Origin of the sequence: Chitinivorax tropicus, assembly GCF_014202905.1 — a bacterium.
Lineage (GTDB): Bacteria > Pseudomonadota > Gammaproteobacteria > Burkholderiales > SCOH01 > Chitinivorax > Chitinivorax tropicus.
In genome coordinates, this window is the sequence record NZ_JACHHY010000008.1 from 1 (window position 1) to 57,135 (window position 57,135).

Genomic DNA, 57,135 nt, shown 5'->3' on the forward strand with positions numbered 1-57,135 from the left:
AACCAACAACTCACCCTGGCCAGCCCCACCCAGCTGAAGCTGGTGGCGAACGGCAGCGGGCTGACCTTGAAGGACGGCAACATCCTGATCCAGTGTCCCAAGGCCGCGGTGTTCAAGGCCAGTGTCAAGCAGCAGCTGGGGCCGCAGGGGGCCAGTCATGCGGCGCCTGCGCTGAGCACCAGCAAAATCCAGGGTTGCGCTGAAAAAATACAGGCGGCGGCCAACAACGGGAGCCCCTTCGTCAAATGACTCCACACCTGACTGACCACGACATCGACCGCCTGACCGATCAAGCCATTGCCCAATTGCAACAATGGCTAGCGCACCATGGCAGCCAGCAGCTGGCGCTGCTGATCGATCCGGTGGCTGCTGACCCATTTGCAGAGCAGCTGCATGAGCAAGCGCTGCCCACCGTGCGTTGCCCGTTTCCTGGCAACGATCTGGCCGACGCGCAATACCCCTATCTGGTCTGGTTCGAACATGCGGAGCGGCAAATCCGTTTGATCAACGACAGCCTGCGCCTGGCCATCCACGAGCGGTGTGGCCGCATCGATGGCGAATACGGCGCACGCAGCCTGTGTGCCTGGATCATCCCCGGCACAGGCGAACCGGCGTTGGCCGAGCTGGCCCAACAGATCGGGCGGACTGTTCCAGCGTTCAACCCAGCGGGCGAGCGCATGCTGTTCCGTTATTACGACCCACGCATCACCCCTTTACTGCCAACGTGTCTGTCCGGGCCGAACTGGCGGGCGATGATCAGCCTGCAACACTACCCCTGGCTGACCATGGATGAAGCCTGCACCCTGCAAGCCATATCGCCTGATCCACAAGGCGCGGCACCCTTGCCCCACCTGCAACTGAGCGAGGCGGAAATGGACGCCCTGGCAGTGGTGGGGCTGGCCAACCACCTGGGCCGACTGGTGCCGCAATGGGGGCTGGCTGCCGTGCCCGATGGGCCGCAGCTGCGCACCCTGGCCCAGCAGGCGTTTGGCCTGGGCCTGCAACACCCGGTGGATCAGCTTACGTATGCCTACCACGCATTGCACTGCCACCCGCGATTCACGCGGCACCCGTTGATCCAGCCGCTGTTGCAGCAAGACTCGTTCGCCCAGGCGCTGGCAACGCTGACTGAAACTGAATGGCAGCGCATCGCCCAAGACTGCGCTGCTGAACCCAATCCCCGCTGAGACTGTACATGAGTAAGCCCTGTCACCGCTGTCAACGTAAAGGCTATGCGCTGTTTCCAGTGCTGTATGCCGTGGCCCCCAAAGCGCTCCAGGCCAAGCTGCCCAAGCTGGCTGAACCGTTTGGAGCGGGCATCACCCAGCAGGTGCTGAAACAGCACGACTACTACCTGCGTGGGCTGGAGGCAGGTTATGTGTACCTGCTCTACCCCAACAAACAATGGAAAGGCTATCTGGTCGATCCGGAAGGGTCGATGCTGTACTACCCCAACCTGACACTGGAAGACATGCCTGCCGCGCCACCGGACAAGCCCCTGCGCCAGACCTGCACTAATCAGGCGCACAACAGCCTGCCGGGCCGGGCCCTCTGCATAGAAGACACCCGGGGGCCGGTGTGGATCGCCTTCAGCCGCCACCGCTGGACCAAGGCAGTGCGCGATGGGCACGCCAAGCACCCCGCCGAGCGGATGCAGGCGATCACAGCATTCGACGACAGCCCCTTCGCCCACGCCCTGCCAGCCAGCCCGGCCAATTTGAAACAATGGGTGGCGAATTTTGATGCGGAACGGGTGAGGGCGGTCAATCGGCGCATGGCCAATACCTGGCTGACCGATGATAGCCAGCAGGCCGAGAAGCTCAGCCAGCTCATGCGGCATATGTCACCCAAAGGCAAGCAGGGCTTGATTTTTGCGCTGTCGGACACTGCCGGGATCACACACCAGCTCAATCAGACCCGGCTGTTGGAACAAGCCAAATTATTTGAGTGGCAATCCGACGAAAAACGGGCGTGGAAACGTATCTCGGCGGACTGCATCCAGGCTTTACGAGAGCGGGTGAAGATGAGGAAGCGGGCAGAAATCATCCAGCGGGACACCGGCAAGGAGTGGGGTAAAACCAACAACCCTACCCATGCCAAGCTGGATAACTACCTGCACTATCGAACCGAATTCGACGAGAGAGTCCGAACCAAACAATTACCGGCACACAGCAAATTTCAACCGATCAAAGGTGTGTCCGCATTGGGGCCTGGGCATATCCTGGTGCCGATCGAGCAGAAAGTTGCCGCGCAAAGCCGTTCGGATCTGGAAGACCTGGAAGACCATTACAATGAAAAGGCGCGCAGTCAATTCATCAACGACTACAACAAAACAGTCAGCCTGTTTCAAAAGCGCATCCACGCGCTGGACCAGGACTATGCACAATGGCTGACTCACAAACCCCAGCCTGGCGTACCGACGCTGGCCCAGCTATGCCGCCTGGATTTTGTACCCAATGATGGCAATACCGCCAAGGACTACATCCAGCTGGTCTGCCAGACCACCGAAGGCGGCCCCTTGTCCCAAGCCAGCCTGCCCTGGTTCAAAGCCACCTTGCAGCTAGACCCGACCAGTGAAGACCAAGTCTTGCTGCGGGCCTTGGTGGGCAATAACACCAACCTGCTCAAATTCCTGACCGTAGACAAGCAAGACAAATCCTATGACGTGTTGAAAGCAGTGCTGACCGAAGAAAAGGTCAGCAACAGGCTGGGCAAATATGGCCTGGCCGGGAATGCCGTCTTGGGCGGCTTCGCCAATGGCATTCTGGGTGGCATCTATGGCACCGCACTGATGTTGGAAGGGCTGAAACAACTGGCGGAAGGGGATCGCATCAAATTGGTGCGCTACGTGTCCACCCTGCTTTATATATGGGATGGCACCCAAAGCTATTGTGTGCGTATCAAAACCAAGCTGGGCGACTTGCAGCGGGGCTTTCTGCAGACCGCCTTTGCCCGGCAGGTGCAAGCCAGCGCCTCGCGGATCTCCCGGCGGCTGCAGGGCTTGCCGCGCCTTCCGGCCAATGTGGCGGACGAAGCCACCGATGCGCTGTTCATCACCACCGTGCCACCGGCGCAGCTGGCCGCCCTGTTGCAGCCGCCGCGCTCGTCCCATGCCCGGGCCAGGGTCATCGTCACCTCGGCCTTTGAATATGGGCAGCGGCTGGCGGACAAAGTCAATCTCTCCTTGCCAGCCTGGGGGGCTGATCAGGTCTCCGATCTCACCAGCAAAGCCAGCGTCTTCTCCCGCTCCACCGGCATGCTGTCGGTGGGGGTGCTGATCCTGCAATGGGGGCAGATGACCGACAACCTGAGCAAGGTCACCAGCCTCAGCGGCAACGACAAGCTGATGGCGCTACTGGGCCTGGGCGATGCCTTTGCCAGCTTGCTGGGGGCGGCGGCAGAGATCAGGGGGGAGTGGAAGAGCGCGGTGGCCAAGGTGACAGGTGGGGCTGCCCCGACACAGTTGCTGAATAGGGTGGTGCAGTTCACGGGTGTGATGGGTGCGATTGGTGGGGCGTTTAATGCAGCACAGAGTGCTATATCTGCTCATCACAAGGGGGGCGAGGGTGATATAGATGCTGGGATTTTGCACGGTGCCGCTGCCATCGCCTATGGCGGAGCCGCTGTTTTTAGTGGGGCAATCGGTTTCGGTGCCTCCTCAGCCTTTTTCGGCACCATGCTCGGCCTGGGGCCGGGCGGCTGGGTGGTCTTGCTGACGGTGGTGGCCGTCGGGCTCACCTATGCCGCGCTCAATGCCGAAGACAGCGATGCTGAGAAATACGTGGCCCGCAATGCCTTCTGGAGCACCAGCTCGCGCACCGACCCACGCTTCAAAAGCTGGCGCGAAGAGGCCTCGGCCTTCAACGCCATCTGGTACGAGGTCAAGGTCGATTTCAGCTGGGGCGACACGCTCTCGGGCAGCACCGGGCTGGGCCGCGACACCGTCACCCTCAAATTCACCATCAATGGCCGCACCGGGCAAGACGGCTGGCGTTACCGCATCTGGCTGACCAACCAGCGAGGGCAGGAACAGCAAGTATTGGTCAACCGGCATGCGGTGCCAGCCTGGTCAGTGCAGCCCACCCAGGCCATGACGCTTGGACAGGGCTGGGGCAAGCACCCGGCAGAGATCGAAGAGAAGGACGGGCAATGGGTGTTGACGCACACGCTGGATGTCGATGACGATGTCTTCCACAAGGCCCGGCTGCAGCTGGAATACTACCCCCACCACCAAGACCTGCACGATATGGCCATCTTCAACCTGTCCGATAGCGATTGATCCAATATGCCACGTTCTCATCACCCTGGGCTTGCCACCCACCCCGGCCCACCGCAGCCCGTTCCCTACCGTGACGGCGATGCAGCCGTCACCTATGGCCGCCAGACCGTGTCCGGCCCCCACTGCAGCAGTGGCGGCGAGGTGCGCCATGTCTACCCAGATGCGATGGAGCTGGGTGGGCTGCGGAGGAGCGGGGCGGGGTTTGGGATCTTGGGTTGCATAATTAGTACCATACCTGTCTTTTCTTCGTTTTTTCTTATAGTTACAATTTTCGAACAATTTGCTCGATTAGAACGTGTGAATGGCGTCTATGCCGCAGCCTTGTTGTTCTTCCTTGCTGCAATCGGTGTCTTTACGTGCGCTGCTATAGTATTTGGCCGACTCGACCTCTTCTCCTACCGAGACGAACCGATTCTATTCAACCGAGCCAGCCGCAAGCTGCACATCTTCCGGCGCCGCTTCAAATGGACCCGCCCCTTCAGCAGATGGCCGGTGGTGATCGACAGCTATGACTGGGACTGCGTGCGTGGGGAAGTCAAAGGCGGAGCAGTGCTGATGGGCACTGTGCCAACCACCCGCTTCCAGCTCTATCTGGCCATTGCCGACCGGCCAGGTAGTGACACCATCATCGACCGGGTGCCGGTGGGGGGTCCCTCACTGGGTAAAGACCACTTCCAACCACTCTGGGAGCACATCCGCCAATATATGGAAGCCGACGGCCCGCCGCTGCAAGCTGGCGACAGCCTGTCCAGGCACACCCAGTTCTCCCACCGTATGGCGTGGGCAGCAGGCTTTTTCTTTCTCGACCCGGACTATAAAAACCAAGTGCCAAGCCGGCTCGGTCGAGCCATCGGCATCACCACCAATCTGCTGATTGCCCCCTTCGCCATGATCCCTGGCCTGCTCGCCTGGCTCAGCGGGCTGAGCGGTCGTGATCCCTGGTGGCCAGACGACGTACTGGCGGCAGCCGGTGGCCCACCCTTGTCCGAGCCCGCCGCACTGGCCTTGCGCCCGGCTGCGCCAACCGCAGGGCAGGTGGGCTGACAGCGGGCTGGGCCGCGACACCGTCACCCTCCAATTCACCCTCAATGGCCGCACCGGGCAAGACGGCTGGCGTTACCGCATCTGGCTGACCAACCAGCGAGGGCAGGAACAGCAAGTATTGGTCAACCGGCATGCGGTGCCAGCCTGGTCAGTGCAGCCCACCCAGGCCATGACGCTTGGACAGGGCTGGGGCAAGCACCCGGCAGAGATCGAAGAGAAGGACGGGCAATGGGTGTTGACGCACACGCTGGATGTCGATGACGATGTCTTCCACAAGGCCCGGCTGCAGCTGGAATACTACCCACACCACCAAGACCTGCACGATATGGCCATCTTCAACTTGTCCGATAGCGATTGATCCAATATGCCACGTTCTCATCACCCAGGGCTTGCCACCCACCCCGGCCCACCGCAGCCCGTTCCCTACCGTGACGGCGATGCAGCCGTCACCTATGGTCGCCAGACCGTGTCCGGCCCCCACTGCAGCAGCGGCGGTGAGGTGCGCCATGTCTACCCGGATGCGATGGAGCTGGGTGGGCAGCGGAGGAGTGGGGCGGGGTTTGGGGTTGCTGGTTTAGTAATCAATCTTATCGCCGTTGGTATGTTCTCTGCCCTTCTTCTTCAAACTTTTGGGCAAATTACTAAATTTTGGCGGGTGGATGCTTTTGATATTGCTTTTTTGTTACTTAGTTTTTTCTCAATATGTATTTTTGGATGCGTTGCTGTAGTGTTTGGCCGACTCGACCTCTTCTCCTACCGAGACGAACCGATTCTATTCAACCGAGCCAGCCGCAAGCTGCACATCTTCCGGCGTCGCTTCAAATGGACCCGCCCCTTCAGCAGATGGCCGGTGGTGATTGATACCTATGACTGGGACTGCGTGCGTGGGGAAGTCAAAGGCGGAGCAGTGCTGATGGGCACTGTGCCAACCACCCGCTTCCAGCTCTATCTGGCCATTGCCGACCGGCCAGGCAGTGACACCATCATCGACCGGGTGCCGGTGGGAAGCCCCTCACTGGGCAAAGACCACTTCCAACCACTCTGGGAGCACATCCGCCAATATATGGAAGCCGACGGCCCGCCGCTGCAAGCTGGCGACAGCCTGTCCAGGCACACCCAGTTCTCCCACCGTATGGCGTGGGCAGCAGGCTTTTTCTTTCTCGACCCGGACTATAAAAATCAAGTGCCAAGCCGGCTCGGTCGAGCCATCGGCATCACCACCAATCTGCTGATTGCCCCCTTCGCCATGATCCCTGGCCTGCTCGCCTGGCTCAGCGGGCTGAGCGGTCGTGATCCCTGGTGGCCAGACGACGTACTGGCGGCAGCCGGTGGCCCACCCTTGTCCGAGCCCGCCGCGCTGGCCTTGCGCCCGGCTGCGCCACCCGCAAGGCAGGTGGGCTGACGGCGGGCTGGGCCGCGACACCGTCACCCTCAAATTCACCCTCAATGGCCGCACCGGGCAAGACGGCTGGCGTTACCGCATCTGGCTGACCAACCAGCGAGGGCAGGAGCAGCAAGTATTGGTCAACCGGCATGCGGTGCCAGCCTGGTCAGCGCAGCCCGCCCAGGCGATGACGCTTGGACAGGGCTGGGGCAAGCACCCGGCACAGATCGAAGAGAAGGACGGGCAATGGGTGTTGACGCACACGCTGGATGTCGATGACGATGTCTTCCACAAGGCCCGGCTGCAGCTGGAATACTACCCACACCACCAAGACCTGCACGATATGGCCATCTTCAACCTGTCAGATAGCGATTGATCCAATATGCCACGTTCTCATCACCCTGGGCTTGCCACCCACCCCGGCCCACCGCAGCCCGTTCCCTACTGTGACGGCGATGCCGCCCTCACCTATGGCCGCCAGACCGTGTCCGGCCCCCACTGCAGCAGCGGCGGTGAGGTGCGCCATGTCTACCCGGATGCGATGGAGTTGGGTGGGCTGCGGAGGAGCGGGGCGGGGTTTGGGGTTGGGGGTGGGATAGTTTGTCTAATTGGCTGCGTTGGAGGAGGAGTACTGGGTTTAGCAGCTGAAATAAACCATCTAGTTCGTGGTGTAGATTTGCAAACTCTCTTTGCAATCGCTTTTTCTAGCTTCGTATCATTGATATTTTTTTGTGCAGCTACCACTTTTTTCCGACTCGACCTCTTCTCCTACCGAGACGAACCGATTCTATTCAACCGAGCCAGCCGCAAGCTGCACATCTTCCGGCGCCGCTTCAAATGGACCCGCCCCTTCAGCAGATGGCCAGTGGTGATCGACAGCTATGACTGGGACTGCGTGCGTGGTGAAGTCAAAGGCGGTGCAGTGCTGATGGGCACCGTGCCAACCACCCGCTTCCAGCTCTATCTGGCCATTGCCGACCGGCCAGGCAGTGACACCATCATCGACCGGGTGCCGGTGGGGGGCCCCTCACTGGGCAAAGACCACTTCCAACCACTCTGGGAGCACATCCGCCAATATATGGAAGCCGACGGCCCACCCCTGCAACACGGAGACACCCTGTCCCGGCACACCCGGTTCTCCCACCGCATGGCATGGTCAGCAGGCTTTTTCTTTCTCGACCCGGACTATAAAAACCAAGTGCCAAGCCGGCTCGGTCGTGCCATCGGCATCACCACCAATCTGCTGATTGCCCCCTTCGCCATGATCCCTGGCCTGCTCGCCTGGCTCAGTCAATTGAGCGGTCGCGAGCCCTGGTGGCCAGATGACGTACTGGCGGCAGCCGGTGGCCCACCCTTGTCCGAGCCCGCCGCGCTGGCCTTGCGCCCGGCTGCGCCACCCGCAGGGCAGGTGGGCTGACGGCGGGCTGGGCCGTGACACCGTCACCCTCAAATTCACCATCAATGGCCGCACCGGGCAAGACGGCTGGCGCTATCGCATCTGGCTGACCAACCAGCGAGGGCAGGAGCAGCAAGTATTGGTCAACCGGCATGCGGTGCCAGCCTGGTCAGTGCAGCCCACCCAGGCCATGACGCTTGGACAGGGCTGGGGCAAGCACCCGGCAGAGATCGAAGAGAAGGACGGGCAATGGGTGTTGACGCACACGCTGGATGTCGATGACGATGTCTTCCACAAGGCCCGGCTGCAGCTGGAATACTACCCCCACCACCAAGACCTGCACGATATGGCCATCTTCAACCTGTCAGATAGCGATTGATCCAATATGCCACGTTCTCATCACCCTGGGCTTGCCACCCACCCCGGCCCACCGCAGCCCGTTCCCTACCGTGACGGCGATGCAGCCGTCACCTATGGTCGCCAGACCGTGTCCGGCCCCCACTGCAGCAGCGGCGGCGAGGTGCGTCATGTCTACCCGGATGCGATGGAGCTGGGTGGGCAGCGGAGGAGCGGGGCGGGGTTTGGGGTTGCTGGCTTGATTATGGGCTTAACTGTTATTTTAATGAGTCTTCATGAATTAATTTTGGAAATTGGAAGAATTTCAAAATATCATAATAATGATATATTTATAGATATTTTTATGTCGCTTGTTATTATAGCGATTGCATTTGTCTTCGCTGCAACCATGGGAAGACTCGACCTCTTCTCCTACCGAGACGAACCGATTCTATTCAACCGAGCCAGCCGCAAGCTGCACATCTTCCGGCGCCGCTTCAAATGGACCCGCCCCTTCAGCAGATGGCCAGTGGTGATCGACAGCTATGACTGGGACTGCGTGCGTGGTGAAGTCAAAGGCGGAGCAGTGCTGATGGGCACTGTGCCAACCACCCGCTTCCAGCTCTATCTGGCCATTGCCGACCGGCCAGGCAGTGACACCATCATCGACCGGGTGCCGGTGGGGGGCCCCTCACTGGGTAAAGACCACTTCCAACCACTCTGGGAGCACATCCGCCAATATATGGAAGCCGACGGCCCGCCGCTGCAAGCTGGCGACAGCCTGTCCAGGCACACCCAGTTCTCCCACCGTATGGCGTGGTCAGCAGGCTTTTTCTTTCTCGACCCGGACTATAAAAACCAAGTGCCAAGCCGGCTCGGTCGAGCCATCGGCATCACCACCAATCTGCTGATTGCCCCCTTCGCCATGATCCCTGGCCTGCTCGCCTGGCTCAGCGGGCTGAGCGGTCGTGATCCCTGGTGGCCAGATGACGTACTGGCGGCAGCCGGTGGCCCACCCTTGTCCGAGCCCGCCGCACTGGCCTTGCGCCCGGCTGTGCCAACCGCAGGGCAGGTGGGCTGACAGCGGGCCGCGACACCGTCACCCTCAAATTCACCATCAATGGCCGCACCGGGCAAGACGGCTGGCGTTACCGCATCTGGCTGACCAACCAGCGAGGGCAGGAGTAGCAAGTATTGGTCAACCGGCATGCGGTGCCAGCCTGGTCAGCGCAGCCCGCCCAGGCCATGACGCTTGGACAGGGCTGGGGCAAGCACCCGGCACAGATCGAAGAGAAGGACGGGCAATGGGTGTTGACGCACACGCTGGATGTCGATGACGATGTCTTCCACAAGGCCCGGTTGCAGCTGGAATACTACCCACACCACCAAGACCTGCACGATATGGCCATCTTCAACCTGTCAGATAGCGATTGATCCAATATGCCACGTTCTCATCACCCTGGGCTTGCCACCCACCCCGGCCCACCGCAGCCCGTTCCCTACCGTGACGGCGATGCCGCCCTCACCTATGGCCGCCAGACCGTGTCCGGCCCCCACTGCAGCAGCGGCGGTGAGGTGCGCCATGTCTACCCGGATGCGATGGAGCTGGGTGGGCAGCGGAGGAGCGGGGCGGGGTTTGGAATTATGGGTGGAATTATCGGTCTACTGGGGTTTTCCGGGGCATTGCTTGCTGCGTATTTCATATTTACCTCTTTAACTAAGAAGCTAATTATTTCCGAGCTATTTTTTCTATTTGTATTTCTCATAGCTGTATTTATTTTCCTATGTGCAGCAGTAGCTGCATTCCGACTCGACCTCTTCTCCTACCGAGACGAACCGATTCTATTCAACCGAGCCAGCCGCAAGCTGCACATCTTCCGGCGTCGCTTCAAATGGACCCGCCCCTTCAGCAGATGGCCGGTGGTGATCGACAGCTATGACTGGGACTGCGTGCGTGGTGAAGTCAAAGGCGGTGCAGTGCTGATGGGCACCGTGCCAACCACCCGCTTCCAGCTCTATCTGGCCATTGCCGACCGGCCAGGTAGTGACACCATCATCGACCGGGTGCCGGTGGGGGGCCCCTCATTGGGCAAAGACCACTTCCAACCACTCTGGGAGCACATCCGCCAATATATGGAAGCCGACGGCCCGCCGCTGCAAGCTGGCGACAGCCTGTCCAGGCACACCCAGTTCTCCCACCGTATGGCATGGTCAGCGGATTTTTCTTTTCTGGACCCGGACTATAAAAATCAAGTGCCAAGCCGATTTGATCGAATCTTCTTCACCACTTTGAGTTTATTGGCTTTTCCCTTTACATTTTGGATGGGCTTGTTCACCTGGCTCAGCCAATTGAGCGGTCGCGATCCCTGGTGGCCAGATGACGTACTGGCGGCAGCCGGTGGCCCACCCTTGTCCGAGCCCGCCGCACTGGCCTTGCGCCCGGCTGTGCCACCCGCAGGGCCGGCGGGCTGACGGCTGACAATATTGGGTGGAGTGGTGCGCTCATCTGCTTTTTTCAGGCGGGGTGCACGCCACCATGGATGAAGGTTTTGGCGCCGATTTTGCAATAGCGGTGGGTGAAGAATGTCCAGGGCTGGCTGAGGGTGTGCTGGCCAAAGGTGGTGGCTTCGAATGACTGGTTGGGGCTGTCAAAGGCGATGCGGTAACTTGTGGGCTCAATCAGTTGGACATCGCGGCCCAGGTCTGAGATCAAGAGATTGCGTTGTAGTTTTTGCTGTTGTTGCCGGGCCATGTCGATGCCTAGGTCGCCGACCGCGTTGCCTGCGTTGGCGCAGTTGACATGGGCCACGCGTTGTACGCCGTTTCCTGCGTATGTGCCGATTCCGAATGTGCAGCCGTTCATCGGCTGGGTGAACACATACTTGGCCTCGTTACCCAAGGTGACATCTTTCAGCCGGTTTTTGGTGAAAGGACACCAATAAGCAGAGATGCGGGGCGAGGTGGAGGTCGCGACATTGTTGACTTTATACAGGCCGAACACCCTTCCACCTGGTTTGTTCATGACCTTGTAGCCTTCCTCTGTGGTGAGGTCGATGACGCTGATGTCAAATAGTGTGGACATTTCGTTTTCGGCAATGCCTACCATCACAATGTGCGATTCCATAAATGCCTTGGGGTTATCGCAAAAAGCCTGGATGTAATTCATGGTGTCTCCTCTTATTCATTGGGTCTGTGATGTAGGGATTGTTCCGGCAACATCAGCGGTGTGCAGGTTCTGTTGACATAAACCCTGATCGACAGAGCCTGCAGTGGGGTGGGTGGTTCAATTTCATATGTAGTTGTTCTGCTTCTCAATTGAAAGCGCTTGTTGGCAAGCCATTGATTATGAAAGGATGGGTTGCTTTTCATGACGCTGTGTGGGCTGTGTCGGGGCTGGCCTATGCATTCGTGACAGGGTGACCCAAACTGGCAGCATGCGATAAGACAGCTGCGCTGCAATCGTAAAAAAGAGCTGGCGTGGTTACCGACTGGTTGTGGGGGCGGCGATCGGATTGCCATGGATTGGTGCCGGATGGGGTGGGGTAAGACATCGGCCAATGTCGATACAGTGGGAAACCTCGGCGCGGATGCGCTATGCTGCATCTAATCGACCCCAATACAGGATCTGTCCCAACCCATGGCGGGCTTACAGGTACCCACATTTGAGCAGGCAGCATTGGCGGCGGCCTTGGCATACCGTTATACGGTGGGGGCTGCGCTGTTGGTGGACTGGTTACCCAAGCGTACCCGGATTCTGCACCTGCGCCTGCAGACGGAGGATCGTTATGTCACGGTGGATGCGGATGGCGACTGCTATGTGATCAAGGATCGGACAGAGCCCTACACAGTATTTGCGCATGTGACTTTGCTGGATCTGGTGGATGGCAAGGTGCGTTACTTGGTGCAACACACCTTGGGTGAGGCGCTTTACACATGGGATGGCGCGGAGATCGCGCTGACGTTGAATGAAAACAGTGGTCTGGTTCCGCCTGCGCATGTCTTGCATTGTCGTGTGGTGGACGATCTGCCCGCCAAATAGGCGGGCTTGAGCGACGGCTGGCTCCTGATGCTGGCTGGCCGCTACAATGTCGGGCTTTGATGTTGCTGGAGCCTGACTGATGTTGATGGTGATTTCCCCTGCGAAAACGCTCGATTACACCTCCCCGCCTTGTACCTCGTCGTTTACCTTGCCTGAGTCGTTGGACCAATCCGCTGAGCTGATTGCGTTGCTCCGCCAGCGATCCCCTGCGGAAATCAGCGCACTGATGGACATCAGCGATGAGCTGGCGGTGTTGAATGTAGGGCGTTACCAGAGTTGGCAGCCAGACTTTGCGCCAAACAACGCCAAGCAAGCGATGCTGGCATTCATGGGTGATGTGTATGAGGGATTGCAGGCGCAGACGTTGAGCCCGCCGCAGCTCGACTACCTGCAATGCAATCTGCGGATTCTGTCCGGGCTGTATGGGTTGTTGAGGCCGTTGGATCTGATGCAGCCCTACCGGCTGGAGATGGGAACCAAGCTGGCCAACCCGCGTGGCAAGGATCTGTATGCATTCTGGGGAGCACGTTTGACCGAGCGCCTGAATGAGCGGCTGGTTGATGATCCAGTGTTGGTCAATCTCGCCTCCGACGAATATTTCAAAGCCATCAAACCCAAGCTGTTGAAGGCCCGTGTGATCACACCTGTGTTTCAGGACTGGAAAAATGGTCAGTACAAGATCATCAGCTTCTACGCCAAACGCGCCAGGGGGCTGATGGTGCGCTATGCGGCCACTCGGGAGGTGACTGCGCCAGAGGTGTTGAAAGGCTTTGATCTGGAAGGGTACGCCTGGTCGGAAGAGGCATCCACGGCGGATACCTGGGTCTTTCGGCGCGATCTGGCCCGATAGCGAAAAAAAGAAGCCGCCCAAGGGCGGCCCAATTACAGGGATAGTCAGTGAGGAAGAGACGCAAAACGCGTCATGAAGCTATCGAAGGGTAAGACTGGCTGTTTTCTGGATGGTTCCAGGGAATTTGTAAATTTCTGTCAAAGGGCATGAGCAAGTGAGAGCGTTGTTGCAGCGGGTCAGTGAGGCGGCTGTCCGGGTCGATGGCGAGGTCGTGGGCCAGATCGATGCCGGGTTGTTGGTGCTGGTGGGGATTGAGGAAGCGGATACGATCGAGGATATCGATTGGCTGGCGCGCAAATTGGTCAATCTGCGGGTATTCAATGATGAGCAGGGTGTGATGAATCGGTCTGTATTGGACGTCGGCGGCGGCGTCCTTGCTGTCAGCCAGTTCACGTTGCACGCCAGTTGCCGGAAAGGTAACCGCCCCAGCTACAGCCGGGCTGCCAAGGGGGCGGTGTCGGAACCGATGTATCAGCAATTCTGTCGAACAGTGGGCCAGCTATTGGATCGGCCCGTTGCACAGGGGCGCTTTGGCGCAGATATGAAGGTCAGCTTGGTCAACGATGGCCCGGTCACGATCTGGCTGGATTCCAAACAGCCAGAATGATTTTGGCAAAGACGATGGGTTGCAGTTGTGGTGCCTGAAACAAAAACGGCTGAAACATCTCACTGGTCGGAAATCTGGAGAAGAGCACGGGCCTCGTCGCTGACCCATTGGTTGCTGTGCCTGAATCTGGTGGGTGCGCTGGTGCCCTTGTTGCATTCCGGTGCCTCGCATTCATTCACCATGATTGAGAGCGGGGCCAACTATGCGCCATTGACCCTGACAGGTGATCACTGGCGGCTGTTGAGCAGTTTGTTTCTACATGGCGGGGTCATCCACCTTGGCTTGAACATGCTGATGCTGATCATCATCGGCCCCATCTACGAGGCATACTGGGGGGGCCGCCGGGCTTGGTTGCTCTATCTGGCTTCGGGCATGTTGGCGGCGTTGGCCAGCGCACTGTGGTATGGCAATCGGCAGGTCACCCAGACTGAGTGGGTGTTCATGATCCCGATCCAGGTATCCGGCATCCAGCCGGTGGTCAGCATGGGCGCCTCGGGCGCACTGATGGGGCTGATCGGCTCCCATTTCGGTGCGGTACTGGCCAAACAGTTCAACAGGCAGGTGCGGGAGATCCAAGGTGCCTCGCTGAAGGAAGATGCCTGTGTGGTCGGGTCAACGCTGATTTTCGGTCTGCTGATCCCTGCCATGGATAACGCCGCCCATCTGTTCGGTTGGCTGTCAGGCGGAATGATCGGATTGCTCTGGGCGCAAAGCGAGCAACGGCCAGGTTTGATCAGCCGGGGCGCGGAAGGGTTGATCATCGCGCTCATGCTGGTGCTGCTGATCAGCCCTTTTCCGCAAAGTTGGGCCAGTCAGGAGCTACGCTCCTATCGGGAGGCCTACTGGCCTGCCGAAGCAGGCCAATATGAGCGAGGCGCAGCAGATATACATCGGCAGTAGATACGGCCAATGTGATTGGCTCGTGCTGCGTGGCAGGTTGCTCAGCGCTGCTGGATAGCACGCCGGACAAATTCCCCTGCGGGTTTGAGGGTGTTGGCAGACCAATCGCCCCGACTGCAAGTGCCTGTTTTCCAGACAGCACCGGAGCGGAAATCGTCCGAGTAGTTCCAATTTGCCCAACTGATTTTGTGTTGAGCCATGAAATCCAGGTATTTCTGCGCCATGGTGAAGTCATTGGGCCCATCGCCGCTGGCCTGCTGTGTACCCCATTCGGTGACAAAGACCGGCAGGCGGGCTGCTCCCCACTTCAGGGCGTTCAGGTATGTTTCACCATGCTCCCCCGCATAGAAGTGGAAGGTGTACATGATGTTGCGGTACCGGACCGGGTCATCCACGATATCCTGTGCCGAGCGACCATCCGAGACACCGAATGAGCCCCAGCCGTGGGTGCCGATCAAAATGAGGGCATCGGGGTCGATCGCGCGGATGACGGGGATGATCTTCTCGCCGTATTCCCTGATCTGTGACCAGCTTACCCCGTTGGGCTCATTGGCCACATCGTAGATGATGTTTTTCTGCCCGCCATATTTCTTGGCAATGTGGGAGAAGAAGGTCTTGGCGTGAGCCAGATTGTGGTTGGGGTCTCCGGGGCTGAGTTGGTGCCAGTCGATCAGCGCGTACATACCCCGCTTGGTCGCCTCATCGATCAAACGCTCGACCTGTGCAGTAAAGCCTGCCGGGTCGGTTTCATAGCCGTCTTCTTGGATGTACATCGAAATCCGCAGCAGATCGGCCTTCCAGTCTTTGGCCAGGGCATCCAGCGAGCCTGCGGTCAGGCACTTACCCCAACCATACCATTGGATGCCATGTGAGCTCATGCCGCGCAGCTGGACAGTTTCATTCCGCTCGTTGCAGAGATGAAGGTTATCGCTGCATACCCGCAGTTGCCCGTGGCGTTCGACTGGGGTTCCACTTGGGGTCGGCGTGGGGGTGGGTGTCTGGGCCGGTTTGAGCGCGAATTGCTGAGAAACTCCGCCATGGCAAGCGGCTTGGGTGAGCTGTGTACCGTCGTGCCCTGGGCCGGCCTCAATACACAAGCCGCTATGCGCAGCGCGGATTGTGTAGTTTGCACCCTGTGCCACGAATTGAAAGCGTTGATGCGCTCCGCCATTGTCCGTCCACTGCGTCAGGCCCGCGCCTGGCGTGGTTTTTCGCCCAGAGACATCCCAAGACTTCTGACTATTGCTGTTGAGAATGCGGTACTGGCCAGAAGTCGTCTGGCTGATCTCAAATGACTGTGCGGCGGTGCTGTTGCAGGTGCGTAGCTGTAATTTGGCAGCGTTGGCGGTGCTGGCGCCTTCAACGGCGACGCATTTGTTCGCACTGACCGATTGAAGCACATGGCGGCCACTGATATTGACCGGGCTTGGCGTGGGTTGTGGCGCTGCAGTGTCGATCAGCTGCCACAAACCCGGTGTGGCGAGTGGGTTCCAGTTGGCACCGATATGAGCCGTATGGGTGGCCAGTGCCCGGTAGGTGCGCCCCTCATAGCGAGCAATGTCGCCAGTGGTATAGGTTTTGCCCTCTTGCCAGTCCTGGGGCTGCTGAGCTGTCTCGGCGTGCTGATGCTCTTGAGCATGGGTCGGCAGCGAGATGCTGCCAATGCTCAGGCCAGTCGCCATCAACAGCATCTGCATGATTGGATTGAGCCGCATGATGGTTCCTTTTGAAAATCAGCAGGCATTGTTGAGTGTTGACTATGACAAGTAAATAAGTGAATTTGCTTACCGGCAAGGTGGGAGGCTGCTATAAAGGAAACGCTGCCATTGTCACCTTGAACAACAGACATGCAGCGATGCCTCGTGAGCCGCAGGGGAAGTTACCGCCCAGCAGCCCATTGCTTGTTGAAACAACTATTTATCAGATGCCAGACGGATGGTTTGGTGGTCAGCGATAACGGGATGTCGTTGTCAACAAATCACCCGGGCGGCCTGGGGTGATAAAAACATTCCGACGGATGGTAGGGCGGCTCGGTGAAGCTTGTCATCAAGGAAGATCTGACAAATCAGAAGGTTGCTTTGTGCCATATCACACATTTGTTTCAATAGTACCTAAATCCATGAACGCGAATTTAGTAAATTATGATGTTATGTGATATACGGTAGGCGCATTTTTTATGATGTGGATAACCCTAATGAAAAACAAAAGTACCCTTTACAAGGCCTTGGCCGTATCGGCGTGTGTGGCTGCCGGTGCACTGTTGACTGGCGCAGGCTCGCCCCAGCCGGGTGAGGCCGGTGGCCCCAAGCGCCCAGTCAAGGCGCTGATCATCAGCATGTTCGAGCCCGAAGCCAAGCCCTGGCTGGATAAGCTCAACCTGACGCAGGAATACGCTGTTCCCGGCCTGTCGCCGGATTTTCCGACTGTGCGCTGCAATAAAGACGATGTCTGCCAGATGACCACTGGCATGGGGCATGCGAATGCGGCGGCATCGATGGCGGCCTTGGTGTTCAGCGGGCGCTTTGATTTGTCGAAAAGCTATTTCCTGATTGCAGGTATTGCTGGCATCGATCCCAAGCAGGGTACATTGGGTACGGCAACCTGGTCACGCTATCTGGTGGATTTCAGTATCGCTTGGGAGCTGGATTCCCGCTCCATCCCCAGCAGCTGGACGACCGGCTATTTTGGCATCAACACCAAAGGCCCGGGTATCAAACCACCGCTGGATTACAAGACAGAAGTCTTCCAGCTGAACGAGGCGTTGTTGCAAAAGGCGCTGGCCTTGTCCAAGAACGCACAGCTGGACGACAGTGATGTTGCCAAAGCGTATCGAGTCAAGTACGGCTTTGCGCCAGCCAACCAGCCGCCAACCGTCGTACAGTGCGACACGCTGGCGGGTGATACTTGGTGGCATGGCGAGCTGCTGGGCAAGCAAGCTGAGGAGTGGACCAAGCTGTTGACCGATGGCAAGGGTACCTACTGCACCACACAGCAGGAAGACAACGCGACCTACGAGGCGTTGAAACGCGGTGCCAATGAGGGCCTGCTGGACATCAATCGTGTGGCAGTGTTGCGCACGGCTGCCAACTTTGATCGCCCACATAAAGGGCAATCAGCGTATGAATCGCTGGCGCTGACTGACTCTGGCGGTTTTGTTCCATCAACCAATAACCTTTATCGGGCTGGTTGGCCGCTGATCAACGATATCGTTACCAATTGGGAGCAGTGGAAGTCTGGTGTACCGCGCTAAGCGCGATGTTTCAAGACGGATGTAAACCACGCTCGCACAGGAATCATTATGAAATACCCCACCTTTTTGAAAGCAGCCGGTCTGCCCGTGGCGGCCACGATGCTCGCCGCGCTCACCACCGGTTGCGTCTCAATGAATAACACCAGTGGCAATGAAGGCCGACCGGTCAAGGCCATGGTGATCAGCATGTTTGCGCCGGAAAGTGAGCCTTGGGTCAAGAAGATGAATCTGACCGAGGAAATCCGCGTGCCCGGCCTGTCGCCTGATTACCCGGTTGTCCGTTGCAATGCGTCGGATGTGTGCAATGTGGTCACCGGCATGGGCCACGCCAATGCCGCTGCCACCATGATGGCGTTGATCCAGAGCGGCAAGTTCGATCTGAGCAAGACTTATTTCCTGATCGCGGGGATTGCAGGCATCGACCCGAACCAAGGCACCTTGGGCTCCGCAGCCTGGGCGCGCTTCATGGTCGATTATGGGATCGCCTGGGAAATCGACGCCCGTGAGATGCCCAAGGACTGGGAATATGGTTACTTCGGCATCTTTACCAAGGGCCCCAACGAAAAGCCCAAGCCGGATTACCGCACTGAGGTGTTTGAGCTGAATACCGCGCTGATGCAAAAGGCACTGGAGCTGTCGAAAAACGTCAAGCTGGATGACAGCAACGAAGCCAAGGCCTTCCGTGCGAAATACCCGTCTGCCCCGGCCAACCAGCCGCCGAAGGTCATCCAGTGCGACACCGCCACCAGTGGCACTTGGTTTGCAGGGAATGTATTGGGTAAACGTGCGCAGGACTGGGTCAAGCTGATGACCGACGGCAAAGGTACCTATTGCACGACCCAACAGGAAGACAACGCGACATTTGAAGTATTGAAGCGGGGTGCCACCATGGGCCGCCTCGATATCAATCGTGTTGCGGTGCTGCGTACCGGTGCGGATTTCGACCGTCCTTACCCAGGCCAATCCGATGTCGAAGGCTTGGTGGAGTACGCCGCGCAAGGTGGCTTTGAGCCAGCCCGCTGGAACCTGTACCACGCAGGAAGCCCGTTGATCAACGATATCGTCGCCAATTGGTCAAGTTGGTCGGCGGGCGTGCCGCGCTGATGCCATTCCCTGTCAACAACCTGTTGAGGGGTAGCAACAAAAAAACCGCTGGCTTGCCAGCGGTTTTTCAATGATCGGTGTGGCGCCAGATGCAGTGCCGACCAGGAAGGCACACCGAGGCAGCCTAATCGCGGAACTGCCCATCCCGCTTCTGCATCGAGGCCATGATGGCCTCTTGAATATCTGCTGACATCAGCATCGCTGCGTTCCAGCCAGCGACGAAATCCAGGCCATCCGCCACCGAATGATCCCGCGAGTAGTTGAGCACCTGCTTGGTGCCACGCATGACCAACGGGGATTTTCTGGCGATATCCGCTGCAATGGACATGACCGACTGTAACAAGGTGTCACGATCAGCAAAGCTGCGGTTGGCCAGCCCCAGCTGAACGGCTTCGGTGCCGCTGACCCGGCGGCAGGTATAGGCCAGCTCGCGCGCTTGCCCCTCTCCGATCAAACGCGGCAAGCGTTGCAGGGTGCCGACGTCGGCTACCAGGCCCATATCCGCTTCTTTGACGCAGAAATAGGCGTCGTCAGTGGTGTAGCGCATGTCAGCAGCGCAGATCAGATCCACCCCGCCACCGACGCAGGCGCCGTGGATGGCCGCCAGCACCGGCTTGCGGCAACGCTCAAGCGCGGTCAGGCAGTCTTGCAGGTCAACGATGATACGGCGCAGCTTTTCGCGTGATCGCGCTTCGCAAGGGTCTTCGATACGGGCTTTGAGCCCCATCATCATCATCAGGTCGATGCCGGAGCAGAAGTGTTTGCCATTCCCGGCCAGAACCGCCACCCGGGCGGCGGGCTCGTCATCGATCCAATCGAAAGCCTGACGGATATCCGCCCACATGCGCTCATCCATGGCATTGGCTTTGTCCGGGCGGTTCAATTCAACCAGGGCGATGTGGTTTTCCAGCGTAATCTTGATGGTGTCGAGCTGCATTGTGGATTCTCCTGTCATGAGCGTTTCTTGGGCACCCACGCCCAGATCATTTCACATTGGATGGGGGACTCGCCGGACGCATCCGTGATGACGACGGGTACGCTGACTTCGCCTTTCTCCAGTGTGGTGATGGCGATGATCTGATCTTCGCGCAAGGCGGCAACGGCTTTCATGTCGCCTTGCGCACGTTTGAGGTAATCCACCTTCAAGGTTTTGATCAGAGGCAGCTTGTCGTCTGGTAAATGCATGCCCACTGCGAAGCCAGTGGCTGTTTCTGCCAATAAGGCCATGGCTGCGGCATGCACGCCTTTGATGTGATTCTGCACCCGGCGCCGGTTTTTGATCGACACCACGACCTGCGCCTGTGAAATATGCTCGAAGCGGAGCTTGGCGGTGCCCAGAAAAGGGACGACATTGCCCAGCAGAAAGCTTTGCAGGCTGGGCTTCATGCCACTTGGCAGCCCGTCCAGCTTGCCGACAAGCCGGGTCATTTGATTACTGGTTGCCATTTCGCTCTCCATGATGATGTGTTTTGTCGGTTGGTTGCCAAGCGGGGCTGTCTGGCAGTGGGCGTGCTTTGTCGCCAGTGGGCATGATCTAGGCGAGCTGCCCACCCGCACCTAGCCCAAGCCGGATCTGTTTGATGATGTCGTCGAGAATCGTCGAGTTCTCCATGACCCGTGCGACCTGCAGGCCACCTTGTAGCGCAGCCATGATGGTGGAGGCCCGATCACGTGGTATGCCTTTGAAGCGAAAATACCCCTTGTTCTGGCCTTCGATCAGGATCAACTCGGCCCAGGCCAGCAGCTCTTGCATGAATGCCTGGGTTTCCGCCTGCATTTCCGGCGGCAAGACCAGATATTCCGCCGAGAGTACGCCCGTTGGACAGATCCGCTGATTTTGATCGTAGTAACGAACCACCAGGTCGAAATACCACTCCAGCTTTTGCCAAGGGTCACCCGCCAGGGTTTCCTGCTGGGCGGTCCATCGTGCAAAACGGCGGCGATAGCGCTGGATCAGCGCCACGCCCAGATCCGTCTTGGATGGGAAGTGGTAATGGATGGCGGCATTCTTGACACCTAGCGTGGCCGAGATGTGCTGATAGCTGAAGGCAGAGAAGCTGCGGGTCAGCAATAGCTCTTCGGCCAGATCAAGAATGCGCTTTTTGGTATCGGTTTTGGCTGGCGCAGACATGCATTTGACTGTACTTACTGATCAGTAAGTTGTCAATTGCCCGGCTTGACGCATGGCGCTGCTGAATCGAAATGCAATATGGCGGATGCTGGCGTCGTCACCTGCCGTCAGAGAGGAAAGGCGAGTGTGATTCAAGACAGGCTTCGCGGGCGCACGCAGCTCAGGCCGCGTAACGTCACCACATCAAGATCGGCTGGCAGCGCCGCCCGCCATATCATGGTGGGCAATCGGCCAAGTTGACCTCGCTGCCTTTGATATCAGCAGAGATACCTGCCAAGCGGCTGCCAGTGGCTTCGTCGCCCTGTGGGATGATCAGGCTGGCGAAGCGCAGGGTTTCCCGTACGCCCACCCGCGCACTTTTCACGCCTTTTTCCTGTACCACATCCAAGCGTTGTTTGGCGGCTTCCAAAGTCGAATACACACCTAGCGAGATGGCGTTGCGCCAGCGCCCGGCATCATTCACGATGAAGAAATCCTGCTCGGAAAGGCCCAGGGCCTGCAATTCCTCGGTTTTTCTGTGTGCATCGGACAGCGAGGGTTGCGGGAGCATGTACACCCAGAACCGCTTCTTGCTTTCAATCCGTGGGTTGCCGATGGGTTTGCCGATCTGCAGGGTGTCCAGCAGCTGCTTGGCACGGGCGAGATCCGGTAGCGGGATCGATTCCCAGCGGAGGCACTGCTGGGTTGTATTCGTTGGCGTGCCAGCCTCGGCGACAGGCGCGCTCGTTGCCTCGGTGGCCGCTGCCTTGTCCTCAGTCGATGGTGTCGTTGGGGCCTTGTCGGCATCGGCAGGCTTGGGGGCTTCGGCCAGCAGTTTCGCACGTTCCGCATGCACCTCCCGCTGGTGCCAGTCTTGGGCAGGGGGCTCTGACAGGTGGGTGTAGCCGAACACCAGCAAGTTGGCAATCAGCAGTGCGATAAACAGCCATTTCATTCGAGTGCAATCCTTAACAGACCTTCCAATACCAGATTATCGACCAAGATGGCGGGTAATGAGAGGTGCGGTTGTAACAATGGCCCATCTCCGCCAGACAAGACACAGCAGGCCGGTGCCACGTCTGCCTGATCCATTTCGAGCTGCATGCGCAAGATGGCACCAAGCAAGGCTTGAAGTATGCCGCCATGAATGGCGTCTGCGGTGTTGGTGGGGAAGGGCTGGTAATGACCCTGGCGGCGTCCTAAATCCGCCGTGCCTTGTGCAAGAGCGTTTTGCATCAGCCGAAAACCGGGAACGATGATGCCGCCCAGGAACTGACCTGATGCTGTCAGCGCGTCGACAGTCATGGCGGTGCCCAGATTGACCACCAGGCAGTGTTGTCCAGCCAGCTTCCTGGCGGCCAGCAGCGCCGCCCAGCGATCCGCACCGAGCTGGCTGGGCGTGGCGTAGTGGTTTTGTACATCAAGCCGCTGGCTACTGGGTGTCAGCCACTCGATGGTGAGGCCATGGCGAGCCAGCATGGTTTCCAGTTGGGCTTTGACTGCTATACCTGCGACATTTGAGCCCACCACGCGTTGGATGGCTGGCAGCGCTGACCATGCCGTGTGTAGGCCATCCAGCGCGTCCAGATTGGCGTGGCCGCGGTCAAGCCAGTTCTGGCCATTGTGCAGCGCCCATTTCACGCGGGTATTGCCAGCGTCGATCAGCAAGTGGCAAGGGGTGTGGGGCATGGGTTGGGTGCTCATCGGCGCTGGCGCAGGCTCAGCTCGCCAGCGTGAATCCGCTCGATACCGGCGGCATCTTCGACAATCAAGGCGCCATCGGCATCCACTCCCCGCACCACGACCGTCCGGCGGACACCGGCTGGCGAGAGCAGCTCGACCTGCTGTTGGTGGAATAGATGGGCGGTCTGCCACGCCGCTTGCAGTGCGGCGAATCCGCGTTGTTCGAAGATCTGCATGACTTCATCCAGGGTGTGCAGAATGCCCGCCAGAATGTGATTGCGAGAGACAGGCGACGCCAAGGCGCTGGCCACATCTGTCACGGCTTGATCGATGTGGGCCTGCGTGTCGGCAGACAGCTTGCAGTTCAGCCCGATACCGATGACCGCACAGGATGGGCCCAGCGAGTCACCTTGTACCTCGATCAAGATGCCGGCCAGTTTGCGATCGTTCAGTAACACATCGTTTGGCCATTTCAAGCCCGCCTCGGTCACGCCCAGCTCGCGCAGTGCCTTGATCAGCGCCAAGCCGACCGCCAGGCTCAGGCCAGACAGGTGCGCAATGCCTTGCTGAAACCGCCACAATACTGAAAAGGCCAGACTGCCGCCCAGCTCACTGACCCAGGCCCGCCCCAGGCGGCCACGTCCTGCTGTCTGTTGTTCGGCAGCCAATACGGTGCGGTGCGGCGCTCCGACTGCTGCTTGCTGCATCAGCACGGTATTGGTGGAGCTGATCTGATCCTGCACATGGAGATGATAAGGCTGGGACAAGTCCGCCAGCCCACCTTGGATGGCGGTGGTATCCAGCCAATCGATCGGGTTGGGCAGCCGATAGCCACGCCCTCTGACCGAATACAGGGTGATACCGGCAGCTTCGACGCCTTGCAGCGCCTGCCAGATGCTGGCACGCGATAGATCGAGCTGGCGGGCAAGGGCTTCTCCTGAATGGAACTGACCATCAGACAGTAGGCGGAGGACGTTGAAGCTGTGGGCGTTCAAGGCGGATGTCGTGTTTATTTGATCTGGTGGCGAATGGTAGCACAGCCATGACGCAGTGCGACTGCCGATGCCGTGTGGGCATGCGCCGCTTATCCACGTCAGGCTTGGGTTCAAGGCCGGTTGCACTGCTGGCCCCACCCGCTTGGTCCGCAGGGTTTCCTGGCCCGTGCTAAAACTGTCTCAACAGCGGTCAGGCATCCTCGCGGCCCAGCCAGCCGCTCTGGTAACAGTATGGCTGCAGTGGTGCCCTACAGTGTGAAACGCCCGACGATGGCATTGAGGCTGCTCGCCAGTTGCTCCAGCTGCGTAACGGCCCGGCCCATTTCCTCGGTTGCATCACGGTTGGTTTGCGACATGCTGCTGATTTTCTCGATATTGCGGGCAATGTCGGTACTGGCAGCGGCCTGCTCGCGGGTGGCATTGGCGATGATCCCAACATGGCCGACCAGCTCATCGGTGCGGGCTTTGACCGCACCCATCGCGTCCGCCGCCTGATTGGCCAGTTGCACGCCTTCTTCGATCTGGCGCTGGGTGGATTCCATGTCCCCATTGGCTTGGGTGATATCGTGCTGGATGGCTTGGACGATACGACCGATTTCAATGGTGGCTTCTCCCGTCCGGGCGGCGAGTTTTCTGACCTCGTCCGCCACTACGGCGAAGCCCCGTCCATGCTCCCCGGCACGGGCTGCTTCGATGGCGGCATTCAAGGCCAGTAGATTGGTCTGGTCTGCGATATCTTTGATGACACTGACGATGGTATTGACCTGTTGTGACTGGGTAGCCAAGTTGCCCATGGTATCCGCCAGCTTGAATACACTGCCACTGGCGCGGCTGATTTCGCCTGCGACCTGGCTGGCCAGCTGCTGACCATTATGCGTCTGCTCGCCGGTGGTACGGGCGGTCTGCTCGAATTCACGAGCCGAGTCCGCAATGTGTTGAATGCTGACGGTGACTTGCTCGACACTGGCAGCGGTGGAGGTCGAGGCCTCTGCCTGGTGGTCGGTGGCATGCTCGATCTTTTGCGCAGAGCCGCCAAGCTCTGACGCGGCATGGCCGACGGCTTGGCTCTGTACGCTGACATCGGTGAACATATCACGCAGGCTGGCCATGAATCGATTGAATGCTTCAGCGGTCTGGCCGATCTCATCCTGTGAATGGATCGGGAGGCGCCGGGTCAGGTCGCCTTGGCCTGAGGACAAGGTTCGCATGGTGTCTGCCAGCCGACGTAGCGGCTGGAGCAGGGTCGCCAGAACCAGCGACAGCACCCCCAAGATGATGGTTACGACAATGATGCCCGTCAGGATCGCATCGTTTCGGGCTTTCTTGGCGCTTTCCACAATGGCGGCATGAGGGACAGACACCCCGAGCGACCAGAATTGTCCTGTATTACCCAATGGGATGGGCAAGTAAATGTGTTCCCAGCCATCCCGCTCGAATTGGATGGTCTGCCCAGACTGAACCTTTTGCAGAAACCCATCGGGGAAGGCGTCGGCCTGTATGGTTTTGGCCAGATTCGCCGGGTCATTGCTCACCACATACACCCCGCCGTGGGAAAGTAACGTGACATAGCCGGTGTCAAATGGTTTGAAACCACCGATTTGTTGCTGCAGGCTGCTCAGCGGCAGATCGAGTGCCGCCACCCCGACAAACTTGCCCGCCTTGTCTTTGATGGCAATGGTGATGGAGGACATGACCATCTTTGTGTCCTGTACTTCATAGGGAAAGGGCTCGATGATGGTATCGCGCTGCCGTTGCTTCGGTAGCGAATAAAAGTCACCCCAGCCGGATGCCTCGTAAGGTGGACGATACTCCGTCAGTTTGTCCCGATACGCCTCGAATTGCTTGGCTTGGTCAATAGGTATGATCGAGTCAACCATGATCTTACTGCCCACGCGGCTGATGAAGGGGGTGAAGCGGCCAGTCGGATCATGTCTTGGCCAGTCCAAGCGGAATTCATCATCCTTGCCGTCATAGGCATTGGGCTCCCATAGCATCCAGAGGCCGGAGGCCTGTGGAGCAGCGGTCAACAGATTCGTCATCAGCTGATAGACCATTTCACGGCTTGGGCGGTTTGCCATTTCCAGCCCTTGTAGCATGCTGGCCAAGTACTCAGGAAGCTGCCTGGCATTGGCCAACTCGGCGGAAACCTTCTGGGCATAGTTTTCAGCATCCTGCTTGGCAAGATGCATGCCTTGGGAGACTGCATCCCGATACGCATTGACACTATTGATGGAGATGACGATTCCAAAGCCGATGATGACTTGGATAGCTGAGACGATCAGCACTTTGGTGCGTAAGGTCATAGTTTTGAACAACGCCATGGCTCTGTAGGCGCTGGCTGCCTTGTTGACATGCCAAGCGCTTGCCTCCCTCGATGTTGATATGGGCATTGGTATAGTTATAGGCAAGGGATGCTTTCACCAACAAGTTTCCAAGCCCATTTCCAACACCAACTGATTCCGTTCCGGGCCACTTGGGCGGTTCACTGTCCAATATGGGTATCAATCGGTGGTGAGAATGTGAAAATTGCGTTGTTTGAGCGTGGTTTCCTGACGAATCTGGGCTTTTTGGGCTAGCAGGCGGTGATATCTGCTCGGTTGCAGGTATTGATCACCCGCAAAGCCATCAATGCCCCAAGCCCAGCAAGCCAGGGGTGAGCCACGCCGGCAGCTGCCTGCCAGCGCTTGCCAGCACGGCATCCCCCACCGTGGCACCGGCTAGTCGATGTGTTTCCAAAAATGTATGCCGGTGTTTGGCTTGAAATTATTTCTTCATCAATGCATATATTTGCAAATTTGAATTGCAAATGCTTGATCATAAACGATGAATTTTTACATCCGATATTGATTTTTTTTGATTTGGACAGGGTTGAGGGCTATATCGGAATCAGATGCGTCGTGAGCAGGAGGGTTTGTGTTCCACAAAATCAGCCTTCGTGTCATTGCATCCGGCTTCACCTGCTCTCTCGTGCTGTTGATTGTGGTCATGGTGGCGACGATCAATCAGTTCGTCACTTTCAATGCCCATATGCAATGGGTGTCGCATACCAAGAACGTACTCCGTGCCATGGATGATGTGGAGAACGCACTGCGCGATGCTGTGCTGGCTGGGCGAGAGTATCTGATGACCGGTTCCATCGATGCCCGGCAAAGCTTTGAATCCGCCATGGCCGCCCAGCAAGTGCATCTCGGGCGCGTCCGTCATCTGCTGTCGGACAATGCGACGCAGCTGCAAGGGTTGGAGGCATTCCAGGCTGATCTGGCGCGGCGTGCGCAGATCTGGCGACAGCTGGTGCAGTCGCATGACCATCAAGCGGGAGACCCGACGGCTGGCATGCGCCACATGACTTTGATGGAGTTGAATACGCGCCTGGCCAAGCTCAAATATCTCGAATATGACCAGCTTGATCTACGCATCCGCCATTCCATCCTGCGGGCGGCCAACACCGAGTACCTGGTTGTCATGGGGGGCTTGATCGGCGGCACGGTGATCCTCATTGCGTTTGTGATCCTGTGGGGGCAGATTGTCCAACGGATCGAGGCAGAGTCGGCATTGCAACATGCCAATGAAGCGCTGGAAAACCATGTCAGGCAACGGACAGACGAACTTGCCTTTGCCAATCAGCTGTTACGGCAGGAAATCGACGAGCATCTCGCCACGCAGCGCCAGATCGAGGAGCTGAATACCTCGTTGGAAGCCAGAGTCGCAGAGCGTACTCATCAGTTGGCCGCCGCCAATAAGGAGCTGGAGAGCTTCAGCTATTCTGTGTCGCATGATCTGAGAGCGCCGCTCCGAGCGGTTGCCGGTTATTCACAGATGCTATTGGATCATATGAAAGACCGGATGGATGACGAAGACCGTCGTCTGATTGGGGTGATTGTGAGCAGCGGTCAGCGCATGGGCAATCTGATCGACGATTTGCTGACTTTCTCCAGACTGGGGCGAACCACACTCAGTAAGAACTGGGTGGATATGTCGCTGTTGGTCAACGATGTGGTCACTGAGTTGTTGCAAAGCCATGAGGGCGCCTTGCCTGAGATACAGATCGAGCCATTGCCGGAAGCGGCGGGTGATCGGGCGCTACTGAAGCAGGTGTGGGCCAATCTGTTGTCCAACGCCATCAAGTTCTCATCGCAGCAACGGCAGGCTCAGATTGTGGTCAAGAGCCGGGAGACGGGTGACGAGATGGTCTATGAGGTCATCGACAATGGCGCAGGGTTTGATATGCGGTATGTCGATAAATTGTTCGGCGTCTTTCAACGCCTGCATCAACAACACGAATTCCCTGGCACGGGTGTTGGCCTGGCCATTGTCCAGCGGGTGATCATCCGCCATGGTGGCAGGGTCTTGGCGCAAGGCGAGACTGGCAAAGGCGCATGTTTCGGCTTCACCCTGCCCAAGGAGCACATTGATGAGCAACTTCACGCAGGTTGAGATTCTGCTGGTCGAAGACAACCCGACCGATGCCGAGCTGACCTTGCACGCGTTGCAGAAAAGCAATCTGGCCAATCGGGTCTTGTGGCTGAGGGATGGCGCGGAGGCGCTGGAGCATTTCTTCGGCGCTGGCCATGTCACTTTGCCGAAACTGGTGTTGCTGGATTTGAAGCTGCCTAAAGTCGATGGGGTGGAGATCTTGCGCAGGCTGAAAAGCGATATCCATACCCAGGCCATCCCTGTGGTGGTATTGACCTCGTCGGCGGAAGAGCGCGATGTGGTGGACTCCTACCGGCTGGGGGTCAATAGCTACATCGTCAAGCCTGTTGATTTCGAAATATTTGTTGAAACGGTCTCTCGCGTTGGCTTCTATTGGATGCTCGTCAATCGGGAGCCAAGGTTCGTTTGAGCTGGCTTGATGGCTGACATGGGCCATGAATTTGTATCAACAGAATCAGGGTTGAATAGGGGAGCGTGATGTCGCCATTGAAAGCATTGCTGGTGGAAGATGCCGTGACCGATGCCGAGCTGATTCTGTACGAGTTGCGTAAGGGTGGCATTGAATTCGATGCCCGGCGGGTGGATAGCGAGCAAAGCTTGTTGTATCAACTGCAGGCGTTCAAGCCGGATCTGGTCATCTCTGACTTTTCCCTACCGCATCTGGACGGTGGGCGGGCGCTTGACATGGTGCGTGGCGTGTCGATCGATATCCCTTTTGTGTTTGTCTCGGGCACCATCGGTGAAGAGCGTGCCTTTGATCTGATGCGCCGTGGGGCAACCGACTATGTCAACAAAACCAATCTGGATCGCCTGACGCCCATCGTCAATCGGGCCTTGCAGGAAACCGCTGAACGTAAAGTGCGCAAGCTGGTCGAGGAAAAGCTGGCCGCCAGCGAGCGGCATTTCCGCCTGCTGGTGGATGGTGTATATGACTATGCGCTGGTGCTGTTGGATGCAGAAGGCAAGATCATCAGCTGGAATGAGGGCGCCAGCAGGTTGTATGGATATCACCAGGCGCAGGTGATCGGGCAGCATCTGTCATTGTTGTACGAGGCAAAACACGTAGATCGGGCGATCCGCCAGCTGGGGGCTGCGGTGGACATGGGGCGGTTTGAAGACGAATGTCTGCAACGGCGACAGAGTGGCCAGCTGTTCTGGGCAGATGCCGTCACCACGCGGTTGGATGGGGATGGCGAGCAGCCCTCATATTTTGCCCACATCGTGCGTGATCTGACCGAGCGTCGCGAGCAAGAGCAAAAGATCGCCCGCCTCAATCGACTGTACGCTGTATTGTCCAGCATCAATTCAGTGATTGTCCGCTGCCGTGATCGGCAGACCTTGTTGAGTGAGGTCTGTCATATTGCGGTCAGTCAGGGCAATTTTGCCCTGGCTTGGGTGGGCTTGTGCGAGGATGGTGTGATCGAGCCCGTGGCATGGTTGGGTTGTGCAGAGCAGGTCTTACGGGATGTGTGTTATCACCTTGATGACCACTGTGCAGCGTGGCAGGCCATCTTGCAACTCAAGCCGATCCTGAATAACGAGCAGCATCAGGAGGACGGGCAGGCCACCTTGCCCGCCAACATCATGGCCGAGCAGGGTCTGCAATCCAGCATTGCTTTGCCATTGGTGGTGGATGGCGAAGGTATCGGCGTGCTGGAGCTGTATTCGAACGAGCCAGCCTTCTTCAATCAGGATGAAATGCGGCTGCTGTTGGATCTGGCCGGGGACATCTGGTTTGCACTGGAGTACATCTCACGCGAGGAGAAGCTGGACTATCTGGCCTTCTATGACGCCTTGACCGGCCTGCCCAACCGGCGTCTATGTGGTGACCGCGTGCATCAATTGTTGAGTGGCCGGGTCGATCATCACTCGTTGGCCATGATTCTGTTGGACATCGAGCGCTTTCATTTCATCAACGATACCTTTGGCCGCCATCAGGGGGATCAGCTGTTGAAGGCAGTCAGCTACCGGTTGGCCTCCGTCACCGATGAGCCGGACTTTATCTCCCGGGTCGGTACGGACTGTTTTGGCGTGGTGCTCAGCGCGGTCAATAGCGAAGCGGATGTCGCCCGCTTTTTGAAAGAGCGCATGTTTCCGTTGTTCACCAAGCCATTCACACTGGATGATCAGGAGTTGTTGATATCAGCCAAGGCGGGTGTAGCCATGGCACCTGGCGACGGGCGGGATGCGGACACCTTGTTCTCAAGTGCGGAAGCCGCGCTGAAAAAGGTCAAGGCCACTGCCGAGCCATACCTGTTCTACCTGCCGAAAATGCAGGAACGCATAGCCGAACGGCTGGCCATCGAAAGCGGCCTACGGCGAGCGCTAGACGAAGACCAATTCGTGTTGTACTACCAGCCGAAGCTGGATTTCAGCACCTTGCAGATCGTCGGTCTGGAGGCGTTGATCCGTTGGCAGCATCCAGAGCAGGGCATGATACCGCCCTCTCGGTTCATCCCGATCCTTGAGGAAACCGGGCTGATCCTGAAAGTGGGGGAGTGGGTACTGCGCAGAGCCCTGGATGATGCCGAGTACCTGTCCCATCAAGATATCAAGGTGCCGCGCATCGCGGTCAATGTGTCTTCGCTGCAACTCAAACAGGACAACTTCGTCCAGGTCATCACCCGCCTGGTGCAAGCGCGCCATGCATCGGTGGTGCTGGATCTGGAGATCACGGAAAGCCTGTTGATGGAAGACGTGGACATCAACATCAATAAGCTGGAGGCGCTACGCCATCTGGGGGTCAAGATCATGATCGATGACTTCGGAACAGGCTATTCGTCACTGAGCTATATCGCCCGGCTGCCGATCGACGCCTTGAAGATTGACCGTTCTTTTGTGGAAAACATGACAGAAAGCCCCAATAGCCTGAGTATCGTCACCTCGGTGATTTCGCTGGCCCACTCGCTGAATTTCAAAGTGATTGCAGAAGGGGTCGAGACTGAGGAGCAGGCTAAATTTCTCCGCCTGCTGCGCTGTGATCAGGTACAAGGCTTCCTCTATGGCCGCCCGGAGCCGTTGCACACCATTGCAGATCGCCTGATTGGCAACGCGCTGCAAGGCTAGTTGCCGCTTGAAAACAGATTCTGGCTGGGCCATGACACCACATAGTCGGTGACAGGATGATTGGAACCACCGCTCGCTGGGCCCTATACTGCAGCGTGTGTATTGGCGCCTCAGCGCCGTAGAGAATGAGCCCAGCATGCCCAGCATTACCTTCAGTAGCAGCACTATGCCGAATGAGGTGACACTCGAATATGTACCAGATGGCAGCACCACGGTATTGGATCTGGCCCGCTTGGAATCGTTGCCGATCTACTGGCATTGCGGGCTGGGTACGTGCGGTACCTGCGCAGCGCGCGTGACCGTGCTGTCTGGGGTGGAGCGTGGCATGGGGAATAAAGAACGTAATGTATTGATCCGTTTTGATAAGCCCGCTGAGGTCAGACCTGGTGACGCCAATTGGCGCTTGCTTTGTGGCTATCTGCTGACTGGCGAAACCTTGAGGGTCGAGTGGTAGGGAATGCTCACGGAATCCTTGCATGTGCGTTGTCGCAACTAAACAGCTGCGCTATAGTCCGCCAATCGGATCTGGCTGTCTGTTTGTTTGTCAATCCAGATGGTTTCCGCATCAATAAACCAACCTATTCGGGGAGAGTGCTGTTATGAATAAATTGTCCAGCAAGTTGCTGGCCGCGCTGATCGCTGGCGCGCTGGTGTTGAGCGCATGTGGCAAGAAAGAAGAGCAACCTGCAACACCACCCGCAGCCCAGCAGTCTGACGCCAAGCCAGCCGAGCCAGCCAAACCTGCTGTCAAAGAGCTGGTGGTCGGCACGGATGCAGCCTATGCGCCGTTCGAAAGCGAAAACGAGAACAAGGAAATTGTCGGCTTTGACATTGACGTGGTGAAAGCCATCGCTGAGAAAGCCGGCGTGCAGGTGAAGTTTGTCAACACGCCATGGGAAGGGATCTTCAAGACACTTGACCAAGGCGACCGTGATCTGCTGGTTTCCGCCATCACCATCACTGATGAACGCAAACAAAGCATGGATTTCTCTGAGCCTTACTTCGAGGCCAAGCAACTGATCGCCGTGTCCTCGAACAGCAAGGTGCAGAAGCTCGAAGACCTCAAGAAACTGAAGGTGGGTGTGCAGACCGGCACCACAGGTGATGAAGTCGTACAGAAGCTGCAAGGCAAGACCAGCCCTAACATCAAGCGTTTCGAATCTACCCCGCTTGCACTCAAAGAGCTGGAAGCAGGCGGCGTTGATGCCGTGGTTGCGGACAACGGTGTGGTGATCAACTATGTGAAAAACAACTCCGACAAGGGTTTCCGCATGGTTGAGGATGCGACTTTTGCCAAGGAGTTCTATGGCCTGGCTGTGAAGAAAGGCAATGCCGAGCTGGTTGCCAAGTTGAATGAAGGGCTGAAGAAGATCAAGGAAGACGGCACCTACGACAAAATCTATGCCCAGTATTTTGCCGAGACGAAAGCCGCTGCCCCGGCTGAGGCCGCCAAGCAATAAAGCGATTGCTGCCAAGACAAGCGCAACCTGCGGGTTGCGCTTTTTTTTGCACCGCTTTGTCACGAATCGTGAGCGCTGTCCGTCTTGTTCTTGTCTGGCTGGCGAAGCCATATGACCACGGTGATGTTGCATAGAGGCAATACCTGGGTGGCCCGCCATGCTGTTTACACACACATTCATAAGGAACGACATCATGCAAGCTCGGATCGACTTTGTTCAACATGCACCGAATGCCTACCAAGGACTGGCGCAGGCAAAAAAAGCACTGGCTGAGTCCACTTTGGGCAAAGCCTTGGTGGATCTGGTGTACTTGAGGGTGTCGCAGATCAATGGGTGTGCATACTGCGTCGATCGCCACGCGCGTGATCTGTTGGCTGCGGGTGAGCCACTCCATCGGGTCAACAGTCTGGTGACCTGGCGCGAGGTGGCCTTCTACAGCGACCGTGAGCGAGCAGCCTTGGCATGGGCGGAGTACCTGACGCGGTTGCCGATATCGCATTCAGGTCAGGACCCGTTTGAATCATTGCACGTATATTTCAACGAGGCCGAGCAAGCGGAATTGCTGATGGCGGTGGCGCTGATGAACGCCTTGAACCGGCTGGGGGTTGGGGCAAAGATGGTGGTGGCCGCGTCTTGAGATTCGATTGACATGATTTCATCGCCCACTGGGTGGGCGATGATGGGATGGCCAGGGTGTCAGTTGATACCCAGGCGCTCCATTCGGTAACGCATGCTACGGAAAGTGATACCGAGCATCTTGGCGGCAGCCGTCCGGTTGAAGCGGGTCTTTTCCAGCGCTTCCAGAATGGCTTCCCGCTCGACTCGATCAAGGTAATCTTGCAGTGGATATTTGTCGCCACTGCCTACCGCAAATGCTTCGTCTTCTCCCGATGCGCTTTCCGGCGTCAGTTGCAGGTCATCTTCCTCGATCACATGGCCATTGGACAAGGCCAGGGCGCGTTCCAGAATGTTTTCCAATTCACGGACGTTGCCGGGGAAGTTGTACTGCATCAAGGCGGTCTGGGCAGGCTCGCTCAATTGCGGAACAGACATGCCCAATTGCTCCGAAACCCGTTCCAGCACTGAGCGCGCGATTACTGGCACGTCATCACGCATCTCTCGCAATGGGGGCATGCGCAACTCGATCACATTCAGGCGGTAATACAAGTCCTGGCGGAATTTGCCGTCATCCACCCGTTGCGACAGGCTTTGGTGGGTCGCGCTGATGATCCGGACATCAATGGCTTCCTCCGCCGGGCTGCCCAGTTTCCGGACTTTTTTCTCTTGGATGACTCGCAGCAGCTTGACCTGCATCATCAGCGGCAGGTCGGCCACCTCGTCCAGAAACAAGGTGCCACCGTGTGCCGCCTGGAAGAATCCTTCCCGCTCTTGATCCGCCCCGGTGAATGCGCCTTTTTTATAACCAAAAAACTCGCTTTCCATCAGGTTTTCCGGAATCGCGCCACAATTCACCGCAATGAAAGGCTTTGGCGCACGCTGGCTTTTCTCATGGATCATCCGCGCCGCCCGCTCCTTACCAGAGCCCGATTCGCCACTGATGTAGACAGGGGCGTTGGACCGGGCGAGCTTGTCGATCAATTCCCGAACAGCCTGCAGGGCGGGCGAGCTGCCGAGAAAGCGGCTGGAGGCATCGCCGCTACGGCCACTGGATTGAGGGGCAGCTTGGTCGAGATTGAGTGCGGATTTGATCAGGGTGCGCAGTTGATCCAGGGCGATAGGTTTGGACAGGTAGTCGAATGCCCCTGCCTTGAGCGCCTGGATGGCATTTTCGGTCGAGCCATAGGCTGTGATCACCGCGACTGGAATATCCAGTCCTTGGCTTTGAATATGCTTGACCACCTGCAGGCCCTCGCCATCAGGTAGGCGCATATCAGTCAGGCACAGGTCAAATTGACCTTTGTTGAGCTGGGACAGGGCCTCTTTGACGCTACCCACTGGCGTCACCTCCAGGCCCATCCGTAATAACGTCAATTCCAGCAGCTCACGGATATCGGGCTCATCATCGATGACCAATACATGACGGGCGGTGCCCGCGTCGCGTTTACTCATTGCCATATCCTGCAAGTCAGACGAAATGTTGCGCCGCTTTTCTTCGCAACATAATCCAGCGAGGCATGGTTGGCAGCTGCTACTTCACGTGCGATGTAGAGGCCCAGACCACTGCCATGGCTGTCGTCGGTGGTAAAAAAAGGTTCAAACAATTTGGCCCGGTGCTCGGGTGGCACGCCCGGGCCGTCATCTGTCACATCGATCCAGCCTTGATTGCCATCGTGGCGTGCAAGGATGCGGATGCTGCCTTGTGCTTGTTTGCAGTACCTCCAGGCATTGCGGGTGAGATTCCATAAGATCTGGTGCAAGTGATTGCGGTCAAACCCCACAACCAGTGTCTCCTCGATTTGTATGTCGATGCAGTTGGCAGGGATGCGTTCAGCCTGTGACAGCTCCTCGATAAAGCTGTCAAGAAATCCAGCCAACCTGATCTGCTCCGGCTGGGCGCGGTCACGACGATTCAGTTGTAGGATGTCCTGCACCATGCCATCCAGGCGGCGGGTATTGTCTCGGATGATCCGTGTCAATTTGACGGTGAGCGGATCACTTTTATCTTCAGACAGCAATTCGGCGGCATGGCCAATCGAAGACAGTGGGTTACGAATTTCATGTGCAATATTCGCGGTCAGGCGGCCTAGCGCCGCCAGCTTCATCTGCTGTGCCAGGGCCTGTTGCCGATGTACGTCTTCGATGAAGATCACAGCCCCGGCAGCCCGATTGGCTGCAATGGGCACGAATCGAGGGTGGATCTGCTTGCCTGAATTGGTTTTCAGCACCAGATCACCTTGGGTATGGCCCTCCAGCCAGCCTTTGGCAGCCAGCTCCAGCTCCGGCAGATAGTCGCTCAGCGTCAGCCGCTCACGAAAAGGCGGGGGGCCAAGCAGCCGATCTGCTTGCTGATTGCGGCTTCGGATCACGCCTTTTTCATCGATGACAATGACCCCGTCAGGCATGTCCTGAATGATCAGCTGGTTGATCTGCGCCAGATTGGCCAGGTCGATCCCGCGTTGTAGCGCGACCTTCTCGCTTTCCGTGGCATGCTGCGCCAGACGATACCCCAGCCATGCCGTTGCGAAGTAGCCGATGCTGAGCAAGACGGGCTGGCCAAAGTCGGTGGCGTTGTTCTCCTGCAACAGCATGCGTAAGGTCTGCTCGGCCAGCACGCCGATGGAGGCAATGGCCGCATGGAACAGCGTCATGCGACCTCGGCTGATGAGCCCCGCCGCAGCCAGATAGGGCATCAGCAACAAACCCAGCCCGCTGCGGATGCCGCCATTCAAATACATCAATGTCACCATGATGATGATGTCTACCGACACCTGTACCGACAGCTGGACGTTGAACATCGGCCAGCGTGCGCGGATGGTACCAAATGCAACCAGGCTGAACAGCCAATAGGCTGACACGATGGTAATCAACGACCCTGGTTGTAGATCGAGATCTGTATCGCCCTTCATTTGAAAGGATAGTGCGGCGATCATCAAAATGCTTGCCACGACCATGCGATACACGTTGAATAACAACAACGAGCGCCAGAATGTCGCGGGGTAATTCAGATTGGCTGAGCGGGTGTAGGAATAGGGCAGTAATGGCATGAGCAGATCCGTCCGATGTCATATTTTAGTGTGAAACCAATCTTGTTTGCTGACTACCAAGAAGTCACGTGCTGCCGCTGGTCATCTGGATGGCTTCAGCCATGGCATTCGGCAGCCCTGGCGGACATGAGCAGGGGTATTGGTTTGACCATCCTGTGGCGAGGCTTCCCGCACAGATTCAATCATGTAACAATCGACTTGGAGTCAGTGGAAATCGCATGGCAACAGAGCCTAGCCTTGCATGCCTTCAATTGTTGGAGTGGTGATGGAAATCAAAGACTATATGCAGCAGATCGGGCGATCTGCACGTACCGCCGCACGCGCATTGGCCAAGGCGGATACTCATCTGAAAAACCAGGCCTTGCTGGCCATTGCCGACGCCATCGAGCGGGAGCGCGACGTGCTGCTGGCCGCCAACGAGCGGGACGTGGCCCGTGCCCGTGAAAACGGCCTGGATGCCGCGTTGCTGGATCGTTTGACCCTCACGGCCAAAACCGTTGCCAGCATGGCTGAGGGGTTGCGCCAGGTTGCCAATTTGCCAGATCCGGTGGGGGAGATCAGCGAGATGAATTACCGCCCCAGCGGCATTCAACTGGGTAAGATGCGTGTACCACTGGGTGTCATCGGGATCATCTATGAAGCCCGCCCCAATGTCACGGCGGACGCAGCTGCATTGTGCCTGAAAGCAGGCAATGCGGCCATTCTGCGGGGGGGCTCTGAGGCCATTGAGTCGAATCGGGCCATTGCTGCCTGCGTGCGTGAAGGGCTGATGCAGGCGGGTTTGCCGGAAGCAGCGGTACAAGTTGTCGAAACCACGGATCGTGCCGCCGTGGGCGAGCTGATCACCATGCGCGATTATGTCGATGTGATCGTGCCACGGGGTGGCAAGGGGTTGATCGAGCGCATTTCCAATGAAGCGCGGGTGCCGGTGATCAAGCATCTGGATGGCATCTGCCATGTCTATATCGACGACAAGGCTGATATCGAGAAGGCCATCAGAATTGCGGACAACGCCAAGACCCATCGCTATGGCACCTGCAACACGATGGAGACATTACTGGTGGCAGCGGGTATCGCTTCGCAGGTACTGCCTGAGCTGGGCCGTATCTACACCGACAAAGGAGTGGAGCTACGCTGTTGCGCTGCAACCCGGAACCTGATGCAGCAAGCGGGCTTTGGTTGGTTGAAAGAGGCGACCGAAGAGGATTGGCGCACCGAATACCTTGCGCCGGTGTTGTCGATCCGCATTGTCAGCGGCCTGGACGCCGCCATTGACCACATCAACAGCTATGGCTCGCAGCACACCGATGCTATCGTCACAGAAGACTACTCCCGAGCCCGCCAATTCCTGCGCGAGGTGGATTCAGCCTCGGTCATGGTGAATGCATCGACGCGCTTTGCCGATGGCTTTGAATACGGCTTGGGTGCGGAAATCGGCATCTCGACTGACAAGATCCACGCTCGGGGGCCGGTTGGCCTGCATGGTCTGACCAGTCAGAAATGGATCGTGCTGGGGGATGGCCAGGTACGGACATAAACCGTCCTGCATTCCGCCCAGGTAAACAGCCCGACAGTATGTCGGGCTGTTTTGTTTGTGGGGATGCCCAATACTGTAGATGCCACTCATCGGTTTGGTTTGGTATGTTTACCAATATTTGGTATTTTTACCAAACATTCAGTCGGAGAGCGTCGTTATGAGTGTCAAGACACGTCTGCTGGAAGCCGGGGTCACATTATTGAAGACGCGAGGCTTTGCTGCGCTGACTCAGCCGCAGGTTGCAGCACAGGCCGGGGTCAAGCAAAGCCACCTGACCTATTACTTCCCAACCCGGACCGACCTGCTCATTGCCATTGCCGAATACACAGTGGACAGTTTGTTGGTGCAAGCTGCCGCACAGCTCACCCAGGCCCCGAATGGCAAGACACTGCAGGAACTGATCTTGCATGTGATGCTGGAAGGCGTGCCACCACGTGTCATTGTCGGCTTGATCGCCGCAGCAGATAGCGACCCAGCCATCCGCCTGTCGCTGGATCGTCTGATCTGCCACGCCCGCCAGGCCATGCCAATGCTGCTGCAGGTGGCTGGGCTAAGGGCTGGTACAGAGGATGTGTTGTTGTTCCATGCCACGATGGTCGGCCTGGCCATCATGCATCAGGCCAGGTTGAATGATGAATCGGCGGCGGACTTGCGAAGCGGCCTGGAGAGGCTGATCCAGTGCCTTACCCCATCCGTGTGAGGAGCCTTGTCATGCGACTTTCCACTTGTTGCCGTCTCCTGCCGATCCTAGTGCTGGCTGCTTGTGATGCACCTGCCGATGTTCCCTGGCAGGGTTATATCGAAGGCGAGTATGTCTATGTTGCCGCACCCGTGGCGGGCTACCTACAGCAGCTGGGCGCACCTCGCGGCAGCCGTGTCGGGATGGGACAGCCAGTGTTCCAATTGGAAGCAGACCTGGAAAAAGCCGCCGTGACAGAGGCCCAGGCCCGTGAGCAAGCGGCAGCGGGGCGTCTGGACAATCTGAAATCACCTCGTCGCGAGCAGGAGATCGCTGGTTTGCAGGCACAGCTGCAAGCGGCATCGGTGGCGCTGAAGCTGTCGGAAACCCGCTTGAAACAGCAACAGCAGCTGGCAGACGGCGGGTTCATATCTTCTACCGCATTGGATGAGGCACGGACAGCGCGTGATCGTGATCTGGCGCAGGTCACCAATATGCGCGCACAACTGGCGGCCTATCGGCTGGCGATTGGGCGGTCGGACGAAGTGCGCGCAGCCGAGGCCGAAACGGCTGCGGCCAACGCGGTGACCACCCAGCGGCAATGGCAGATGGGCAGGAAAACCGCACTGGCCCCCGCAACTGGTGAGATCACCGAAACCTATTTCCAGGTTGGTGAGTGGGTGCCAGCTGGTCAGCCGGTTGTGAGTCTGTTGCCCGACGACAGGCGTAAGATCCGCTTTTACGTGCCCGAGCCGCAATTGGCGACGGTTCAGCCTGGTATGTCGATCCGGGTGCGCTGTGATGGCTGCAAAGAGCCGATCCAAGCCGTGGTGCGTTTCATCGCAGCCCAGCCGGAGTTCACCCCGCCGGTGATCTATAGTCGTGACAGCCGCGCCAAATTGGTGTTCCGAGTAGAGGCCGAGCCCCGCCCCTCCGGCCAGGCAAAGTTGCTTCGCCCAGGCTTGCCGGTTGAGATCGAGCGGGCGAGAGGCTGACATGACTCTGGCCATTGATGTCAGCGGTCTGAACAAACGCTTTGGCGATAAACATGTCGTTCGCGATTTGTCGTTACAGGTACGGCAAGGTGAGATCTTTGGCTTTCTCGGCCCCAATGGAAGCGGTAAGACCACCTCGATCCGCATGCTGTGTGGGTTGTTGACGCCCGACAGCGGCCAGGGGATCTGCCTGGGCTATGACGTGATCCGGCAAAGTGCCGACATCAAACGTCAGGTAGGTTATATGACCCAGAAATTCTCGCTGTGGGATGACCTGACCATTGCCGAAAATCTGGAATTCGTTGCCCGCATGTTCGGAATGCCCAACCGCCAACAGGCAGTTGACGCAGCATTGGTCGAGTTGGGGCTCGCTGGTCGGCGCAGCCAGCTGGCGGGCACGCTCTCTGGCGGCTGGAAGCAGCGGCTGTCGCTGGCCGCATGCCTATTGCACCGGCCACGACTGTTGCTGCTGGATGAGCCGACCGCCGGTGTCGACCCCAAAGCCCGTCGTGATTTCTGGGAGGAGATCCATCGACTGTCCGCAGCGGGTATCACCATTCTGGTATCGACCCACTACATGGATGAAGCCGAGCGCTGCCATCGGCTGGCTTATCTAGCATATGGCAGCCTGCTGGCGGCAGGCACGGCTGAGGAGGTGATCGCCGCCCAGCGGCTGCATACCTGGGTGGTGAATGGTGTGCATGATCCAGCGGTATCGTCTGCTTTACTTGCCTTGCCTGGTGTTGAGCAAGTGGCGACATTTGGTCTGACATTGCATGTCAGCGGGCAGGATGCTCGTCTACTGTCGGCGCAATTGGCGCAGTTCTGCCAGGCCCATGGCTTGAATCTGCAAGCGGCGCCCCCCTCACTGGAAGACGCATTCATCCATTTGATGCGAGATGCACGCGACCCATTTCAAGGATGAGCAACATGTTCAATCTGCGACGTATGGCTTGGCACCGTTGGCTGGGGATCGTGATCAAGGAATTCATCCAGATCCGGCGGGATCGACTGACCTTCGGCATGATCGTCGGCATTCCTTTGGTGCAGGTGGCGCTGTTTGGTTTTGCGATCAACAACGACCCCAGGCACCTACCCACCGTGGTCGTGATGGCCGAGCCCAGCCCTTTCTCCAGGGCGTACCTGGCAGCCATGCAAAACAGCAACTATTTCCATATTACTCACACTGTTGCAACCGAGCATGAAGCAGAGCAGGCATTGCGAAGAGGAGATGCACAATTTGTCATCACCTTCCCAGTGGGTTTTCAGCGCGCGCTGCTGCGTGGAGAGCGCCCAAGCATTCTGATGGAGGCCGATGCAACCGACCCGGTAGCGGCCAATGGGGCACTGGCTGTGCTGAATCAGCTGAACGAAGATGTCTTCACCCCGGATCTGCCGGGTTTTCGTCCTGCCATCAAACCCTTGATGGATGTCCGTGTCCATCGTCTTTACAACCCAGAAGGGGTGACCGCTCACAACATTGTGCCAGGGTTGATCGGTGTCATCCTGACCATGACCATGGTGCTGATGACCGGGCTGGCAATGACGCGTGAACGCGAACGGGGCACCTTTGAAAACCTGCTGGCCACCCCCGCCACCCCGATGGAGGTGATGACCGGCAAGATCATCCCCTACATCCTGATCGGGTTGGTGCAGGTGACACTGATCCTGCTTGCCGCCAAGTGGATCTTCAATGTGCCGATGCTGGGGAGCCTGGGTTTACTGTATACGGTGGTGGTGCTGTTCATCTGCGCCAACCTGACATTGGGGATCACCTTCAGCTCAGTAGCCAAAAACCAACTGCAAGCGATGCAGATGACCTTCTTTTTCTTCCTGCCGTCCATTCTGTTGTCGGGTTTCATGTTCCCGTTCCGGGGGATGCCGCAATGGGCGCAGGTGATCGGCAACTGCCTGCCGCTGACACATTTTCTGGTATTGGTGCGCGGCATATTATTGAAAGGAAACGATTTGCCACTGCTCTACCCGCATATCTGGCCGATCCTGCTGTTCATGTGTGTGGTGCTGGCGATCGGCTTGAAGACATTCCGCAAGACATTGGATTAGGCATCCACATGATGTGCTTTCATCCCAGTGAAAGCACTACTTGGTCAGAGATTCTCCGATTCGACAATTGGCGATGTTAGTATGTGCCGTACAACAAGAAGAGGAGAGCAGGTATGTCCGTACCGATGGAAGCCGTCTCGATGCTGTCCGCACCGCCCAGGCAGGTTGTACAGGCTGGCGCTCCTGTGGCGGGGCGATATGCAGGTTGGATCGATCATATCAACTGGCAAGGGCTGGCGGGGGAGTACCGCCGATCAGCGGTCTGGCGCAAGGTGCACCATAAACGGTGGCAATATGTCGCCATTGCCACTGAGCAATGCTTCATCGGCTTGGCGATTGTCGATGTGGGATGGACGAATACTGCATTTGCCTACTTATTTGACCGGCAATCGAAGCAGCTCATCGGTCAATTCTCTCAAGACGGTATCCCAGGGTTGACTGCCAAAGTCAGCAATAGACCCGGTGCGGGTACGTTGAGCTGGTTCAAACATACTCGCGGCGCCATGCGCTTTGAGCACCGGGGGGGCGCTCGTTATCAGTTGAGCCTGTGGACCAAGTCTGGCTTTCAGATCGATGCCGAAATCAGCCTGCATGATTCAGCAGCACCGCTACTGGCGATCGGCCCGATCACCCAAGGTGGGTGCGCTCACGCTACACAAAAGACCAGCGCACTGAAGGTCAATGGCGTTGCGCAGGCGGGTGGGCAACGCTTCGTACTGGATGCTGGCGTGGCCAGCCTGGACTACTCCAATGGACTGCTCGCCCGTGAAACCCAGTGGCGCTGGGCCTCTGCTCATGCGCCAGACATCGGATTCAATCTACAGCAGGGCTATTTTGGCAACCACGAAAACGTGTTATGGCTGGATGGACAGCTGATTCCACTGGGGCGGGCCGAGTTTGAATTCGATCCTCGCTACCCCATGATGCCATGGCAGGTACGCACAGATGATGGCTTGTTGGATCTGGTCTTTGAGCCCGAGGGCGCGCGCCAGGAGAGCAAGAACCTCATGATCGCAGCCAGCTACTATATTCAACCCATCGGGACATTCAGCGGCATCGTCAAAGCCCACCCTGATGCGCCAGGGCGTCAGGTCAACCAACTGGTTGGTGTCACGGAGGATCATCTATCTCGCTGGTAACCCAGTCAGTGCGGCATGTGTACGCGAAAGCCAATATGTTTGCGAACTGATACAAAAAAGTGTCCAATAATAAAGAACATGGCTTTTCCGTCTTCTTGGAGATTTATCATGGCTGGCGACACCCGTTTGGACAATGAAGCACTGATTGATGATCTGCGCGATGTACTGACCGATACAGAAGCGATGCTGAAAGAGGTGCAATCAGACACCAGCGAACAAGCGGCAGCGGTGCGGGAAAAGGTCATGGCCAATCTACGTAGCGCAAAAACCAAACTGCTGGAGGCCGAACGGCTGGTTGCCGAAAAAACCAAGGCCGCAGCCAAAGCCACCGACGAATATGTCCACGAGCACCCCTGGCAGGCGGTGGGCATCGCCGCTGGTGTGGGTTTTCTGTTAGGGCTGCTGGTTTCACGGCGCTGACCGGACGAATGCTGGACGCAGATCACGACAAAGCCGCGCCAGGCCCGTTGAAAGGCTTGGCGAACAGCACACTGGGGCTGCTGCACGTACACCTTGAGCTGTTCAGCCTGGAGCTTGAAGAAGAGCGAGAGCGGCTATTGAGAGCGCTGGTGCTGGGCTTGATCGGGGCCGGCGCATTGTTACTGTTCCTGGGGACATTGACGGTAGCCATCCTGGTGATGGTTCGCCCTGAATGGCGCATAGTCACCGCCTGCGGTTTGACCATCACCTACCTCGTATTGGGGGGGATCAGCCTACATCGCGCTTGGCGAACCTATGCCAACAGCCCCAGGCCCTTTGCGGCCACCTTGGACGAAATCAACAAGAACAGGAAGATCCTGTCGCGATGAGCACCGCAGCCAACCAGCACAAAATCCGCCAGACCCGCAAACTGTTGCTGCAGCTGCAAGCAGACGCCTATCGCCTGGAAATGGCCGCACACATCAAACAACTCCAGCGACCCTTCAAACAAGCCAACACCGCCAGCACCTGGATCAGCTGGCTGAAAAACCCACTCAAGCTACTACCCCTACTGGCCCCCATGGTCGGCCAGGGGCGTGTGACAAGCTGGCTGAAACTCCTGCCTATTGTATTAACCGCCTGGAAGATAGCAGGGGTACTCAGGAAATACTGCCAACGCTGACTGATCGTAGCGCATGGCTGTGGGAATTCTTTATTTGCAGCTTTGTGCAGACATTGCGTGGAGTTGGAACCATCACCGCATCCAGATCACCCAGCCCTTGTGCTGAGGGGCGCTTGGCTTGCTATATCGTTTGCGGGTGTTTTCAAAGGTCGGCATAGCGTGGTAACAGGTCTTGATCAACCAGTCGGATCTCGATGGCATTGGCGGTCTTGACGTGTTCTGCGTTCTCGCTGGAGAACGGCTCGTCAGTGACACTGACGATGATAGTACCGATCTGCTGGTCTTGACCCTTTTCATTTTTCCCCATGACCGGCACCAGCGCACGCGCCTCAGGCACCTGTTGTGCAGTCAATACCTTGGGTAGATAGAGCATCCAGCCAACGCCAGGGCGGTCTTTGAAAACGGCCTTCTCACCATAAAAAGCTGGTGCAGCAGATGCAAATAGCGGTTGCCAGATGTCAACCATTTTCAGCATGGTATTCAGTACACACTGATAATTTAAGAAATCACTTATGTCGGTTTCAAACCGAACATCGCTTGGTCGCTGGGTTTCCTGAATGAATAGATTGAGGCTGGCTCCACTTGTGCTGTCTTCACCATTCCACAATCCAAACCCACGCATCGGAAATATGTTTTTTTGTTTACGAAATTGTGCGGTAAGTACTGCCTCGATTGCTTTGGTTGGCCCATTTTCATCAAACGCCGAGTAACGCAAGGCATCTTCCTGACTATTGCCACCTAAATACCACTCAACCAGCTTGGGCGAGTACTGACTCAGGTGCTGTTGGAGCATGAAAGCGCAAGTGAGATCATCCGCAAGTACTGGTGGGTGTTCTAAGTCCACTCTAAACTGTGCAGTAAGTTCAATGTTCGGTGGTGGTGTTTTCATGGTTCATAGTGATGAGGTATGTCAGGGGCTATTCGCCGCAGGAGACTGGAGAAATAACGATGGCTGATCGGTTGTTGCCAGAACCATTCAAGACGAACAGGTGGCCTCGGTGATGCCGCGATGCTTTGGCTGCTGATTTCCCGCATCATTTCATTGATGTTATGTACCCACCACCGTTTTGGCCGACCATATTCATCAAAGAATTGATCATATGCGGCCTTGGCTTCTTTCAGCAGGCATTCCGCTGAGACAAAACCATCAAATCTGACACCACCGATATCCCATTCAATGATGAAGGTGGCACCATTTGACATGCCGCCGATGCGCACTTGATAGTCCACCCAAGGCTTCCGTTCCGGAAAATTTCGTTGGAACGGTTTACCTTGGTTAGGTGGGCATTCCTTGCACCGCTCTTGCTCTTTGGTCTTGGCATCGGTCTTGGCGATGGGGGAGGATTTGGCTTGTTCGGCCTCTTCTTGCCGCTTTCGCGCCTGCTCGATGGCGTCGCTCGCTGCCGCGCCGGTGGCGATGACCCCCAGGGCAATCAGGACGCGTGTTGCGACCAATTCAATGAATGGTAAGGCCAGGGCTGCCATCAGGCTTTCCTTTTCAGGTGTGCGTTGATCACGGCATCCAGGTCATCCAGCCGTTGTTCTGGGGTGGCGCCTGGTTTGCGTAGGTAGCTGTCCACCACGGGGTCGTCATGAATATGAGGGGCGTCGGTGGCCAGATACAGCAGGCGGATGATGTGTGGCGTGCTGGTGAAGCCTGCCTTGGTCGCATAATCGTGTGCCGCCTGCATGCGGGTCTGTACTGTTGTGCGGTCTGAATCAGGTCGCTGCGCCTGGAATTGTGCGGCGACCGCTGCTACGAATTGCCCTGCATCCAGGCGCTGTAGTGCTTGCCATTGTTCCAGATTCAGCTCAAGCATGCCGTCCTATCCATACGCGTTGCCCTTGGTGCATGAAATGCCACTCTTCGATCTCTCCAAATAGTGTTTCTCGTTGCGCTGGCTGCAGGATGTTGACCAATCCCGTCAAGACGCGTGGGTCCCAAAACCGTAGCAGTGCTTTGCGCCCGTCTGGCAATCGGGCATCCATCCGCAGCCGTAGCAGATCGGCCAGTCCATGTAGATCCGCGAGGGCGATCAGCCAGATGATGCCGGGGGTGGCTTGCTCAAAGTGGATGAGCTCGGCACGCTCGGATTCGTCAAGTTGCTGTGGGTCAATCAGCCAGGGGCCTGCGTGGGCCAGCGGAGCGTCAGGTGTGCCATCAAACAGCGCGATATGGCCTGGCCTCGGTGCCAATGGCTGGTTGAATTCGGTTTGGTATTGTGCGCCATCAACCAGTGCGTAGAGGAAAAGATATGGTCGCTGGGTCTGTAATGATTGCAGGCGTTGCAGGACGTCAAAGTTCATTCGCGGATCACCAAGGCGCTGCCACTTTGGGTGGCTTTAAGTAGGCAATCCAGGCAAAGACCCGAGTCTGTCGTGGTCGCGATGGCCTGTTTCGCGATGTCGGGTGGGGGGCCGCCTGTATCCTGCCCGAGTGTGGATGGGTTCCGCCAGCCGACCAGGGTTTGTGAGGCGATGAGTTTGGCACCGCATGCCGTTTCATCATTGTGCCGGGCGTAGCCATTGCCTTGCGGATCGAGATAGTCCGGCGAGCCGGTTGTGATGGGAAATACACCTTTGCACAGCGGGCAGACCACCATGTCGCCTACCCGGGCCATGGGCTTACCATTGATGTCACTGGTGGTGTCGGCGGTGATGACCGTTCCCCCATGTGTGGTTTTGTCACCCAATACGATCAGCGGGATCATTCCTTGCTCCCTATTTGAATGACAACAGTCTATAAGGGCAACTGCTATATCCCCAAATCTGCAATTCGAGGTGAATGGCGACGGTTAGATGTGGTGTTTTGTTAAGGGGAGGTGGTCAGGCCAATATGTGGAAGAGATGGTGGCGTGGGCCACCATCGATGCATTTCAGGTAGCTGCGGGCTGATGTGTCGCAAAGACTTCCTTGGCTGCATACAAGCCATTCAGGGCAGCTGGAAATCCTGCGTAGACCGCCATCTGCATGATGATCTCGACTATCTCTTCTTTGGTGCAACCGACATTCAGCGCACCTTGGATATGGACTTTCAGTTGCGGTGTGGCATTGCCCAGTGCTGTCAGGGCGGCTACTACGCCGATTTCCCTGGCTTTCAGTCCTAGCTGGGGGCGCGAATAGATGTCACCAAATGGAAATTCAATCAGATATCTGGCGAAATCAGGTGCTATATCAGCAAGGGATGCGATGACGCGCTCCCCTGCCTCACCATCTATTTCGCGTAACTTTGCCCACCCGCGCTCGTAGCGAGTGGTTTCAACCGGGTCTGGCGTTTGATTCATTTGGCCACCTTGGGGGCTGGCGCTGTCACGTTGTCGATGAGGGTCTGATAAGTTCGGATTTTCTCGTCAAGCATGCCAGCACACGTGGAAAGTTCATTGATCTTGGTGACCAGGCGCTGTTGATGGAGCTTGAGCATCGCAAGCCGCGATTCCAACGTTGTCTCGCCTTGCATCCGCAGTAAAGCGTATTGCTTGATCTCTGCAAGTGGCATGCCAGTGAGTTTGAGTCGAAGGACAAACTCCAACCACAGCACGTCGTTGCGGCAATACTGCCGATGGCCATTTTTTGCCCGCCGCACCGGTTGCAGAATGCCTTCTGTTTCATAGAAGCGCAGCGTGTGGGCTGACAGGCCGCTGAGCTTGGCAAGCTCGCTGATGGATAAGGTGTTGGTGGTCACGTTGCCCATGTTAGGACTTAGAGCTTACTCGAAGTCAAGCGGTGCATGCCAACATGCCCAGGTCTGTTCATTTACCGATGAAGGACGCTTGGGTTTTGTTTATGAATGCCGATGTGCCGATTCTGAAATCTTCCGTTGATGCCGCCAGGCCGAAGTAGTCCGCGCCCAGCTGGGCGGAGGCATCGATGGGCAGATCCAGCCCACGATGGAGCGCTTCCCATGTCAGCTTCACCGCTTGTGGGGATTGGGAGAGGATGTCCTGGAGCAAGGCATGGGTTTCGTCCATCAACCTGGTAAAGGGGACAACACGATTCACCAGCCCCATGGACAAAGCTTCCTCTGCAGTCACCAATCGGCCAGTCAGGAGCATGTCTGCCGCCCGGCCTTTGCCGATCAGCCTGGGTAGCCTGGTGGTGCCGCCAAACCCGGCGACTGCGCCAATCTTGACCTCTGGGTGGCCCAGCAGCGCGCCCGATGCTGCAACTCGCAGCATGCAGGCTTCAGCGATTTCCAGCCCGCCGCCCAAGGCGTGGCCATTGATGGCGGCAATGACTACCTTGCCGAGGTTCTCGATCTTGTGGGTCACCGTGGTGGCCATTTCCGCCAGCTCACGCACCTGTAATGCAGATGCACGATTGAGGAATTTGATATCCGCCCCGGCTGAAAACACCTTGTCGCCTACGGCGGTGATCACGACTGCATCGGCGTCGCCATCCGCTTTGGCTTGATCCAGGCAGCCCGCCAATTGCTGCAGTACATCCCTATTCATGGCGTTCAATGCATCTGGTCGATTGAGCGTAATGGTAGCGATGCGCTCTTTGACGCGATACGACACCCAACTCGTCTGTGACATCCGAATCTCCCTTGTCCAGCATGCTATGGGGCTCGGCGGGCAGCCGCCCGCCGGATCAAGTGTGTTTTCAAATGGTCTGTTTCGCTTCCTTCAGCCACAGCGACAGCATCATCAAGATCCACACCATTGTGCCGTAGTAGCCGGGGTGCTCGCGTACTTTGCTCATCATGTCATCGATGAATTCCGGGCGGATCAGATCATGGCGTTTCAAATCCGACAGGCTGTCATTGACCAGGGTCTGCAAGCCTGTGTGCTTGGTGAGCCAGGGGCCGAATGGGAGACCGAAGCCGTGTTTTTCCTTGGTGATGATCTCGGGTGGCAGGAAGTCACGCAGCGCTTCTTTGAAAAACCAGCGCAGCTGCTGCCCTTTGAGCTTCCAGCCTGGGTCGAGCTTGAGCGAGAACTGGGTCAGCTTGTCATGCAGCAAGGGGTAGGCGATATCGACGCCAGCCAGCTCGCAGGCCAGGTTGACTTTCACCAGGTCGTTGTCGGCCAAGGTGTATTTGAAATCCAGCCCCAGCATTTGGTTGATGAGGCTCTGGGCCTGGATGGCATCCCATGTCCGTTGTTGATGTTGGCCTGGGCCGCTGATGTTCACTTGGCCTAGGAAGTCGCGGGTGAAGATGTTGGCAGCGCCGAATCGCTCCAGCAGGTTGTAGGTTTCCAGCCGGGCCGGCATTGGCGTATTGGCTTGCTCGATATAGCTGCGGGCTTTGCCGATCAAGGGCAGGCTGGTGGGCAGGTTGAATGCCAGTGGCTCGATCAGCGATTTTTTCACTGCACGCGGCACGCGGCCCCAGACTTCGAACACATGTTGTTTGGCATAGCGGGCATTGCCGCCGAACAGCTCATCACCACCATCGCCGCCCAGCATGCGCTCGACCCCGTCCCGGTGGGCAAGCTGGGCACAGTAGAAGCCGGGCACCACCGATGAATTGCCGAATGGCTGGTCGGACGCCGCTGCAATGCGGGGAATGGCGTTGACGACATCGTCTGGCGTGACGTAGTACTCAGTGTGGCGGGTGCCGAAATGCTTGACGGCGATACGAGCGAATTCCATCTCATCGTAGCCTTCCGCCTCGAAGCCGATGGAGTAGGTCTTGGCAGGGCGGCCTTGCACGGCGGTCAGCATGCCGGCAATGGTGGAGCTGTCGGTGCCACCTGACAGGAAACAACCCGTTTCCGCACCGGCGGATGCTTCGCGCATGCTTTCCCGCAACAAGGCGGTGAAGGCTTCTTTCTGCTCGACGAATGATTGGCCGCCACTTTCGGTGAAGACCGGCTCCCAGTAACGCTTGCGGCGGCTGTCCCCATTCTGCCAGTGCAGGTATTCGCCAGGCTCCAGGCGGAACTGGTTGTGGTAGATGGTTTCCGGCCCTGGAACCATATGGAAATACAGGTAGTGATAGATGGCCTGCCGGTCGATGCTTGAGTTGGCTGCCGGGTGGGTATTCAGCGCCCATAGGCTGCTGGCGAAGATCAGCCCGTTGCCGGTCTCGCTGAAGCTCAATGGAATCGAGCCGAATCGGTCCACGGCCAGCAAAGCATGTTGCTTGTCGAGATCAACCAAAGCCAGGGCAAAGCTGTCTGCAAAATGACGCAGCACTGCCGGGCCTTCCTTGCGATATCCCTGGATCAGCGCGCCAGCATGTCCATGTTGCATGGCATAGGCGTGGAGATGGGAGTCGCTGATGCGTGGCCGACCAATGACCACCGCCCGGCAGCCGCCTTGCTGTGCGATCACGGGAGCGTGTTTCAAGCCTGTGCCGCCGAGCGCGCCATCTGGCATGGCCCAATTGCTGGGCTTGGCGCCTGGGAAGGGCGATAGGCGCCCCACCATGCGTGCCAGGGTGGTATCGGGCTCGGTCGTGGCGTGGCCAATCCAGCCGCAAAGTCCGGTCATAGTTTCCTCTAAACAGTTGATTGCGTGATACGTTGATGCTTCTTGTTCTGTCGGGCTTGGTTGAGGTGATTCGTAGCCATGCAATCACGTCAACGAAACCCTGGCATCTCAACCCGCCAAGTGGCCGGGATGCCAAGGCTGTTTGCAGCATGACTGTGTGGCGGTGATCTGGAAGGTGCTCAGTCTTCTGACTATCACTCGCCCATGCGCAAACAGCGCGTCATTGTCTGGTGTCACCGATCTCAGTGCCCGTGGCTGGTTGCGCCTTGCCTATACGCTTTGTCAGGTCGCGCAGATTCTTGACCACGGTCATTCCGCTTGCATACAGGGATGAGCGATATAGCGTAATGTGGTCGATCTCGCGGGCTTCCGTGGCCCATTCCAGCTGATCGGCGGATGCATTGGTGTAGAACTCGATCCGTTGAAAGCGGCCTGCGGCAAACTCATGCTGCAGCAAGGTATGGAGCAGCACGCGCCCCACCGCCAGCTCTTTGAGCTGTTCATCATAGGTGGTTTTCAACATGACCAGCATGCCATTGGCTGAAATGGCCAAGCGGGAGGCGACAACCCGCCCGCCCAACACCAGCTCATATACTTGTGCGCTGCCCACCGCCGCCAGCTTTTGCAGCACATCGTGGTAAAAGCGCCACTGCTGGCTGCCTGCGGTGATGGCGGTGCCTGCCCGCCCCTTCCAGCCTTTTGCCTCCAGCTCGCTGTAGCTGTCCAGCGCACCGGTCATAGCCTGCGGAGCAGTGTGGATGCGTAACGAGAAGGGCTCACCCGTGCTTTCGATGCGGTGCTGATAGCGCTTGATATTGTTACGCAGCTTTTTAGGACGAGCTGCCCAGTAGGTGTCGAAAGAGTCGGCCAAGGTGATGGCCATGGTCGTGGCGGCATGCTGGCGCGACTCGACTGGGCTGGTCTCGCCTTGGCAGGGGCTGAACATCGGGTCCTGTGCCATCCAGTCGATGAAGATGGGAAAGCCCGGCAAGGCTTTGAACAGACTCATCCGCTCTGCATAGGCCTGTTTGTTCAACATCAGTGGCGCTGCTTGTAACTGGGGCGGCAAAAAGCTGGTCCAGCCCTGGCCACGGTATGGCTGTGTCAGCAGCAGGCCGCCTGTAGGGCGGTGCACCATCAATAGCACTTTTTCATCACCATAGTGTTGCAGCAGGCTGTGGACGAAGGTATGGCAGAACATGGGGTGGCTGTTATAAAGCCTGGCATTCCATGCATCCCACTCCACTTGGTAGCGGTCGAATTCAGCGAGGGCGGACTCAAGCAGCCAGTCATTGATCATCAGGACAAACCTTTGTTTGAATGCATGATCTGGGACAATTGGGTTGCCATCCAATCCAGTTCATCATGTCGGATCGACTGGTGGCAAGGCAATTGTAGCAAGCCAATACCATAACGTTGACTGACTTCACATGAAGATTCTGCCAGCTCGTCCCAGCGCCAGATGGGCAGGCGGGCCTGCTTCAGTGCTGGGAAGTAGCGCTTGGGTTCGTCGAGCAGCAGGGGAAACATATAGGGAACGACCCCGTCCGGCAGGGCCGGAAACAGCGGGCGCACGCCGGGTATATCGTTGACGATGTGCAGCCACTGCTTGTATATCGAACGTCGTCTACTGATGAGGGCTGGATAGTCCGTGTGGCGCAACACCCAGCGCGAGCTATGCAGGCCACGTTGCCGGGGCAGGCCCTGCCGGGCATCTACCTGGATACGCTGTGGGGGTAGCGTTTGGGCAGAGTTGCCGATGGCTTGTAGGCTGGGCGGACGCACCAGCCACTTCAGTATGGGCAGGTGTCCATGTTGGGCTGATTGTTGAAGCAGGTCATATACGGAGCGCAACTCCGCACCCATGCCGGGGCGTGGGAGATCGACCGGACTCTCAGGTGCATGGTTGATCAGCAATAGGCCACCGTCCCGGCCAGGAACGAATTTGCGTGTACTGGCAATTGCGTAATCTCCAGTCTGGCCAAGAGGTTGACCATTCTGCTCACTCAGCAGCGCATGTGCGCAGTCTTCGATCAAGTAGGCATTGGCCGCTTTGATACGGCTGGCAAGGGTTGGCAGTGCCGGTTGCGGGAAGCCGAAATAGTGCGGTACCAGCACCGCAGCGATGTCGCCGCCTTGCAGCGTTTGCTCCAGATCGGCCAGATCGGGCTGCAGATCAGGCTGTAGCCGATAAAAACGTGCCTGCCTACCCGCTGCATGCACCGGGGTGACCATGGTCGGGCAATGAAAGGCGGGCAGCAGGATGGCGCCAGGGCGCGGCAGATGGCGGGCAATCCATTCCAAAGCGGTACGACCGGCATTCAAAAAGACTGCCTGATCGGAAAAAAAGGGGCCGGCTGGGAGTCGATGGCGGATCAAAGCCGGGTCGAATACCGGCAGCACGGAAACCTTGGGCGAAGGGTAATCGCGAAAAGGGTCCAGGCGGATGAACTCGACGTGGCAGTCGGCCAATGCCGTCATACCAGAACCTCGATCGGCTCGGCATGGCTCAAGAAGCGGGTTGGGCTGGCGGTATAGCCATAGGCACCGGATTGGAATACCACGACCAGATCGCCGATCTCAGCCTCGGGCAGCGTCATTTTGTCTCCCAGCAGATCAAGTGGGGTGCACAGCGGCCCAACGACCGATGCGGGTGCTGCATCGTCTTGCCCCATGCGGTTGCCGATGGCAACGGGGTAATTCTTGCGAATGACCTGTCCGAAATTGCCGGAGGCAGACAGGTGATGGTGCAGGCCGCCATCGGTCACCAGATAGGTGTGGCCACGCGATACCTTTTTGTCGGTGATGCGGCAGACATAGATGCCCGCCTCACCGACCAGATACCGCCCCAGCTCGATGATGATGGCTGCGCCGCCCAGTCGGGCTTTGACATCAGGCAGCTTTTGCGCCAGGTTGTCCGCGATCGGCCCGAGGTCGAGTCGGTTTTCACCTGGGAAATAAGGAATGCCAAAGCCGCCACCGATGTTGAGTGCTTTGACCGGGCTGGGCGCCTGCGCTGCCAGGCGCAGGCCCAGTTCGAACGTGAGATCATGCGCTTCGACGATCGATTCTGGCTTCAGGTTCTGTGAGCCGCTGAAGATGTGAAAGCCTTCGAAATCCAGCCCCAGTGCGCCAATCCGTGTCAATACAGCCGGGACGCGCTCCGCATCGATACCGAACTGTTTTGGCCCGCCCCCCATCTTCATACCAGAGGATTTCAACTCGAAGTCTGGATTGACGCGCACAGCCACCTTGGGGCGAAGCCCTAGCGTATGACCAAGCGTGGCAACGCGTTCCAGCTCGGTTTCTGATTCGAGATTGATCACGATGCCAGCGGCGATGGCCTGGGTCAGCTCCTGCTCCCCTTTGCCGGGGCCGGCGAAGCTGATATTGGCTGGCAGCATCCCCGTGTCCAGCGCAACCCGCAGCTCACGTCCGGAAGCCACATCCAATCCATCGACCAAGCCCGCCATGTGCTGTACCACGGCAGGCATCGGGTTGGCCTTCATGGCGTAATGCAGCTCGATCTCTGCGGGCAGCGCTGCACGCAACGCTTGGACACGCGCTGTCAGCAAGCGCCGGTCGTAGGCATAGAACGGAGTTTGCCCGACCCGAGCCGCCAGCCTGGGTAGGGGGATGCCGCCGATGACCAAGCTCTGGTCTACGACGGGAAACAGGATCGGAGCATGGGTAGGTTTGCTTGCAGTCATGGTGATCTCAAACGACAACAACAGTGGGCAATGGCCGGGTATCCGGCCATATGTTCAATTCAGCTGGCTCACGCCAGATCCATCATGCATCGAATAGCGACGCGAGCTCATTGGCGAGCTGCTTACGATCGATCTTGCCATTGGGGTTGCGTGGCAGGCTGCCGGTGCGCGACTCGATGTGATGCGGCACCATGAATGCTGGCAGCTGTTTTTTGCAGGCCATTTGCAAAGCTTCTTTTTCCAGCATTTCGCCTGTTTTGGGAGTGGCCACAACCACGATGGCCTGCCCTAGCTGCGGATGGCTGACCCCGAATGCGGCACATTCCCCGACCAGATCGGTGCCGTACAGGACTTCCTCCACCTCGGTTGGGCTGACCCGATAACCCGAAGTCTTGATCATCTCGTCGCGGCGGCTGATGAAATACAGAAATCCTGCCTCATCTTTCCTGACCGTATCCCCGGACCAGACCGCGATTTCCGGCATGACCAGGCCAGGCTGCTGGGCTGGAATCGGCTTGAAACGCTCGGCGGTCTTGGCTGTGTCGTTCCAATAGCCCATTGAGACATGGACACCCCGATGCACCAACTCCCCTGGCTCGTTGGGGGCGCAAGGGGTGCCGTCCTCACGCAAGACCATGATCTCTGCATTTGGAATGGCCTTGCCCATCGAATCGGGACGGTGGTCTACCTCACTAGGGGGCAGATAGGTGGATCGGAAGGCTTCCGTCAGACCATACATCAAATAGGGTAGCGTATTGGGCAATGATTTGCGAAGTGTGGCCAGTGTTGCGGAGGGCATATGCCCGCCAGAATTGGTGAAATAGCGCAGATGCTGTACTGCCTCGGCAGGCCATTCCAGTTGCGCCAGCTGCACCCATAGCGGGGGCACACATGCCAGACCGGTGATGCGCTCCCTGGCGCATGCATTCACGATGTCACGTGGTAGCAGATAATTCATCAGCACTACCCGCGCACCGGTCAGAAACGCGGTGGTGAGCTGATTCATGCCGTAATCGAACGACAAGGGCAGCACCGACAAAATGCGATCAGCCGAGGTGATATTCAGGTAATCAGCAACCGAGGCAGCACCTGCCACAATGTTCCGATGCGACAGCACCACCCCTTTGGGTTTGCCCGTGCTGCCCGATGTATACAGGATGGCAGCCATGTCGCCATCGATTACCTGGTGAGGGGGGACGGTGCCCGCCGTATCAAGCAGTGCTTGCCAGTCCAAAAGCTGGACACCCGCGAGCGGAGCCGTATCTGCTTTCAGCCCGGTCACGATGATGGTCTTGAGATCATGGCAATGCGTCAGCACTTCGCGTAACGTCACCAAGCGATCAGCAGACGTGACCAGCACACGCACATTGCAGTCCTGCAGGATATGCCCCACCTGCTCTGCCTTCAACAACGGGTTGACCGGCACATAAACCCCGCCCGCTGCGGCTGCCCCAAACATACCGATGACCGCCTCAAAACGCTTTTCCAGATAGATGGCGACCCGCTCTGATTTGGCGAGATCCTGCGCCAGCACACCGTTGGCAAACTGCGCAACTTGCCGGGCAAGGGTTGCATAGTCCAACACCTGGTTTTGATAGGCCAGTGCCGCTTGATCGGGTGATGTGGTCGCTGTAGCCAGAATGAGTTCGTGTACGAGTGTGGGCATGATGCTCATGGGTCGTGTTGTTGGGTAGCGGGTTGATTGTCCGCATTCTTTCCTGTCTGTCGCATGTGCTTCCAGCGCTTGGCCCCGAAATGGGCTGCAGCATGGATCAGACCTTTCAATGATCGCGGATTGTAAGCAATGATGCCCCAACGTTCGCGTCGATGCGACATCCAATCTTGTTTGTAGGGCTCATCCCCTGTTAAATAGTCAATCATTTCAACATGATCTCGATCTATCACATATTCCATGATCATGGCGGTCAGGATCGAGCCGACGGACAATTTACTGAATCGTTCATCATAAGCCAGCTTGTAGATGAGCGCCTGTTTGTCATGAACGATCCAAAGCTGGGCGGCAGCGGGTTCATCATCGACATAGGCCACACCGGCTCTCAGCCAACCCTGTTCGGCGCAGGTCTTGAAAAGCCCAGGCATGAACTCCTGGTAAGGCTCCGGCACTTTCCAGCTGGCATTGTAGATACGGATATAGTCGGCAATGATGCGATCCAGATCCGGGCCGTTTTCGATGATCTCGAACCGTGCATTGCCTGCTTGGTCCAGCGCTTTCTTTTTGCGCTTCAGTGTGTTTTTCAGTTTTGAGGGCAGGGATTCATAATATTCGCTGTAGCGCCGACCGTTGAGCTCCAAATACCAGTTACCGAAGCAGAAGTATTCATCGACCCACCAGCCATTGTTTTCCAGTGCGTTTTTGAGCAGGGTATAACAAGGGCTTTCGCGATCCAGCGGGTGGAGATCTAGCAGATCGACCTGTTCCTGGCCTGCCAGCGACAACATGGCGTCAAACAGGGCTTGATTCGGCTGGCCTGAATAGGCGGGGCCGAACAGACAGCTGTAATAATTCTGTGCACCAATCAGCATCGACGGTTTCAAAGGTAATTCACTTTGCTTGCGCAGCATGACCAGCGCAGCCTGTGCATCCCGTCCAGAGGCGGTCAGGAGCCTCAAATTGGCAGAGGGGCCTTCGACAGCAGCGAGGTAGTTGCGAAACCAGGGCAAGCTGTAAAACACACTTTGTTGGCCAGCGGCTGAAAATGCATTTACCAACACATCAGGCAGGAATTTCAGCGTGTTGAAACATCTGATATCCATTATGTGTTTATCCCAATGCTGCTGCGTGATGTATTGTTTCTTAAGGTTAGGTTGGGGTTTGTCTGCATATTCGTTCTGAATTTACATATTGCCG

General features: G+C 57.6%; 58 protein-coding genes. 33 read left to right on the top strand and 25 right to left on the bottom strand.

What is annotated here, in order from left to right; all coding sequences use genetic code 11:
* The 12 genes from HNQ59_RS07505 to HNQ59_RS07560 form a co-directional block, all read left to right on the top strand.
* Window positions 1–249: hypothetical protein (locus HNQ59_RS07505; RefSeq protein WP_184037266.1), on the top strand; the 249-nt coding region annotated here is incomplete at its 5' end.
* Window positions 246–1,187, top strand: coding sequence for a hypothetical protein (locus tag HNQ59_RS07510; protein ID WP_184037270.1), 942 nt, complete (start codon window positions 246–248; stop codon window positions 1,185–1,187). The genes HNQ59_RS07505 and HNQ59_RS07510, both read left to right, overlap by 4 nt.
* An 8-nt stretch (window positions 1,188–1,195) precedes the next feature.
* A complete protein-coding gene (locus HNQ59_RS07515) occupies window positions 1,196–4,279 on the top strand; it encodes a T6SS effector BTH_I2691 family protein (RefSeq protein ID WP_184037273.1) in 3,084 nt (1,027 codons plus the stop codon).
* A gap of 6 nt (window positions 4,280–4,285) precedes the next feature.
* Entirely contained in the window at window positions 4,286–5,323 is a 1,038-nt protein-coding gene (locus HNQ59_RS07520; protein ID WP_184037276.1) for a DUF6708 domain-containing protein, read from the top strand.
* Complete coding sequence (locus HNQ59_RS07525; protein ID WP_184037279.1) at window positions 5,250–5,681, top strand: hypothetical protein; 432 nt, start codon at window positions 5,250–5,252, stop codon at window positions 5,679–5,681. Before HNQ59_RS07520 ends, HNQ59_RS07525 begins: the two co-directional genes overlap by 74 nt.
* 243 nt (window positions 5,682–5,924) lie before the next feature.
* Window positions 5,925–6,725 carry a DUF6708 domain-containing protein gene (locus HNQ59_RS07530; RefSeq protein ID WP_343074218.1) on the top strand — a complete coding sequence of 267 codons (801 nt, stop codon included), beginning with the start codon at window positions 5,925–5,927 and terminating at the stop codon, window positions 6,723–6,725.
* Complete coding sequence (locus tag HNQ59_RS07535) at window positions 6,652–7,083, top strand: hypothetical protein (protein WP_184037285.1); 432 nt, start codon at window positions 6,652–6,654, stop codon at window positions 7,081–7,083. The genes HNQ59_RS07530 and HNQ59_RS07535 overlap by 74 nt, the downstream gene beginning before the upstream one ends.
* Window positions 7,084–7,425: 342 nt before the next feature.
* Window positions 7,426–8,124, top strand: a complete 699-nt coding sequence (locus tag HNQ59_RS07540) for a DUF6708 domain-containing protein (RefSeq protein ID WP_184037288.1) — start codon at window positions 7,426–7,428, stop codon at window positions 8,122–8,124.
* Window positions 8,051–8,482, top strand: coding sequence for a hypothetical protein (locus tag HNQ59_RS07545; RefSeq protein WP_184037291.1), 432 nt, complete (start codon window positions 8,051–8,053; stop codon window positions 8,480–8,482). The genes HNQ59_RS07540 and HNQ59_RS07545 overlap by 74 nt, the downstream gene beginning before the upstream one ends.
* A gap of 321 nt (window positions 8,483–8,803) precedes the next feature.
* The gene (locus HNQ59_RS07550; RefSeq protein WP_184037294.1) at window positions 8,804–9,520 is read left to right on the top strand and encodes a DUF6708 domain-containing protein; all 717 of its coding nucleotides are present in this window, start codon (window positions 8,804–8,806) and stop codon (window positions 9,518–9,520) included.
* A gap of 113 nt (window positions 9,521–9,633) precedes the next feature.
* On the top strand, window positions 9,634–9,873 hold the full coding sequence (locus HNQ59_RS07555; protein ID WP_184037296.1) for a hypothetical protein: 240 nt from the start codon (window positions 9,634–9,636) through the stop codon (window positions 9,871–9,873).
* Window positions 9,874–9,879: 6 nt separating this feature from the next.
* A complete protein-coding gene (locus HNQ59_RS07560) occupies window positions 9,880–10,911 on the top strand; it encodes a DUF6708 domain-containing protein (protein WP_184037298.1) in 1,032 nt (343 codons plus the stop codon).
* A 43-nt stretch (window positions 10,912–10,954) separates the two neighbouring features.
* Here the strand turns inward: HNQ59_RS07560 and HNQ59_RS07565 are convergent, their stop codons facing one another.
* Entirely contained in the window at window positions 10,955–11,605 is a 651-nt protein-coding gene (locus HNQ59_RS07565; protein WP_184037301.1) for a hypothetical protein, read from the bottom strand.
* A 471-nt stretch (window positions 11,606–12,076) separates the two neighbouring features.
* On the opposite strand from HNQ59_RS07565, the gene HNQ59_RS07570 reads away from it, so the two are divergent.
* The 4 genes from HNQ59_RS07570 (at window position 12,077) to HNQ59_RS07585 (ending at window position 14,835) form a co-directional block, all read left to right on the top strand.
* Window positions 12,077–12,478, top strand: coding sequence for a hypothetical protein (locus HNQ59_RS07570; protein ID WP_184037304.1), 402 nt, complete (start codon window positions 12,077–12,079; stop codon window positions 12,476–12,478).
* A 79-nt stretch (window positions 12,479–12,557) separates the two neighbouring features.
* Window positions 12,558–13,328, top strand: a complete 771-nt coding sequence (yaaA, locus tag HNQ59_RS07575; protein ID WP_184037306.1) for a peroxide stress protein YaaA — start codon at window positions 12,558–12,560, stop codon at window positions 13,326–13,328.
* Window positions 13,329–13,482: 154 nt separating this feature from the next.
* A complete protein-coding gene (gene dtd / locus HNQ59_RS07580) occupies window positions 13,483–13,935 on the top strand; it encodes a D-aminoacyl-tRNA deacylase (protein WP_184037309.1) in 453 nt (150 codons plus the stop codon).
* 30 nt (window positions 13,936–13,965) lie between these two features.
* A complete protein-coding gene (locus tag HNQ59_RS07585) occupies window positions 13,966–14,835 on the top strand; it encodes a rhomboid family intramembrane serine protease (RefSeq protein WP_184037311.1) in 870 nt (289 codons plus the stop codon).
* Window positions 14,836–14,876: 41 nt separating this feature from the next.
* Here the strand turns inward: HNQ59_RS07585 and HNQ59_RS19600 are convergent, their stop codons facing one another.
* Window positions 14,877–16,550, bottom strand: a complete 1,674-nt coding sequence (locus tag HNQ59_RS19600) for a cellulase family glycosylhydrolase (RefSeq protein ID WP_246490900.1) — start codon at window positions 16,548–16,550, stop codon at window positions 14,877–14,879.
* 479 nt (window positions 16,551–17,029) lie between these two features.
* On the opposite strand from HNQ59_RS19600, the gene HNQ59_RS07595 reads away from it, so the two are divergent.
* Window positions 17,030–18,085 (top strand): purine-nucleoside phosphorylase, encoded by a 1,056-nt coding sequence (locus HNQ59_RS07595; RefSeq protein WP_184037314.1) that lies wholly within the window; start codon window positions 17,030–17,032, stop codon window positions 18,083–18,085.
* A 99-nt stretch (window positions 18,086–18,184) separates the two neighbouring features.
* On the top strand, window positions 18,185–19,189 hold the full coding sequence (locus HNQ59_RS07600; protein ID WP_246490907.1) for a purine-nucleoside phosphorylase: 1,005 nt from the start codon (window positions 18,185–18,187) through the stop codon (window positions 19,187–19,189).
* 124 nt (window positions 19,190–19,313) lie between these two features.
* Here HNQ59_RS07600 and HNQ59_RS07605 read toward each other — a convergent pair whose 3' ends face one another.
* From HNQ59_RS07605 to HNQ59_RS07635, 7 genes are all read right to left on the bottom strand, one after another.
* Window positions 19,314–20,126: a crotonase/enoyl-CoA hydratase family protein gene (locus tag HNQ59_RS07605; protein WP_184037319.1), complete on the bottom strand. Its 813-nt coding sequence runs from the start codon at window positions 20,124–20,126 to the stop codon at window positions 19,314–19,316.
* 14 nt (window positions 20,127–20,140) lie between these two features.
* Window positions 20,141–20,635 (bottom strand): DUF4442 domain-containing protein, encoded by a 495-nt coding sequence (locus HNQ59_RS07610; RefSeq protein WP_184037322.1) that lies wholly within the window; start codon window positions 20,633–20,635, stop codon window positions 20,141–20,143.
* An 88-nt stretch (window positions 20,636–20,723) separates the two neighbouring features.
* Window positions 20,724–21,320, bottom strand: coding sequence for a TetR/AcrR family transcriptional regulator (locus HNQ59_RS07615; RefSeq protein ID WP_184037325.1), 597 nt, complete (start codon window positions 21,318–21,320; stop codon window positions 20,724–20,726).
* Between the two features lie 214 nt (window positions 21,321–21,534).
* Window positions 21,535–22,254, bottom strand: coding sequence for a hypothetical protein (locus tag HNQ59_RS07620; protein WP_184037327.1), 720 nt, complete (start codon window positions 22,252–22,254; stop codon window positions 21,535–21,537).
* Window positions 22,251–22,988, bottom strand: a complete 738-nt coding sequence (locus HNQ59_RS07625) for a type III pantothenate kinase (RefSeq protein WP_184037330.1) — start codon at window positions 22,986–22,988, stop codon at window positions 22,251–22,253. Before HNQ59_RS07625 ends, HNQ59_RS07620 begins: the two co-directional genes overlap by 4 nt.
* Window positions 22,989–22,999: 11 nt before the next feature.
* A complete protein-coding gene (locus HNQ59_RS07630; RefSeq protein ID WP_184037333.1) occupies window positions 23,000–23,977 on the bottom strand; it encodes a biotin--[acetyl-CoA-carboxylase] ligase in 978 nt (325 codons plus the stop codon).
* A 248-nt stretch (window positions 23,978–24,225) separates the two neighbouring features.
* Window positions 24,226–26,298, bottom strand: coding sequence for a methyl-accepting chemotaxis protein (locus tag HNQ59_RS07635; protein ID WP_184037335.1), 2,073 nt, complete (start codon window positions 26,296–26,298; stop codon window positions 24,226–24,228).
* A 592-nt stretch (window positions 26,299–26,890) separates the two neighbouring features.
* Between HNQ59_RS07635 and HNQ59_RS07640 the strand changes: the two genes are divergently transcribed.
* From HNQ59_RS07640 to HNQ59_RS07665, 6 genes are all read left to right on the top strand, one after another.
* Window positions 26,891–28,411, top strand: coding sequence for an ATP-binding protein (locus HNQ59_RS07640; RefSeq protein ID WP_184037338.1), 1,521 nt, complete (start codon window positions 26,891–26,893; stop codon window positions 28,409–28,411).
* Window positions 28,389–28,820 (top strand): response regulator, encoded by a 432-nt coding sequence (locus HNQ59_RS07645; RefSeq protein ID WP_184037340.1) that lies wholly within the window; start codon window positions 28,389–28,391, stop codon window positions 28,818–28,820. The genes HNQ59_RS07640 and HNQ59_RS07645 overlap by 23 nt, the downstream gene beginning before the upstream one ends.
* Before the next feature lie 68 nt (window positions 28,821–28,888).
* Window positions 28,889–31,477: an EAL domain-containing protein gene (locus tag HNQ59_RS07650; protein WP_184037342.1), complete on the top strand. Its 2,589-nt coding sequence runs from the start codon at window positions 28,889–28,891 to the stop codon at window positions 31,475–31,477.
* Between the two features lie 136 nt (window positions 31,478–31,613).
* The gene (locus HNQ59_RS07655; protein WP_184037344.1) at window positions 31,614–31,931 is read left to right on the top strand and encodes a 2Fe-2S iron-sulfur cluster-binding protein; all 318 of its coding nucleotides are present in this window, start codon (window positions 31,614–31,616) and stop codon (window positions 31,929–31,931) included.
* Between the two features lie 145 nt (window positions 31,932–32,076).
* Window positions 32,077–32,937: a basic amino acid ABC transporter substrate-binding protein gene (locus tag HNQ59_RS07660; RefSeq protein WP_184037346.1), complete on the top strand. Its 861-nt coding sequence runs from the start codon at window positions 32,077–32,079 to the stop codon at window positions 32,935–32,937.
* A gap of 193 nt (window positions 32,938–33,130) precedes the next feature.
* Window positions 33,131–33,574 (top strand): carboxymuconolactone decarboxylase family protein, encoded by a 444-nt coding sequence (locus HNQ59_RS07665; protein WP_184037348.1) that lies wholly within the window; start codon window positions 33,131–33,133, stop codon window positions 33,572–33,574.
* A gap of 59 nt (window positions 33,575–33,633) precedes the next feature.
* On the opposite strand, the gene HNQ59_RS07670 is transcribed toward HNQ59_RS07665, so the two are convergent.
* The gene (locus HNQ59_RS07670; protein WP_184037350.1) at window positions 33,634–35,007 is read right to left on the bottom strand and encodes a sigma-54-dependent transcriptional regulator; all 1,374 of its coding nucleotides are present in this window, start codon (window positions 35,005–35,007) and stop codon (window positions 33,634–33,636) included.
* Window positions 35,004–36,602 carry a sensor histidine kinase gene (locus HNQ59_RS07675; protein ID WP_184037352.1) on the bottom strand — a complete coding sequence of 533 codons (1,599 nt, stop codon included), beginning with the start codon at window positions 36,600–36,602 and terminating at the stop codon, window positions 35,004–35,006. Before HNQ59_RS07675 ends, HNQ59_RS07670 begins: the two co-directional genes overlap by 4 nt.
* A 265-nt stretch (window positions 36,603–36,867) precedes the next feature.
* On the opposite strand from HNQ59_RS07675, the gene HNQ59_RS07680 reads away from it, so the two are divergent.
* The 9 genes from HNQ59_RS07680 (at window position 36,868) to HNQ59_RS07720 (ending at window position 44,118) form a co-directional block, all read left to right on the top strand.
* On the top strand, window positions 36,868–38,139 hold the full coding sequence (locus tag HNQ59_RS07680; RefSeq protein ID WP_184037354.1) for a glutamate-5-semialdehyde dehydrogenase: 1,272 nt from the start codon (window positions 36,868–36,870) through the stop codon (window positions 38,137–38,139).
* 157 nt (window positions 38,140–38,296) lie between these two features.
* Window positions 38,297–38,839, top strand: a complete 543-nt coding sequence (locus HNQ59_RS07685; protein WP_184037357.1) for a TetR/AcrR family transcriptional regulator — start codon at window positions 38,297–38,299, stop codon at window positions 38,837–38,839.
* A gap of 11 nt (window positions 38,840–38,850) precedes the next feature.
* Entirely contained in the window at window positions 38,851–39,813 is a 963-nt protein-coding gene (locus HNQ59_RS07690; protein WP_184037360.1) for an HlyD family secretion protein, read from the top strand.
* 1 nt (window position 39,814) lies between these two features.
* Window positions 39,815–40,738, top strand: coding sequence for an ABC transporter ATP-binding protein (locus tag HNQ59_RS07695; protein ID WP_184037363.1), 924 nt, complete (start codon window positions 39,815–39,817; stop codon window positions 40,736–40,738).
* 5 nt (window positions 40,739–40,743) lie between these two features.
* Window positions 40,744–41,877, top strand: coding sequence for an ABC transporter permease (locus HNQ59_RS07700; protein WP_184037366.1), 1,134 nt, complete (start codon window positions 40,744–40,746; stop codon window positions 41,875–41,877).
* A gap of 113 nt (window positions 41,878–41,990) precedes the next feature.
* Entirely contained in the window at window positions 41,991–43,016 is a 1,026-nt protein-coding gene (locus tag HNQ59_RS07705) for a DUF2804 domain-containing protein (RefSeq protein ID WP_184037369.1), read from the top strand.
* Between the two features lie 108 nt (window positions 43,017–43,124).
* Window positions 43,125–43,436, top strand: a complete 312-nt coding sequence (locus HNQ59_RS07710) for an ElaB/YgaM/YqjD family protein (RefSeq protein ID WP_184037372.1) — start codon at window positions 43,125–43,127, stop codon at window positions 43,434–43,436.
* An 8-nt stretch (window positions 43,437–43,444) separates the two neighbouring features.
* Complete coding sequence (locus tag HNQ59_RS07715) at window positions 43,445–43,825, top strand: phage holin family protein (RefSeq protein WP_184037375.1); 381 nt, start codon at window positions 43,445–43,447, stop codon at window positions 43,823–43,825.
* Window positions 43,822–44,118 (top strand): hypothetical protein, encoded by a 297-nt coding sequence (locus tag HNQ59_RS07720; protein WP_184037378.1) that lies wholly within the window; start codon window positions 43,822–43,824, stop codon window positions 44,116–44,118. The genes HNQ59_RS07715 and HNQ59_RS07720 overlap by 4 nt, the downstream gene beginning before the upstream one ends.
* 142 nt (window positions 44,119–44,260) lie before the next feature.
* Here the strand turns inward: HNQ59_RS07720 and HNQ59_RS07725 are convergent, their stop codons facing one another.
* The 14 genes from HNQ59_RS07725 to HNQ59_RS07790 all read right to left on the bottom strand — a co-directional run bounded on the left by HNQ59_RS07725 (window position 44,261) and on the right by HNQ59_RS07790 (window position 57,041).
* Entirely contained in the window at window positions 44,261–45,007 is a 747-nt protein-coding gene (locus HNQ59_RS07725; protein ID WP_184037380.1) for an immunity 52 family protein, read from the bottom strand.
* Window positions 45,004–45,603 (bottom strand): Tox-REase-5 domain-containing protein, encoded by a 600-nt coding sequence (locus HNQ59_RS07730; protein ID WP_184037383.1) that lies wholly within the window; start codon window positions 45,601–45,603, stop codon window positions 45,004–45,006. Before HNQ59_RS07730 ends, HNQ59_RS07725 begins: the two co-directional genes overlap by 4 nt.
* Window positions 45,603–45,938 carry a hypothetical protein gene (locus tag HNQ59_RS07735; protein ID WP_184037386.1) on the bottom strand — a complete coding sequence of 112 codons (336 nt, stop codon included), beginning with the start codon at window positions 45,936–45,938 and terminating at the stop codon, window positions 45,603–45,605. The genes HNQ59_RS07730 and HNQ59_RS07735 overlap by 1 nt, the downstream gene beginning before the upstream one ends.
* Window positions 45,931–46,425, bottom strand: a complete 495-nt coding sequence (locus HNQ59_RS07740; protein WP_184037389.1) for a DUF4123 domain-containing protein — start codon at window positions 46,423–46,425, stop codon at window positions 45,931–45,933. Before HNQ59_RS07740 ends, HNQ59_RS07735 begins: the two co-directional genes overlap by 8 nt.
* Window positions 46,422–46,829: a PAAR domain-containing protein gene (locus HNQ59_RS07745; RefSeq protein WP_184037392.1), complete on the bottom strand. Its 408-nt coding sequence runs from the start codon at window positions 46,827–46,829 to the stop codon at window positions 46,422–46,424. Before HNQ59_RS07745 ends, HNQ59_RS07740 begins: the two co-directional genes overlap by 4 nt.
* 165 nt (window positions 46,830–46,994) lie before the next feature.
* Window positions 46,995–47,402, bottom strand: coding sequence for a carboxymuconolactone decarboxylase family protein (locus HNQ59_RS07750; RefSeq protein WP_184037394.1), 408 nt, complete (start codon window positions 47,400–47,402; stop codon window positions 46,995–46,997).
* Window positions 47,399–47,809 carry a MerR family transcriptional regulator gene (locus HNQ59_RS07755; protein ID WP_184037397.1) on the bottom strand — a complete coding sequence of 137 codons (411 nt, stop codon included), beginning with the start codon at window positions 47,807–47,809 and terminating at the stop codon, window positions 47,399–47,401. The genes HNQ59_RS07750 and HNQ59_RS07755 overlap by 4 nt, the downstream gene beginning before the upstream one ends.
* A gap of 58 nt (window positions 47,810–47,867) precedes the next feature.
* Window positions 47,868–48,653, bottom strand: coding sequence for an enoyl-CoA hydratase/isomerase family protein (locus tag HNQ59_RS07760; protein ID WP_184037400.1), 786 nt, complete (start codon window positions 48,651–48,653; stop codon window positions 47,868–47,870).
* A 67-nt stretch (window positions 48,654–48,720) separates the two neighbouring features.
* Window positions 48,721–50,556: an asparagine synthetase B family protein gene (locus HNQ59_RS07765; protein ID WP_184037403.1), complete on the bottom strand. Its 1,836-nt coding sequence runs from the start codon at window positions 50,554–50,556 to the stop codon at window positions 48,721–48,723.
* Window positions 50,557–50,776: 220 nt separating this feature from the next.
* Window positions 50,777–51,856 (bottom strand): GNAT family N-acetyltransferase, encoded by a 1,080-nt coding sequence (locus tag HNQ59_RS07770; protein ID WP_184037406.1) that lies wholly within the window; start codon window positions 51,854–51,856, stop codon window positions 50,777–50,779.
* Window positions 51,856–53,037: a DegT/DnrJ/EryC1/StrS family aminotransferase gene (locus HNQ59_RS07775; protein ID WP_184037407.1), complete on the bottom strand. Its 1,182-nt coding sequence runs from the start codon at window positions 53,035–53,037 to the stop codon at window positions 51,856–51,858. Before HNQ59_RS07775 ends, HNQ59_RS07770 begins: the two co-directional genes overlap by 1 nt.
* Window positions 53,034–54,266, bottom strand: a complete 1,233-nt coding sequence (locus tag HNQ59_RS07780; protein WP_184037410.1) for a pyridoxal-dependent decarboxylase, exosortase A system-associated — start codon at window positions 54,264–54,266, stop codon at window positions 53,034–53,036. The genes HNQ59_RS07775 and HNQ59_RS07780 overlap by 4 nt, the downstream gene beginning before the upstream one ends.
* Window positions 54,267–54,348: 82 nt before the next feature.
* The gene (locus HNQ59_RS07785) at window positions 54,349–55,932 is read right to left on the bottom strand and encodes an acyl-CoA ligase (AMP-forming), exosortase A system-associated (protein WP_184037411.1); all 1,584 of its coding nucleotides are present in this window, start codon (window positions 55,930–55,932) and stop codon (window positions 54,349–54,351) included.
* Window positions 55,933–55,937: 5 nt separating this feature from the next.
* On the bottom strand, window positions 55,938–57,041 hold the full coding sequence (locus tag HNQ59_RS07790) for a GNAT family N-acetyltransferase (protein WP_184037414.1): 1,104 nt from the start codon (window positions 57,039–57,041) through the stop codon (window positions 55,938–55,940).
* Window positions 57,042–57,135: the final 94 nt, after the last annotated feature.

Coding starts and splice junctions, on each gene's coding strand:
- HNQ59_RS07510 (WP_184037270.1), top strand. CDS start 246: ATGACTCCACACCTGACTGACCACGACATCGACCGCCTGACCGATCAA.
- HNQ59_RS07515 (WP_184037273.1), top strand. CDS start 1,196: ATGAGTAAGCCCTGTCACCGCTGTCAACGTAAAGGCTATGCGCTGTTT.
- HNQ59_RS07520 (WP_184037276.1), top strand. CDS start 4,286: ATGCCACGTTCTCATCACCCTGGGCTTGCCACCCACCCCGGCCCACCG.
- HNQ59_RS07530 (WP_343074218.1), top strand. CDS start 5,925: ATGTTCTCTGCCCTTCTTCTTCAAACTTTTGGGCAAATTACTAAATTT.
- HNQ59_RS07550 (WP_184037294.1), top strand. CDS start 8,804: ATGTCGCTTGTTATTATAGCGATTGCATTTGTCTTCGCTGCAACCATG.
- HNQ59_RS07560 (WP_184037298.1), top strand. CDS start 9,880: ATGCCACGTTCTCATCACCCTGGGCTTGCCACCCACCCCGGCCCACCG.
- HNQ59_RS07565 (WP_184037301.1), bottom strand. CDS start 11,605: ATGAATTACATCCAGGCTTTTTGCGATAACCCCAAGGCATTTATGGAA.
- HNQ59_RS07570 (WP_184037304.1), top strand. CDS start 12,077: ATGGCGGGCTTACAGGTACCCACATTTGAGCAGGCAGCATTGGCGGCG.
- yaaA (WP_184037306.1), top strand. CDS start 12,558: ATGTTGATGGTGATTTCCCCTGCGAAAACGCTCGATTACACCTCCCCG.
- HNQ59_RS19600 (WP_246490900.1), bottom strand. CDS start 16,550: ATGCGGCTCAATCCAATCATGCAGATGCTGTTGATGGCGACTGGCCTG.
- HNQ59_RS07595 (WP_184037314.1), top strand. CDS start 17,030: ATGAAAAACAAAAGTACCCTTTACAAGGCCTTGGCCGTATCGGCGTGT.
- HNQ59_RS07600 (WP_246490907.1), top strand. CDS start 18,185: ATGCTCGCCGCGCTCACCACCGGTTGCGTCTCAATGAATAACACCAGT.
- HNQ59_RS07605 (WP_184037319.1), bottom strand. CDS start 20,126: ATGCAGCTCGACACCATCAAGATTACGCTGGAAAACCACATCGCCCTG.
- HNQ59_RS07610 (WP_184037322.1), bottom strand. CDS start 20,635: ATGGCAACCAGTAATCAAATGACCCGGCTTGTCGGCAAGCTGGACGGG.
- HNQ59_RS07615 (WP_184037325.1), bottom strand. CDS start 21,320: ATGTCTGCGCCAGCCAAAACCGATACCAAAAAGCGCATTCTTGATCTG.
- HNQ59_RS07620 (WP_184037327.1), bottom strand. CDS start 22,254: ATGAAATGGCTGTTTATCGCACTGCTGATTGCCAACTTGCTGGTGTTC.
- HNQ59_RS07625 (WP_184037330.1), bottom strand. CDS start 22,988: ATGCCCCACACCCCTTGCCACTTGCTGATCGACGCTGGCAATACCCGC.
- HNQ59_RS07635 (WP_184037335.1), bottom strand. CDS start 26,298: ATGGCGTTGTTCAAAACTATGACCTTACGCACCAAAGTGCTGATCGTC.
- HNQ59_RS07645 (WP_184037340.1), top strand. CDS start 28,389: ATGAGCAACTTCACGCAGGTTGAGATTCTGCTGGTCGAAGACAACCCG.
- HNQ59_RS07650 (WP_184037342.1), top strand. CDS start 28,889: ATGTCGCCATTGAAAGCATTGCTGGTGGAAGATGCCGTGACCGATGCC.
- HNQ59_RS07655 (WP_184037344.1), top strand. CDS start 31,614: ATGCCCAGCATTACCTTCAGTAGCAGCACTATGCCGAATGAGGTGACA.
- HNQ59_RS07660 (WP_184037346.1), top strand. CDS start 32,077: ATGAATAAATTGTCCAGCAAGTTGCTGGCCGCGCTGATCGCTGGCGCG.
- HNQ59_RS07665 (WP_184037348.1), top strand. CDS start 33,131: ATGCAAGCTCGGATCGACTTTGTTCAACATGCACCGAATGCCTACCAA.
- HNQ59_RS07670 (WP_184037350.1), bottom strand. CDS start 35,007: ATGAGTAAACGCGACGCGGGCACCGCCCGTCATGTATTGGTCATCGAT.
- HNQ59_RS07675 (WP_184037352.1), bottom strand. CDS start 36,602: ATGCCATTACTGCCCTATTCCTACACCCGCTCAGCCAATCTGAATTAC.
- HNQ59_RS07680 (WP_184037354.1), top strand. CDS start 36,868: ATGGAAATCAAAGACTATATGCAGCAGATCGGGCGATCTGCACGTACC.
- HNQ59_RS07685 (WP_184037357.1), top strand. CDS start 38,297: ATGAGTGTCAAGACACGTCTGCTGGAAGCCGGGGTCACATTATTGAAG.
- HNQ59_RS07690 (WP_184037360.1), top strand. CDS start 38,851: ATGCGACTTTCCACTTGTTGCCGTCTCCTGCCGATCCTAGTGCTGGCT.
- HNQ59_RS07695 (WP_184037363.1), top strand. CDS start 39,815: ATGACTCTGGCCATTGATGTCAGCGGTCTGAACAAACGCTTTGGCGAT.
- HNQ59_RS07700 (WP_184037366.1), top strand. CDS start 40,744: ATGTTCAATCTGCGACGTATGGCTTGGCACCGTTGGCTGGGGATCGTG.
- HNQ59_RS07705 (WP_184037369.1), top strand. CDS start 41,991: ATGTCCGTACCGATGGAAGCCGTCTCGATGCTGTCCGCACCGCCCAGG.
- HNQ59_RS07710 (WP_184037372.1), top strand. CDS start 43,125: ATGGCTGGCGACACCCGTTTGGACAATGAAGCACTGATTGATGATCTG.
- HNQ59_RS07715 (WP_184037375.1), top strand. CDS start 43,445: ATGCTGGACGCAGATCACGACAAAGCCGCGCCAGGCCCGTTGAAAGGC.
- HNQ59_RS07720 (WP_184037378.1), top strand. CDS start 43,822: ATGAGCACCGCAGCCAACCAGCACAAAATCCGCCAGACCCGCAAACTG.
- HNQ59_RS07725 (WP_184037380.1), bottom strand. CDS start 45,007: ATGAAAACACCACCACCGAACATTGAACTTACTGCACAGTTTAGAGTG.
- HNQ59_RS07730 (WP_184037383.1), bottom strand. CDS start 45,603: ATGGCAGCCCTGGCCTTACCATTCATTGAATTGGTCGCAACACGCGTC.
- HNQ59_RS07735 (WP_184037386.1), bottom strand. CDS start 45,938: ATGCTTGAGCTGAATCTGGAACAATGGCAAGCACTACAGCGCCTGGAT.
- HNQ59_RS07740 (WP_184037389.1), bottom strand. CDS start 46,425: ATGAACTTTGACGTCCTGCAACGCCTGCAATCATTACAGACCCAGCGA.
- HNQ59_RS07745 (WP_184037392.1), bottom strand. CDS start 46,829: ATGATCCCGCTGATCGTATTGGGTGACAAAACCACACATGGGGGAACG.
- HNQ59_RS07750 (WP_184037394.1), bottom strand. CDS start 47,402: ATGAATCAAACGCCAGACCCGGTTGAAACCACTCGCTACGAGCGCGGG.
- HNQ59_RS07755 (WP_184037397.1), bottom strand. CDS start 47,809: ATGGGCAACGTGACCACCAACACCTTATCCATCAGCGAGCTTGCCAAG.
- HNQ59_RS07760 (WP_184037400.1), bottom strand. CDS start 48,653: ATGTCACAGACGAGTTGGGTGTCGTATCGCGTCAAAGAGCGCATCGCT.
- HNQ59_RS07765 (WP_184037403.1), bottom strand. CDS start 50,556: ATGACCGGACTTTGCGGCTGGATTGGCCACGCCACGACCGAGCCCGAT.
- HNQ59_RS07770 (WP_184037406.1), bottom strand. CDS start 51,856: ATGATCAATGACTGGCTGCTTGAGTCCGCCCTCGCTGAATTCGACCGC.
- HNQ59_RS07775 (WP_184037407.1), bottom strand. CDS start 53,037: ATGACGGCATTGGCCGACTGCCACGTCGAGTTCATCCGCCTGGACCCT.
- HNQ59_RS07780 (WP_184037410.1), bottom strand. CDS start 54,266: ATGACTGCAAGCAAACCTACCCATGCTCCGATCCTGTTTCCCGTCGTA.
- HNQ59_RS07785 (WP_184037411.1), bottom strand. CDS start 55,932: ATGCCCACACTCGTACACGAACTCATTCTGGCTACAGCGACCACATCA.
- HNQ59_RS07790 (WP_184037414.1), bottom strand. CDS start 57,041: ATGGATATCAGATGTTTCAACACGCTGAAATTCCTGCCTGATGTGTTG.